The 56,225-nt window shown below is 50.1% G+C and carries 50 protein-coding genes, 34 tRNA genes and 2 riboswitches (1 of these 86 running past the window's edge); of the genes, 73 read left to right on the plus strand and 11 right to left on the minus strand.

Going from position 1 to position 56,225, the window contains the following annotated elements; genetic code table 11:
- Positions 1-192 precede the first annotated feature (192 nt).
- From I8U18_RS14440 to glmS, 28 genes are all read left to right on the plus strand, one after another.
- A tRNA-Asn gene (locus I8U18_RS14440) sits at positions 193-267 on the plus strand.
- Between the two features lie 5 nt (positions 268-272).
- A tRNA-Thr gene (locus I8U18_RS14445) sits at positions 273-348 on the plus strand.
- A 6-nt stretch (positions 349-354) separates the two neighbouring features.
- Positions 355-431, plus strand: a tRNA-Glu gene (locus I8U18_RS14450).
- Between the two features lie 7 nt (positions 432-438).
- Positions 439-514, plus strand: a tRNA-Val gene (locus tag I8U18_RS14455).
- An 8-nt stretch (positions 515-522) separates the two neighbouring features.
- Positions 523-607, plus strand: a tRNA-Tyr gene (locus I8U18_RS14460).
- Positions 608-619: 12 nt separating this feature from the next.
- Positions 620-694 (plus strand) — tRNA-Gln (locus I8U18_RS14465).
- 6 nt (positions 695-700) lie between these two features.
- Positions 701-776, plus strand: a tRNA-Lys gene (locus I8U18_RS14470).
- Between the two features lie 4 nt (positions 777-780).
- Positions 781-855 (plus strand) — tRNA-Gly (locus I8U18_RS14475).
- Positions 856-902: 47 nt separating this feature from the next.
- A tRNA-Glu gene (locus tag I8U18_RS14480) sits at positions 903-979 on the plus strand.
- 5 nt (positions 980-984) lie between these two features.
- Positions 985-1,060: transfer RNA gene (locus I8U18_RS14485), tRNA-Val, on the plus strand.
- Positions 1,061-1,063: 3 nt separating this feature from the next.
- Positions 1,064-1,140: transfer RNA gene (locus I8U18_RS14490), tRNA-Asp, on the plus strand.
- Positions 1,141-1,147: 7 nt separating this feature from the next.
- Positions 1,148-1,223 (plus strand) — tRNA-Lys (locus I8U18_RS14495).
- Between the two features lie 6 nt (positions 1,224-1,229).
- A tRNA-Gly gene (locus I8U18_RS14500) sits at positions 1,230-1,304 on the plus strand.
- Positions 1,305-1,309: 5 nt separating this feature from the next.
- Positions 1,310-1,383: transfer RNA gene (locus I8U18_RS14505), tRNA-Gly, on the plus strand.
- A gap of 9 nt (positions 1,384-1,392) precedes the next feature.
- A tRNA-Asn gene (locus tag I8U18_RS14510) sits at positions 1,393-1,467 on the plus strand.
- Between the two features lie 5 nt (positions 1,468-1,472).
- A tRNA-Thr gene (locus I8U18_RS14515) sits at positions 1,473-1,548 on the plus strand.
- Between the two features lie 6 nt (positions 1,549-1,554).
- Positions 1,555-1,631 (plus strand) — tRNA-Glu (locus tag I8U18_RS14520).
- Positions 1,632-1,638: 7 nt separating this feature from the next.
- A tRNA-Val gene (locus tag I8U18_RS14525) sits at positions 1,639-1,714 on the plus strand.
- A gap of 8 nt (positions 1,715-1,722) precedes the next feature.
- Positions 1,723-1,807 (plus strand) — tRNA-Tyr (locus I8U18_RS14530).
- A 12-nt stretch (positions 1,808-1,819) separates the two neighbouring features.
- Positions 1,820-1,894 (plus strand) — tRNA-Gln (locus tag I8U18_RS14535).
- Positions 1,895-1,900: 6 nt separating this feature from the next.
- Positions 1,901-1,976: transfer RNA gene (locus tag I8U18_RS14540), tRNA-Lys, on the plus strand.
- Between the two features lie 6 nt (positions 1,977-1,982).
- Positions 1,983-2,057: transfer RNA gene (locus I8U18_RS14545), tRNA-Gly, on the plus strand.
- An 849-nt stretch (positions 2,058-2,906) separates the two neighbouring features.
- Positions 2,907-3,809 carry an arginase gene (gene rocF, locus I8U18_RS14550; protein WP_033101993.1) on the plus strand — a complete coding sequence of 301 codons (903 nt, stop codon included), beginning with the start codon at positions 2,907-2,909 and terminating at the stop codon, positions 3,807-3,809.
- Positions 3,810-4,405: 596 nt separating this feature from the next.
- Complete coding sequence (gene ppc, locus I8U18_RS14555; protein WP_198056435.1) at positions 4,406-7,189, plus strand: phosphoenolpyruvate carboxylase; 2,784 nt, start codon at positions 4,406-4,408, stop codon at positions 7,187-7,189.
- A gap of 223 nt (positions 7,190-7,412) precedes the next feature.
- On the plus strand, positions 7,413-8,240 hold the full coding sequence (cdaA, locus tag I8U18_RS14560; protein ID WP_033101991.1) for a diadenylate cyclase CdaA: 828 nt from the start codon (positions 7,413-7,415) through the stop codon (positions 8,238-8,240).
- Positions 8,233-9,426, plus strand: a complete 1,194-nt coding sequence (locus I8U18_RS14565) for a CdaR family protein (protein WP_033101990.1) — start codon at positions 8,233-8,235, stop codon at positions 9,424-9,426. The genes cdaA and I8U18_RS14565 overlap by 8 nt, the downstream gene beginning before the upstream one ends.
- Before the next feature lie 38 nt (positions 9,427-9,464).
- On the plus strand, positions 9,465-10,805 hold the full coding sequence (glmM, locus tag I8U18_RS14570; protein ID WP_198056437.1) for a phosphoglucosamine mutase: 1,341 nt from the start codon (positions 9,465-9,467) through the stop codon (positions 10,803-10,805).
- Between the two features lie 669 nt (positions 10,806-11,474).
- Complete coding sequence (gene glmS, locus I8U18_RS14575; RefSeq protein ID WP_198056438.1) at positions 11,475-13,301, plus strand: glutamine--fructose-6-phosphate transaminase (isomerizing); 1,827 nt, start codon at positions 11,475-11,477, stop codon at positions 13,299-13,301.
- A 149-nt stretch (positions 13,302-13,450) separates the two neighbouring features.
- Here the strand turns inward: glmS and I8U18_RS14580 are convergent, their stop codons facing one another.
- A complete protein-coding gene (locus tag I8U18_RS14580; RefSeq protein ID WP_198064904.1) occupies positions 13,451-14,908 on the minus strand; it encodes an aminotransferase-like domain-containing protein in 1,458 nt (485 codons plus the stop codon).
- A gap of 245 nt (positions 14,909-15,153) precedes the next feature.
- On the opposite strand from I8U18_RS14580, the gene I8U18_RS14585 reads away from it, so the two are divergent.
- A complete protein-coding gene (locus tag I8U18_RS14585) occupies positions 15,154-15,771 on the plus strand; it encodes a LysE/ArgO family amino acid transporter (RefSeq protein WP_198064905.1) in 618 nt (205 codons plus the stop codon).
- Between the two features lie 56 nt (positions 15,772-15,827).
- Here I8U18_RS14585 and I8U18_RS14590 read toward each other — a convergent pair whose 3' ends face one another.
- Both I8U18_RS14590 and I8U18_RS14595 read right to left on the minus strand, forming a co-directional pair.
- Positions 15,828-17,462, minus strand: coding sequence for a glycosyl hydrolase family 18 protein (locus I8U18_RS14590; protein ID WP_198064906.1), 1,635 nt, complete (start codon positions 17,460-17,462; stop codon positions 15,828-15,830).
- Positions 17,463-18,181: 719 nt separating this feature from the next.
- A complete protein-coding gene (locus I8U18_RS14595; protein WP_033101985.1) occupies positions 18,182-18,469 on the minus strand; it encodes a hypothetical protein in 288 nt (95 codons plus the stop codon).
- 191 nt (positions 18,470-18,660) lie between these two features.
- Positions 18,661-18,851, plus strand: a riboswitch (Lysine riboswitch).
- A 109-nt stretch (positions 18,852-18,960) separates the two neighbouring features.
- Here I8U18_RS14595 and I8U18_RS14600 point away from each other — a divergent pair.
- The gene (locus I8U18_RS14600; RefSeq protein ID WP_033101984.1) at positions 18,961-20,415 is read left to right on the plus strand and encodes an amino acid permease; all 1,455 of its coding nucleotides are present in this window, start codon (positions 18,961-18,963) and stop codon (positions 20,413-20,415) included.
- A gap of 57 nt (positions 20,416-20,472) precedes the next feature.
- On the opposite strand, the gene I8U18_RS14605 is transcribed toward I8U18_RS14600, so the two are convergent.
- The 4 genes from I8U18_RS14605 to I8U18_RS14620 form a co-directional block, all read right to left on the minus strand.
- Complete coding sequence (locus I8U18_RS14605; protein WP_033101983.1) at positions 20,473-20,931, minus strand: hypothetical protein; 459 nt, start codon at positions 20,929-20,931, stop codon at positions 20,473-20,475.
- Positions 20,932-20,946: 15 nt separating this feature from the next.
- Complete coding sequence (locus I8U18_RS14610) at positions 20,947-21,234, minus strand: antibiotic biosynthesis monooxygenase family protein (protein ID WP_033101982.1); 288 nt, start codon at positions 21,232-21,234, stop codon at positions 20,947-20,949.
- Positions 21,235-21,368: 134 nt separating this feature from the next.
- The gene (locus tag I8U18_RS14615; protein ID WP_198056443.1) at positions 21,369-22,346 is read right to left on the minus strand and encodes a Rieske 2Fe-2S domain-containing protein; all 978 of its coding nucleotides are present in this window, start codon (positions 22,344-22,346) and stop codon (positions 21,369-21,371) included.
- Positions 22,301-22,813 (minus strand): MarR family winged helix-turn-helix transcriptional regulator, encoded by a 513-nt coding sequence (locus I8U18_RS14620; RefSeq protein ID WP_198056444.1) that lies wholly within the window; start codon positions 22,811-22,813, stop codon positions 22,301-22,303. Before I8U18_RS14620 ends, I8U18_RS14615 begins: the two co-directional genes overlap by 46 nt.
- Positions 22,814-22,992: 179 nt before the next feature.
- Here I8U18_RS14620 and acpS point away from each other — a divergent pair, with 179 nt between their 5' ends.
- From acpS to I8U18_RS14680, 12 genes are all read left to right on the plus strand, one after another.
- Positions 22,993-23,373, plus strand: coding sequence for a holo-ACP synthase (acpS, locus tag I8U18_RS14625; protein ID WP_033101980.1), 381 nt, complete (start codon positions 22,993-22,995; stop codon positions 23,371-23,373).
- A gap of 72 nt (positions 23,374-23,445) precedes the next feature.
- Complete coding sequence (locus tag I8U18_RS14630; RefSeq protein ID WP_198059746.1) at positions 23,446-24,987, plus strand: NAD(P)H-hydrate dehydratase; 1,542 nt, start codon at positions 23,446-23,448, stop codon at positions 24,985-24,987.
- 41 nt (positions 24,988-25,028) lie between these two features.
- Positions 25,029-26,048 (plus strand): outer membrane lipoprotein-sorting protein, encoded by a 1,020-nt coding sequence (locus tag I8U18_RS14635; RefSeq protein ID WP_198056446.1) that lies wholly within the window; start codon positions 25,029-25,031, stop codon positions 26,046-26,048.
- 243 nt (positions 26,049-26,291) lie between these two features.
- Positions 26,292-26,720: a hypothetical protein gene (locus I8U18_RS14640; protein ID WP_033101977.1), complete on the plus strand. Its 429-nt coding sequence runs from the start codon at positions 26,292-26,294 to the stop codon at positions 26,718-26,720.
- Between the two features lie 13 nt (positions 26,721-26,733).
- Positions 26,734-27,903: an alanine racemase gene (alr, locus tag I8U18_RS14645; protein WP_033101997.1), complete on the plus strand. Its 1,170-nt coding sequence runs from the start codon at positions 26,734-26,736 to the stop codon at positions 27,901-27,903.
- Positions 27,904-28,154: 251 nt separating this feature from the next.
- Positions 28,155-28,406, plus strand: coding sequence for a CopG family ribbon-helix-helix protein (locus tag I8U18_RS14650; RefSeq protein WP_181735445.1), 252 nt, complete (start codon positions 28,155-28,157; stop codon positions 28,404-28,406).
- A 5-nt stretch (positions 28,407-28,411) separates the two neighbouring features.
- Positions 28,412-28,762, plus strand: coding sequence for a type II toxin-antitoxin system PemK/MazF family toxin (locus I8U18_RS14655; protein WP_022738671.1), 351 nt, complete (start codon positions 28,412-28,414; stop codon positions 28,760-28,762).
- A gap of 225 nt (positions 28,763-28,987) precedes the next feature.
- Positions 28,988-29,992 (plus strand): PP2C family protein-serine/threonine phosphatase, encoded by a 1,005-nt coding sequence (locus tag I8U18_RS14660; RefSeq protein ID WP_198056447.1) that lies wholly within the window; start codon positions 28,988-28,990, stop codon positions 29,990-29,992.
- Between the two features lie 40 nt (positions 29,993-30,032).
- Positions 30,033-30,365 carry an STAS domain-containing protein gene (locus I8U18_RS14665; protein ID WP_033101975.1) on the plus strand — a complete coding sequence of 111 codons (333 nt, stop codon included), beginning with the start codon at positions 30,033-30,035 and terminating at the stop codon, positions 30,363-30,365.
- Positions 30,362-30,850, plus strand: a complete 489-nt coding sequence (rsbW, locus tag I8U18_RS14670; protein WP_033101974.1) for an anti-sigma B factor RsbW — start codon at positions 30,362-30,364, stop codon at positions 30,848-30,850. Before I8U18_RS14665 ends, rsbW begins: the two co-directional genes overlap by 4 nt.
- On the plus strand, positions 30,813-31,598 hold the full coding sequence (gene sigB / locus I8U18_RS14675) for an RNA polymerase sigma factor SigB (protein ID WP_198056448.1): 786 nt from the start codon (positions 30,813-30,815) through the stop codon (positions 31,596-31,598). Before rsbW ends, sigB begins: the two co-directional genes overlap by 38 nt.
- Positions 31,599-31,877: 279 nt before the next feature.
- Positions 31,878-34,031: a Tex family protein gene (locus tag I8U18_RS14680; protein ID WP_198056449.1), complete on the plus strand. Its 2,154-nt coding sequence runs from the start codon at positions 31,878-31,880 to the stop codon at positions 34,029-34,031.
- A 67-nt stretch (positions 34,032-34,098) separates the two neighbouring features.
- On the opposite strand, the gene cmpA is transcribed toward I8U18_RS14680, so the two are convergent.
- Positions 34,099-34,248, minus strand: a complete 150-nt coding sequence (gene cmpA / locus I8U18_RS14685; protein WP_152568605.1) for a cortex morphogenetic protein CmpA — start codon at positions 34,246-34,248, stop codon at positions 34,099-34,101.
- A gap of 86 nt (positions 34,249-34,334) precedes the next feature.
- On the opposite strand from cmpA, the gene I8U18_RS14690 reads away from it, so the two are divergent.
- Both I8U18_RS14690 and I8U18_RS14695 read left to right on the plus strand, forming a co-directional pair.
- Positions 34,335-34,805 carry a SprT family protein gene (locus tag I8U18_RS14690; RefSeq protein WP_033101971.1) on the plus strand — a complete coding sequence of 157 codons (471 nt, stop codon included), beginning with the start codon at positions 34,335-34,337 and terminating at the stop codon, positions 34,803-34,805.
- A 15-nt stretch (positions 34,806-34,820) separates the two neighbouring features.
- Entirely contained in the window at positions 34,821-35,759 is a 939-nt protein-coding gene (locus tag I8U18_RS14695) for an NAD(P)-dependent oxidoreductase (protein ID WP_198056450.1), read from the plus strand.
- A gap of 114 nt (positions 35,760-35,873) precedes the next feature.
- On the opposite strand, the gene I8U18_RS14700 is transcribed toward I8U18_RS14695, so the two are convergent.
- Positions 35,874-36,911 carry a ThiF family adenylyltransferase gene (locus I8U18_RS14700; RefSeq protein ID WP_033102175.1) on the minus strand — a complete coding sequence of 346 codons (1,038 nt, stop codon included), beginning with the start codon at positions 36,909-36,911 and terminating at the stop codon, positions 35,874-35,876.
- A 153-nt stretch (positions 36,912-37,064) separates the two neighbouring features.
- On the opposite strand from I8U18_RS14700, the gene I8U18_RS14705 reads away from it, so the two are divergent.
- The 19 genes from I8U18_RS14705 to tsaD all read left to right on the plus strand — a co-directional run bounded on the left by I8U18_RS14705 (position 37,065) and on the right by tsaD (position 43,114).
- The gene (locus I8U18_RS14705) at positions 37,065-37,391 is read left to right on the plus strand and encodes a hypothetical protein (RefSeq protein WP_198056451.1); all 327 of its coding nucleotides are present in this window, start codon (positions 37,065-37,067) and stop codon (positions 37,389-37,391) included.
- Positions 37,392-37,526: 135 nt separating this feature from the next.
- On the plus strand, positions 37,527-38,228 hold the full coding sequence (locus tag I8U18_RS14710) for a Bax inhibitor-1/YccA family protein (protein WP_370589278.1): 702 nt from the start codon (positions 37,527-37,529) through the stop codon (positions 38,226-38,228).
- A 224-nt stretch (positions 38,229-38,452) separates the two neighbouring features.
- Positions 38,453-38,527, plus strand: a tRNA-Asn gene (locus I8U18_RS14715).
- A 5-nt stretch (positions 38,528-38,532) separates the two neighbouring features.
- Positions 38,533-38,625 (plus strand) — tRNA-Ser (locus I8U18_RS14720).
- 15 nt (positions 38,626-38,640) lie between these two features.
- Positions 38,641-38,717: transfer RNA gene (locus tag I8U18_RS14725), tRNA-Glu, on the plus strand.
- Between the two features lie 5 nt (positions 38,718-38,722).
- A tRNA-Val gene (locus I8U18_RS14730) sits at positions 38,723-38,798 on the plus strand.
- Between the two features lie 19 nt (positions 38,799-38,817).
- Positions 38,818-38,894 (plus strand) — tRNA-Asp (locus tag I8U18_RS14735).
- Positions 38,895-38,901: 7 nt separating this feature from the next.
- A tRNA-His gene (locus tag I8U18_RS14740) sits at positions 38,902-38,977 on the plus strand.
- A 5-nt stretch (positions 38,978-38,982) separates the two neighbouring features.
- A tRNA-Gln gene (locus tag I8U18_RS14745) sits at positions 38,983-39,057 on the plus strand.
- A gap of 9 nt (positions 39,058-39,066) precedes the next feature.
- Positions 39,067-39,142: transfer RNA gene (locus I8U18_RS14750), tRNA-Lys, on the plus strand.
- Between the two features lie 369 nt (positions 39,143-39,511).
- Positions 39,512-39,676 (plus strand): hypothetical protein, encoded by a 165-nt coding sequence (locus I8U18_RS14755; protein ID WP_198056452.1) that lies wholly within the window; start codon positions 39,512-39,514, stop codon positions 39,674-39,676.
- Between the two features lie 278 nt (positions 39,677-39,954).
- Positions 39,955-40,038 (plus strand) — tRNA-Leu (locus tag I8U18_RS14760).
- A gap of 14 nt (positions 40,039-40,052) precedes the next feature.
- A tRNA-Leu gene (locus tag I8U18_RS14765) sits at positions 40,053-40,139 on the plus strand.
- A 6-nt stretch (positions 40,140-40,145) separates the two neighbouring features.
- Positions 40,146-40,222 (plus strand) — tRNA-Pro (locus tag I8U18_RS14770).
- A gap of 25 nt (positions 40,223-40,247) precedes the next feature.
- A tRNA-Gly gene (locus tag I8U18_RS14775) sits at positions 40,248-40,321 on the plus strand.
- Positions 40,322-40,458: 137 nt separating this feature from the next.
- On the plus strand, positions 40,459-40,917 hold the full coding sequence (tsaE, locus tag I8U18_RS14780; RefSeq protein WP_033102170.1) for a tRNA (adenosine(37)-N6)-threonylcarbamoyltransferase complex ATPase subunit type 1 TsaE: 459 nt from the start codon (positions 40,459-40,461) through the stop codon (positions 40,915-40,917).
- A complete protein-coding gene (gene tsaB / locus I8U18_RS14785; protein WP_198056453.1) occupies positions 40,914-41,642 on the plus strand; it encodes a tRNA (adenosine(37)-N6)-threonylcarbamoyltransferase complex dimerization subunit type 1 TsaB in 729 nt (242 codons plus the stop codon). Before tsaE ends, tsaB begins: the two co-directional genes overlap by 4 nt.
- On the plus strand, positions 41,635-42,132 hold the full coding sequence (gene rimI / locus I8U18_RS14790) for a ribosomal protein S18-alanine N-acetyltransferase (protein WP_033102168.1): 498 nt from the start codon (positions 41,635-41,637) through the stop codon (positions 42,130-42,132). The genes tsaB and rimI overlap by 8 nt, the downstream gene beginning before the upstream one ends.
- Entirely contained in the window at positions 42,101-43,114 is a 1,014-nt protein-coding gene (gene tsaD, locus I8U18_RS14795; RefSeq protein ID WP_033102177.1) for a tRNA (adenosine(37)-N6)-threonylcarbamoyltransferase complex transferase subunit TsaD, read from the plus strand. Before rimI ends, tsaD begins: the two co-directional genes overlap by 32 nt.
- A gap of 84 nt (positions 43,115-43,198) precedes the next feature.
- On the opposite strand, the gene I8U18_RS14800 is transcribed toward tsaD, so the two are convergent.
- Positions 43,199-45,112, minus strand: coding sequence for an ABC-F family ATP-binding cassette domain-containing protein (locus I8U18_RS14800; RefSeq protein WP_198064907.1), 1,914 nt, complete (start codon positions 45,110-45,112; stop codon positions 43,199-43,201).
- Positions 45,113-45,498: 386 nt separating this feature from the next.
- On the opposite strand from I8U18_RS14800, the gene I8U18_RS14805 reads away from it, so the two are divergent.
- The 8 genes from I8U18_RS14805 to I8U18_RS14840 all read left to right on the plus strand — a co-directional run bounded on the left by I8U18_RS14805 (position 45,499) and on the right by I8U18_RS14840 (position 52,898).
- The gene (locus tag I8U18_RS14805; protein WP_033102166.1) at positions 45,499-46,065 is read left to right on the plus strand and encodes a 5-formyltetrahydrofolate cyclo-ligase; all 567 of its coding nucleotides are present in this window, start codon (positions 45,499-45,501) and stop codon (positions 46,063-46,065) included.
- 229 nt (positions 46,066-46,294) lie between these two features.
- Entirely contained in the window at positions 46,295-46,993 is a 699-nt protein-coding gene (locus I8U18_RS14810) for a redox-sensing transcriptional repressor Rex (RefSeq protein WP_052154411.1), read from the plus strand.
- Positions 46,994-46,997: 4 nt separating this feature from the next.
- A complete protein-coding gene (tatC, locus tag I8U18_RS14815) occupies positions 46,998-47,753 on the plus strand; it encodes a twin-arginine translocase subunit TatC (protein WP_033102165.1) in 756 nt (251 codons plus the stop codon).
- Between the two features lie 107 nt (positions 47,754-47,860).
- The gene (locus I8U18_RS14820) at positions 47,861-48,271 is read left to right on the plus strand and encodes a hypothetical protein (RefSeq protein ID WP_198056455.1); all 411 of its coding nucleotides are present in this window, start codon (positions 47,861-47,863) and stop codon (positions 48,269-48,271) included.
- A 174-nt stretch (positions 48,272-48,445) separates the two neighbouring features.
- Positions 48,446-48,730 (plus strand): co-chaperone GroES, encoded by a 285-nt coding sequence (gene groES / locus I8U18_RS14825; RefSeq protein WP_198056456.1) that lies wholly within the window; start codon positions 48,446-48,448, stop codon positions 48,728-48,730.
- A 136-nt stretch (positions 48,731-48,866) separates the two neighbouring features.
- Positions 48,867-50,507, plus strand: a complete 1,641-nt coding sequence (groL, locus tag I8U18_RS14830; RefSeq protein WP_033102162.1) for a chaperonin GroEL — start codon at positions 48,867-48,869, stop codon at positions 50,505-50,507.
- 243 nt (positions 50,508-50,750) lie between these two features.
- Entirely contained in the window at positions 50,751-51,812 is a 1,062-nt protein-coding gene (locus tag I8U18_RS14835) for a murein hydrolase activator EnvC family protein (protein ID WP_033102161.1), read from the plus strand.
- Positions 51,813-51,947: 135 nt separating this feature from the next.
- Positions 51,948-52,898, plus strand: coding sequence for a phosphotransferase enzyme family protein (locus I8U18_RS14840; RefSeq protein WP_033102160.1), 951 nt, complete (start codon positions 51,948-51,950; stop codon positions 52,896-52,898).
- Positions 52,899-53,012: 114 nt separating this feature from the next.
- Here the strand turns inward: I8U18_RS14840 and namA are convergent, their stop codons facing one another.
- Positions 53,013-54,032: an NADPH dehydrogenase NamA gene (gene namA / locus I8U18_RS14845; protein WP_033102159.1), complete on the minus strand. Its 1,020-nt coding sequence runs from the start codon at positions 54,030-54,032 to the stop codon at positions 53,013-53,015.
- 284 nt (positions 54,033-54,316) lie between these two features.
- Positions 54,317-54,418: riboswitch (purine riboswitch) on the plus strand.
- A 119-nt stretch (positions 54,419-54,537) separates the two neighbouring features.
- On the opposite strand from namA, the gene guaA reads away from it, so the two are divergent.
- Complete coding sequence (gene guaA / locus I8U18_RS14850; protein WP_198056457.1) at positions 54,538-56,076, plus strand: glutamine-hydrolyzing GMP synthase; 1,539 nt, start codon at positions 54,538-54,540, stop codon at positions 56,074-56,076.
- Positions 56,077-56,103: 27 nt separating this feature from the next.
- Positions 56,104-56,225 carry the 5' portion of an NCS2 family permease gene (locus I8U18_RS14855; protein WP_198056459.1) on the plus strand. Its footprint extends 1,183 nt past the window's final position, so the window shows 122 of its 1,305 coding nt (coding positions 1-122); it begins with the start codon at positions 56,104-56,106; its stop codon lies off the right edge, out of view.

The following is a 56,225-nucleotide window of genomic DNA, read 5'->3' on the forward strand; positions in this document are numbered from 1 at the left end:
CAGCAATGTGTTCAGCTGACGGATACGAATCGGTCGAGGGCTTATCCTACTACTTCTCTTCCACTTGCAACCCTTATTCCAATCTTATTTTCAGGGTGTATCAAAGGATCACCTTGATGTAAAATAAAGCTTGACTATGTTGAAAGAAGATAATATAATAGTTACTGTCTTTCAATAGCCCACTTGTTATGTTCCTCAGTAGCTCAATGGTAGAGCACCCGGCTGTTAACCGGTAGGTTGCAGGTTCGAGTCCTGCCTGAGGAGCCAGATATGCTTCCTTAGCTCAGTTGGCAGAGCGCTTCCATGGTAAGGAAGAGGTCACCAGTTCGAGCCTGGTAGGAAGCTCCATGAAATGGCCCGTTGGTGAAGCGGTTTAACACACCAGCCTTTCACGCTGGCATGCAGGGGTTCGAATCCCCTACGGGTCACCACAAAAGTGGACGCTTAGCTCAGCTGGGAGAGCATCTGCCTTACAAGCAGAGGGTCGGCGGTTCGATCCCGTCAGCGTCCACCATTTGATGCGGAGGGATACCAAAGTGGCCAACTGGGGCGGACTGTAAATCCGCTGGCATTGCCTTCGTAGGTTCGAATCCTACTCCCTCCACCATTCCTTAAGTGTTGGGGAATAGCCAAGCGGTAAGGCAACGGACTTTGACTCCGTGATGCGTAGGTTCGAATCCTACTTCCCCAGCCAATGTTTGAGCCATTAGCTCAGTTGGTAGAGCACCTGACTTTTAATCAGGGTGTCGAAGGTTCGAGTCCTTCATGGCTCACCATTATGCGGAAGTGGCTCAGGGGTAGAGCATCGCCTTGCCAAGGCGAGGGTCGCGGGTTCGAATCCCGTCTTCCGCTCCATTCCTTCTCTTAATACAAGGTGAAGGTTTTTTTCTTGCCAAATTTACGGCCCGTTGGTGAAGCGGTTTAACACACCAGCCTTTCACGCTGGCATGCAGGGGTTCGAATCCCCTACGGGTCACCAAAAGCGGACGCTTAGCTCAGCTGGGAGAGCATCTGCCTTACAAGCAGAGGGTCGGCGGTTCGATCCCGTCAGCGTCCACCAGATGGAGCTGTGGTGTAGAGGCCTAACATGCCTGCCTGTCACGCAGGAGATCGCGGGTTCGAATCCCGTCAGCTCCGCCATTATTTTGAGCCATTAGCTCAGTTGGTAGAGCACCTGACTTTTAATCAGGGTGTCGAAGGTTCGAGTCCTTCATGGCTCACCACATTATGCGGAAGTGGCTCAGGGGTAGAGCATCGCCTTGCCAAGGCGAGGGTCGCGGGTTCGAATCCCGTCTTCCGCTCCAGATGTGCGGGTGTAGTTCAATGGTAGAACATCGGCCTTCCAAGCCGAATGCGAGGGTTCGATTCCCTTCACCCGCTCCATGTTAATATTCCTCAGTAGCTCAATGGTAGAGCACCCGGCTGTTAACCGGTAGGTTGCAGGTTCGAGTCCTGCCTGAGGAGCCAGAAATGCTTCCTTAGCTCAGTTGGCAGAGCGCTTCCATGGTAAGGAAGAGGTCACCAGTTCGAGCCTGGTAGGAAGCTCCATGAAACGGCCCGTTGGTGAAGCGGTTTAACACACCAGCCTTTCACGCTGGCATGCAGGGGTTCGAATCCCCTACGGGTCACCACAAAAGCGGACGCTTAGCTCAGCTGGGAGAGCATCTGCCTTACAAGCAGAGGGTCGGCGGTTCGATCCCGTCAGCGTCCACCATTTGATGTGGAGGGATACCAAAGTGGCCAACTGGGGCGGACTGTAAATCCGCTGGCATTGCCTTCGTAGGTTCGAATCCTACTCCCTCCACCATTCCTTAAGTGTTGGGGAATAGCCAAGCGGTAAGGCAACGGACTTTGACTCCGTGATGCGTAGGTTCGAATCCTACTTCCCCAGCCAATGTTTGAGCCATTAGCTCAGTTGGTAGAGCACCTGACTTTTAATCAGGGTGTCGAAGGTTCGAGTCCTTCATGGCTCACCATATTATGCGGAAGTGGCTCAGGGGTAGAGCATCGCCTTGCCAAGGCGAGGGTCGCGGGTTCGAATCCCGTCTTCCGCTCCAACTTGAAAAAGAGGACTTCGTTGAGTTCATCCAACGAAGTCCTCTTTTTTGTATGTCGTGCTGCAATCCGTTTTTTTATTTCGGGGAAGCCAGACAGGTACGAATCAATCTGCCCAAACAAAAACGATGAGAGAAATCGGGCAGGAAAGTACAGAATAAAGAAGACCGAGGGAGCATTTGCGTGACCGGAAACCCGAACCGTGTAATAAATCTCATAAGAAAAGATCAATCCCGAATATAACAGAAAGACGCCTGCATGACGGTTTTTTTTATTGTTGGAAGAAAAAGCATCGGTGAGCAGGATGGGTTACTCATTATGCAATCCCGGTCAGCGGAGATCAGGCGGATGAACATATTCTTGTTCCAAGGCAAAGATATGGGCTAATCCTACCGTGCAAGTGATTGGTCTTCACAGAAACTGACAATCTTGATCAAGAGGGAATGCGGAGAAACCAGTGAACGGATGCAGTTTCGTGAAATGCCGGGCAGCCGGTTTCGTCCGGAAAAGAGATCAATGAGAAATGCATTTGTCCTGTGCCATGGGTTGTTCCCGATCCGGCATTTTTTGGTGCGGGGCAAGATCACGGCTCATCAATTTTCTCCGATTATCCTGGATTCTATCAATCTATCTATTAAATTTTTAATAAGAATGGTGCACGATCATTAAAAATGTGCTACTTTATTCCTCTTATTTGAATAAATATACCAAAATAAGCAGATTATTTCCAAAATATTTCTGTAAGTAAATGAAATTCTGTGCTAAAATGAAAGCGCTTCGTTCATCAGATTGTTGATCATCCAATACCTTGTATTTCATACGCCTGTAGTTCGATAAAAAGGAGAATGGCTATGGAAAAGAAACCGATTACGATTATTGGCATGCCAATGGATCTCGGTCAAGGGCGCCGGGGAGTTGATATGGGTCCGAGTGCCATTCGCTATGCTTCAGCGCAAGCTTTGTTGCAAAAGCTTGGATATGAAGTGGAAGATTTGGGTGATTTGCACGTGCCCAGTCCCGAATCAAAGTCAGCGGGTGATCCAAAGTTAAAATATTTGAATGAAATCAGGGATGTCTGCGAAAAATTGGCTGAAACCGTCTCCGGGGTGATTGCGCGCGATCGTTTCCCGCTTGTGTTGGGCGGAGATCACAGTATGGCAATCGGAACAATAGCAGGTGCAGCAGCGCAGTATGAAAATATGGGGGTTATTTGGTATGATGCCCACGGGGATTTAAATACAGGGGAAACCTCTCCTTCAGGTAACATCCATGGAATGTCCCTGGCGGTCAGTCTTGGAATTGGTCATCCGGACCTGGTGAATATCGGCGGATTTGCCCCCAAGGTACGACCGGAACATACGGTGATTATCGGGGCTCGGGAGCTGGACCCGGGTGAGCGGGACTTGATCGGTCAGCTTGGGATCAAGGTGTTTACCATGCATGAAATCGATCGCCTCGGCATGGCGCGTGTGATGGAGGAAGCCATCGGGATCGTCTCCAATGGAACGGATGGCGTTCATTTAAGCCTGGATCTGGATGGGCTTGATCCGAAAGATGCTCCCGGAGTAGGAACACCGGTACCGGGTGGGGTTACTTACAGAGAGAGCCATCTGGCCATGGAGATGCTGGCAGAGGCAGGGATTGTGACATCCGCCGAATTTGTCGAAGTGAACCCGATTTTGGATCGGGAAAATCAGACAGCAAAAGTGGCAGTTGCCCTCATGGGATCTGTATTTGGACAAAAAGTGCTATAATCAGAGCCTGTCGCGTAACCTTCGATGGTTGCGCTTTTTTATGGATGCTTCGCTGTAACGGCTTAAAGAAGGAAAGGAAAAAAGTGTCGCTTTGTACTTCACCGCACATTATGGCATAATAAAAAAAGATCGAAAAATGAATGTTTATACATTAACCAAAATTTTTTTATTTAATTTATCAAATTTTATGCCTAAATTCTATTATTCAATTTTGAGCGACTCAGAGAAAGAAGGAGGGAAATAAGAAGCGATTGATTTTTAGGATGAAGCATCGTTCTTTTATCGATTGTAAAAGGGATGGTTGTGAAACTTTTAGCAAGAGCCGGGATCGTCTCCGCCTGCGTCCCGAGTGGGGATTCCCGCGACGGAAGCAAAGAGGGCTTCATGTTTTGGTGCATCCGGCCGCTTTTTTCCCAGCGGTTACCGGTTGCTGAAGTCTTGTGTAAATCTGAACATGAGCGATATGGCGGTTACCCGCAAGACCTAGCGTGCAATGAGTCAGGGGGGATCGGAGCAGTATCGACTTCTTTTGGTAAACAGAAAGGCCTTCGCTGATTGATGAACATAAAAGCTTTCTCATATGAAGGGGTGACGGAATGAATCCTTTAGCAAAACAGGCTTCAGCCAATGAGAATCCGTTAAGGCGGGATGTGCGCTTTCTCGGTCATATTCTGGGCGATGTTCTCGTGATGCAAGGAGGAAAAGAACTCCTCGACCGTGTCGAAAAAATTCGCGAACTGACCAAGCAGCTTCGCCGCTCCTATGATCCTGCCGTGCTGGACCAATGCAAATCGGAGATCCGTCAGCTATCGCCGCAGATGCGTCAGAATGTGATCCGTGCATTCGCCATCTACTTCCAGTTGGTCAATATTGCCGAGCAAAACCACAGGGTACGGCGGCATCGTTTTTATCGCCGGTCCGAGGCAGGAGTTGTTCAACCATTTTCGATTGAACATGCAGTTCAGGAGTTGAAAGAAAAAGGCATGACTGCGGAACAAGTGGAGAAAGCATTGCCGTTTCTCTCGCTTGAGCTGGTGATCACTGCCCACCCGACGGAAGCGATGAGGCGAACGACGCTCGATATCCATCACCGCATCGCCGAACTGATGATGAAACTGGATCATCCTTACACCACCGAAACAGAGCGGGAAGAGATCCGCAGAAATCTCTTGGGTGAAGTGACGGCTTTATGGCAAAGTGATGAATTGCGGAGACGGAAACCGACCGTGATGGATGAGGTTCGCAATGGGCTTTACTACATTGACGAAACGCTGTTTGAAGTTTTGCCCGTCGTTCATCAAGAGCTGACCCGCTGTTTAAACCGCATTTACCCCGAGAAGAAGTGGCAGGTTCCTTCCTTTTTGCGCTTTGGTTCCTGGATTGGCGGAGACCGTGACGGAAACCCTTCGGTTACACCGGACGTAACCTGGAATACGCTGGTGCTGCAAAGAAATTTGATCATCCGAAAATACAAAGAAGCTTTGCAAAGCCTGATTAAAAAACTGAGTTATTCCACGCGGAGAGTGTCCATTTCCGATGCGCTTTGCGAGTCTCTGCTAAGGGATGAAGCAGAGGTGCAGCTGGAAGATGTCGGGCAGGGGAAATGGCGGAATGAGAACGAACCTTATCGCCGCAAGTGCACTTTTATGTTAGCCAGGTTACATCATACGCGTACCGGCAAAAAGGAGTTGGGGGCTTACCGGACAGCCGGAGAATTTATTCGCGATTTAACCTTGATTCAGGAAAGTCTGCGTTTGCATCATGCAGATGTCCTGGCCGATCATGATCTGGCCCATCTGATTCGCCAGGTGGAATTGTTCGGTTTTCATCTGCTCACCTTGGATATTCGCCAGCACAGCGCCGAACATGAAAAAGCGTTAACCGAAATATTGGGTAAATTGGGAATTGAGGAACGATATGATCGATTGCCGGAGCAGGAGAAAATCTCTTTACTGACCGAATTGTTGCAAGATCCGAGGCCTCTTACTTCCCCTTTTGCCAGCTACTCCCCGGATACGGAAAAATGTTTGGAGCTCTTTCGCATGATCGCCAGAGCAAAACAGGAATTTGGCGAAGAAGCGATCCGCAATTACTTAATCAGCATGACCCAGGGGACGAGCGACTTGCTCGAAGTGGTTTTGTTCGCGAAAGAAGTGGGACTGCACCGTTTGCACGGCGGCAAAGAATCAAGGCTCCATGCCGTTCCGCTCCTGGAAACCATTGACGACCTGCACCGGGCCGAAGAGATTATGGAAGCATATTTTCAGCATCCCGCCTTTATTCCCTTCTATCATGGAGAGCAGCCGGGGCAAGAAATTATGCTCGGGTATTCCGACAGCAACAAAGACGGGGGTGTGATTACTGCGAACTGGGAGTTGTATCAAGCCCAGCTGAGACTGAACCGCCTGGCGGAGAAGTATGGGCTGAGACTGAAATTTTTCCATGGTCGGGGAGGAGCATTGGGGCGCGGTGGCGGACCTTTGCATCGCAATATCCTGGCAAATCCCGATTCCGCTTTGCTGGGGGGCATCAAGATCACGGAACAGGGGGAAGTGCTTTCGTCCCGTTATTCGCTGAGGCCGATTGCACTCCGGAGTTTGGAACAGGCAACGGCGTCTTTGCTCCTTTCGACCACGACCGCAGTGACGAATGGACATCATGAACTTGATCCGGCATGGGAGAAGGCGATTGAGGAAGTGTCGGGATACGCATTGGAACAATATCAGCAACTCGTCTTTGGCGATGCTGACTTCCTTGGCTTCTTCAACGATGTGACCCCGCTTCCGGAGATAGGGGAACTGAAAATCGGCTCTCGTCCCGCCAGACGCAAAAACAGTCAACAATTTGAAGATCTGAGGGCGATCCCCTGGGTGTTTGCGTGGACGCAGACGCGTTACCTCTTCCCGGCCTGGTTCGCTGCCGGAACGGGACTGGGAAAATATCTCGAGCGAAACGGGGAGAAGGGATTGCGCCTTTTGCGCGAGATGTATCAAATGTGGCCGTTTTTCCATTCCCTGATCGACAATTTGCAGATGGCTCTGGCAAAAGCCGATTTGGTTATCGCCCGTGAGTACACGTCGCTGGCTAAAGATTCAGCGGCCGGAGAGCGGCTGTTTAAACTGATTGAAAAAGAATTTATGCTTACGCGCGAAAAAGTGCTCGCGATTTCGGAACAGGAGGAATTGCTGGATCGTGTGCCTGTCATTCAGGAATCGATTCGCCTGCGTAATCCTTACGTTGATCCTCTTAGCTTTATCCAGGTCTTTTTGCTTGCCAAACGGAGAAAAGAAGAAAATGATCAAACCCTGGCCGATTCCCTTTTGGAAGAAGTGCTGCTGACGATTAACGGGATCGCCGCCGGGCTCAGAAATACGGGTTAAAAAGCGCAGAATGTTTCCTGCCTGCTCATTTGGGGCAGGTTCTTTTTTGTGTGGGATTTTATTGCGGGGGCGGGTTACGGACACCTGTGCTCCTCATTTTCCGCGGCAGCCGGTTAGGGGGTTTCCCATCCGCTGCGATATAATGGAAGAATAACGGGTGATGGAATGCATCGCAGCAATGATGTAGCATAATAATGGGGAACTGAATGGATGGAGGGGACGCATGCAGTCTTTGTTGGAGATTCGCAGTTACTTGAATGATATTATTGATATATTGATCGTCAGCTATATAATCTATCATCTGTTAAAACTTTTGCGTGGTACCAGAGCCGTTCAACTTTTAAAAGGACTTACCGTTCTGATCATCATCTGGTTGATCAGCAACGTATTTCATCTTCGCACACTGGAATGGCTGATTCAAAACCTGTTTTCCGTCGGTGTCATTGCGGTGATCATCATTTTTCAGCCGGAGTTGCGCCGCGCATTGGAGCAACTGGGAAGAGGCGGTTTTTTCGGACGGAGTGTCCAGGCGGAAGATCAGATCGTCACCAGTGTGGTCAGCGATATAGCCAAAGCGGTTTCAACTCTGGCCAAGCAGCATACGGGAGCCCTGATCGTAATTGAAAGGCAGACAGGGCTGTCTGATTATATAGAATCGGGAACGTTGCTGGAAGCGAAGTTAAGCCCGGAATTGATTCGCAATATCTTCATTCCCAAAGGTCCTTTGCACGACGGGGCGGTTATCATTCGCCGGGATCAGCTGATGGCGGCGGGGTGTTATCTGCCTTTGAGCGAAAGCCCTTATATCAGCAGGGAATTGGGGACGCGCCATCGTGCCGGGATCGGCATTTCCGAAATGTCCGATGCGGTTACTGTGATCGTCTCTGAAGAAACGGGCCAGATCTCGCTGGCGGTGCATGGGCGTCTGGAGCGAAACCTGAGTGAAGAAACGCTGGTATCCCGGTTATATGAAGAATTGAAGCCGCCGGAGAAATTTGCGGTTGTATTTTGGTCGCGCAAGGAGAAAGAAGGGAAGAGGACGGATGAATAAATGGCTTCAAAATGACTGGATTTTGCGGATCATTTCGTTGGCTTTGGCCATCCTGCTATGGTCGGCTGTAACCGACACCTCCCTCTCTTCATCTTCAAGCGATACGCATATTCGGGAAGCAACGGTCCAAGTGAAGTACGATGACGAACACTACGATCTGGTCGGAAAACCCCCAAAAGTGGAATTGATCGTAGAAGGCAACCAAGCCTTCTTCGGGCATTTTTCGACGAATTATCGCCTTTATGTCGATGCACGGCGTGTTGGGGCGGGAACACATCAGTTACCGGTTCAGGTGAAAGGATTGCCGTATCCTGTCGATGCCCGGGTGGAGCCGGCGCGGATCGATGTGACCCTGGTTCCCAAGCTGCAAAAGGAGATGCATGTGGAACCGGAATTGATCGGAAGCGTCCCGGACGGCTTTAAAGCGGGGACTCCCGTGATCAATCCGGACAAAGTATTGGTAAAAGGAACGGAAGCGGAACTGAAAAAGGTAACTTCTGTCAAAGCGATTGTCAATTTGAATAATAAGAAGAAATCAGTGAATCAAGTCATTGTACTCCAAGCATACGGTGAAAACGGACCTTTATCCAACGTCGAAATTGAGCCGAAAACCGCAGTGGTGCAGGTTCCGATCAGCATTCCCGGCAAGACCGTGCCTCTTTCAATCGAACCGGGGAAAGCGCCGCCCCCCGAATACGCCGTAGCCGGGATCGATACCAATGTGGATCAGATTACCGTGTACGGACCGATGTCATATCTGAATCATTTACAATTTTATGCAGGTCCCCGGCCTGATTTATCGGACATAACGGAAGACACAACGTTGGTGATGCCGGTTCCGGTTCATAGTCCGGCCATAAAAGTGGAACCCAAAGAAATAAAAATCTATGTTAAAATGATTCCTGCTGAGACAAAAGTGATCAAGAACGTTCCATTGGAAGTAACAGGATTAAATGGAGGGGTGAATGCCCGGATCCTTTCACCGTCCGATGCGAAATTGAATATCACTCTTTCAGGAGCACCCAAACAGATCGACCAGCTTGGTGCAGCAGATGTACGGGCACTGGTGGATGTTTCAAATCTGTCCGCTGGAGTCCATGATGTGCCAATCCGGTTTGTTCTTCCTTCCTACGTGCAGGTCGTGGGTCAAGATAAGTTAAAAGCAAAGATCCAAATTTTAGGGTAACGGATTTGTTGGTTGCTTACATGAGGAGGAGAAAATGTATGGGTAAGTACTTTGGAACCGATGGAGTACGGGGAGTGGCAAATGAGACCTTAACACCGGAATTAGCCTTCCGTTTGGGGCGGTGCGGCGCTTATGTACTGACGAAAGAGAAAGAACGGCCGAAAATCGTTGTGGGTAGGGATACGCGCCTCTCCGGTGAATTGCTTGAATCCGCGCTGATCGCAGGAATCATGTCAATCGGATGCGACGTCATCCGTTTGGGGATCGTGACCACTCCGGGTGTCGCTTTCCTGACACAACACCTGGAAGCCGATGCGGGCGTGATGATTTCTGCATCTCATAACCCTTTTCCGGATAACGGCATTAAATTTTTCGGTGCGGACGGATATAAACTGTTGGATGAAACCGAAGCGGAAATCGAGGCGCTGATGGATGAAAAGGAAGATCGGCTGCCACGTCCGGTCGGAGATAAAGTCGGCCGGGTGACTGACCAGCCGGATGCGGTTTCCGCCTATCTCGATCACCTCAAAAATACGATTGATACGGATCTGTGTGGAATGCATATCGTGGTGGACGGGGCAAACGGGGCTGCATATGAACTGGCTCCGCTGTTGCTCCGGGATTTGGGTGCAGATGTAACGGCGATCAATGTCAATCCGGACGGAGTGAATATTAACGTAGAGTGCGGCTCGACTCATCCCGAGCGGCTTCAGAAAGAAGTTCTGAAAAAACAGGCCCATCTGGGATTAGCCTTTGACGGAGACGCTGACCGCCTGATCGCTGTCGATGAAAAAGGAAATCTGGTGGATGGGGATCAAATTCTGTGCATATGCGGTTCCTATTTAAAAGAAAAAGAGAAATTGAAAGAAAATACGATTGTGAGTACCGTCATGAGTAATATCGGTTTTTATAAAGCGATGGATGAGCTGGAGATCCGGACGGAAAAAACCAAAGTGGGCGACCGCTATGTGATGGAAAAAATGAGAGAGGGCGGTTATAACCTGGGCGGTGAACAATCAGGCCATATTATTTTCCTTGATTACAATACCACCGGAGATGGAATGCTGACCGCCGTTCAGCTCCTACGCGTGGTCAAGGAAAAAGGGCAAACCCTGTCCGGCCTGGCGTCGATGATGCGAAAATATCCTCAATTGCTCGTGAATGTGAAGGTAAAAGACAAGGCGGGTTGGGATCAAAACGAAGCGATTCGCCAAAAAATTGCCGAAGTGGAAAATGCGCTCGGCAGTGACGGGCGAGTTCTGGTTCGCCCGTCGGGAACTGAACCGCTCATCCGCGTGATGGCTGAAGGACCGGACGAAGAGGCGCTGCGGGAATATGTCGGCCGCATTGCGGATGAAGTGAAAAAGCAACTCGCCTGAGATGTGCCGACACCGACACATTATTTTAACATTTGCCGTATAAGAAGGGGGATGTAGGGTTTCGCCTTTCCCCCTGGCCCTTTTTTGATCGGACTGCTTTACATTTTTGTTATTTTTGAATAATATAATCCCATAGGCGAAGTAAAAACATCGCCTTCTTCATTTTTTGGGAGGTGAAGAAGCGAAAAGGGAGAAGCAGAGGTTTGGAAAAGTTGTCGAAAAGCGCCAGGACTGCGGTGTGAACGAAGACTCCGCAGTTGACGAGGTGGAGGAGTATCGAAAAGATCGGCGGATACCTCCCGGCTTTGCGCCAGAGCCGAGGAATCGCTGTTCAAACCGGTGAGGCGACTCATCGAACAAAAACAGCGATATGGCGTGAATGAGCAGACAGAAAAAATAATAAAAAGAAACGAATCAGATCAACCTTTTTGTTGAGCGGATGTTTTTGCTGAAGAAAAGGGAGGGCATGAGAAGAAAGATCCGGTTTAAACAAAATTGTTGTTTTGTCAAACACTACCTGGCTTACACATTCTCACTCAAAAAACTGAATAGGGAAGCTGAGTGTTTTACGGCACTTTGCGTTTGGCAAACAGACAATAATCAACCTGTCTCCTGAATCTTCGATCCGTGCTCAGCAAAAAGGGATAAATTTAGGGGGTTTTCATAACTATGTGCGGAATCGTAGGTTACATCGGAGCCAAACAGGCGCAAAATATTCTGCTGGAAGGGCTCAGCAAGCTGGAATACCGTGGGTATGACTCGGCCGGACTGGCTGTTTACAACGGAGAAACGATCAGCGTTAACAAAGCGCAAGGGCGCTTGTCCAACCTCGAGGAGAAACTGGCCGTTCGCTCCTTGCCGGGAGTGCTCGGAATTGGTCATACCCGCTGGGCGACACACGGGAAACCATCTGATGAAAATGCCCATCCCCATGTGGACAGCACGGGACGGTTTGCAGTTGTTCACAACGGGATTATTGAGAACTACATCCAGCTGAAGGAAGAGTTGATGGCCAAAGGCCATACTTTCCAATCGGAGACCGATACCGAAGTCGTGGCCAAACTGATCGGAGACCTGTGGAACGGAGATTTGGTTTCGACGGTACAGGCAACGGTATCCCGACTGGAAGGCGCGTTTGCGCTCGGTGTAATCAGTGAGAACGAACCGGATAAGCTGGTTGCGGTTCGTTATGCCAGCCCGCTGGTCGTCGGAATTGGCCAGGGAGAGAATTTCATCGCTTCGGATATTCCGGCCATTCTCAAGCATACCCGCGAAGTCTACATCCTTGAAGACGGGGAAATGGCCGTTTTGACCAAAGACCAAGTGAAGCTGATGAAAGTTGACGGAACCCCGGTTGAACGTGAGCCGATGCATGTTTCCTGGGATATTGAAACGGCGGAAAAAGGCGGCTATGACCATTTCATGCTGAAAGAGATTCATGAACAACCAAAAGCGATCCGCGATACACTGGCAAGCCGGATCAAAGATGGTTTAGTCGATCTTTCAAACGAAGTGGCTCTCAGCCCGGAAGCGATCCGTAACATCGAAAAGATCCACTTTGTGGCCTGCGGAACAGCTTATCACGCCGGACTGGTCGGCAAATACGTGCTCGAGGATCTGGCCCGCATTCCGGTTGAGTGCGATGTGGCTTCGGAGTATCGTTACCGTGATCCGATCATTACGGATAAAACATTGGTTGTGGTCATCAGCCAATCGGGTGAAACAGCGGATACGCTTGCTGCCCTCCGCGAAGCAAAGAAACAAGGGGCCCGCGTGCTGGCGATTACCAACGTGGTCGGATCGAGCGTGGCGCGTGAAGCCGATGATGTAATCATCACCTGGGCAGGACCGGAGATCGCCGTTGCCTCGACCAAAGCCTATACGTCGCAGCTGATCGCCATCTACCTGTTGGGCCTCTACTTTGCACAGGTGCGCGGTCATAAAAGCGAAGCGGAATTGAAAGAGATCATCAGCCATTTGGGACAACTTGCCGGGCTGGCGGAACAAGTTTTGGAGTATGAAGGGAAAATTGCCGAATTTGCCCGTTCCATCGCTGACAACGAGCATCTCTTCTTCCTGGGCCGCGGTTTGGATTATGCTGTCGCGCTCGAGGGTTCGCTCAAGCTGAAAGAGATTTCCTATATCCACTCCGAAGCTTATGCCGCCGGGGAGTTGAAGCACGGAACCTTGGCTTTGATTGAAGAGAATATTCCGGTCGTCGCCCTTGCCACCCAATCGTCTGTTTTTGATAAAATGGTGAGCAACATTCAGGAAGTAAAAGCGCGGGGCGCCAAAGTACTCGGTTTTGCCGTTGAAGGGGACAGTGAGTTGCAAAAATCGGTGGATGAAGTAATCACCATTCCAAAAACCATCGACTTGCTCGCTCCGGTTCTCACCGTGATCCCGCTCCAGCTCTTCGCTTATTATGCCTGCATCCAACGCGGGTATGACGTGGATAAACCGCGCAATCTGGCGAAAAGCGTAACCGTGGAATAAAATGTTTGACCATAAACTCCATTGACTGGCTGACATTTTGTTTGGCCGGCCGGTGGAGTTTTTTTCTTTATTAACACGAAGAATGCCGTTTACAAACCCTTAAGGAGTCCCGCCGCAATAAGCGAATGGTTGCGACAGGATTTTTCTGTTTACGGATGTGCGGACAAGTTTCGGATTATCCCGGCCAGCGAGACGATGGCTTCATGCAACTGATCGGGAGAGGCGTAGGCATAGGAAAGCCGGATATTCCGGGTTGCGCCTGGATCGTACATATTGCCGGGATTGAGCAGAATGTCCTTTTTCAGTGCCTTTTCAAAAACCTCGCGCATGGGAAGCGGGGAAAGGAGATGCAGCCAAATATAAAAACCGCCTTTGGGAACGGTCCAGGCGGCCAGATCGGAAAAAGAAGCATGCAAGGCTTCGACTGCCGCGGCTCTCCGCTTTCTCAGTTCTGCCCGAACCCGCTTCAGATGCTGTTCATGGAGCCCGCTGGATAGCCATCTGGCCACCACCCACTGCGACAGGGAACTGGAGCCGTAATCCGTCTGCATTTTGATATCGGCCAATCGTTCGATAACCGGTTCCGGGCCGACCACCCAACCGATTCTCAAGCCCGGACTCAAGGTTTTGGACATGCTGCCGAGATAGAGGACGAGCCCGTTTTTGTCGATTGCTTTCAGGGGAGGAGGGGGCGGTTCGTCCAGCCACAGATCGCGGTATACATCATCCTCAATAAGCGGTAAACGCTCCTGTTCGCAGATGCGCAGCAGGTCTCTGCGCCTTTGTTCCGACATCAGGATGCCCGTCGGATTATGAAAGGACGGGATCGTGTAAAGCAATGAAGCATTTTGCCGCTTTTTCTGCACGGGAATGTATTTGATCTGCACCCCCTCCTGATCCAACGGGAGGCCGGATAACCGCATCCCGGCTGACTGAAAGACATGAAGCGAATAGAGATATGAAGGTTTTTCCAGCAGAATCGCAGCGCCCCGCTTCAACAGGCCGAGCGCGATCAGTTGCAAGGCCTGCAAGGCACCGGACACGATCAAGATGGAGGAAGGGGAAGCATCGATTCCGATCCTTTTAAGATGCTTGCTCAGTTGCTCCCTGAGCAGGGGCAGTCCTTTCGGCTCTTCATAGCCAAGTGAATCAATTTGATCCGGCAGCTCGGACAAAACAGTTTTCAGCATGTCACGGGGAAAGAAGTCGGGAGAGAGCTCCCCTGTTCCCAGGCGGATGATGTGCGGGTGGAATTCCGCCCGGTTGATTTCCTGAATGGTCGGCAAATTGGGGGGATGGATTCCGGCATCAACGTAGGCGTTCCAATCAGGCGGACGGGTAGAGTGCATCAGGGACCATGTATTGTTAATGATCCGTGTTCCGCTTCCGCTGTTTCCTTCCAACAGCCCTTCCGCCATTAAGTCGGCTATGGCGGCAACAATGGTGCTCCGGTTTACCTTCCAGACTTTTGCCAAATAACGTTGCGGCGGAATTTTGCTGCCAACCGGCCACTCGCCATTTTTGATCTTTTCCCTGATGTATTCCCTGATCTGGATATAGAGAGGAACAGGGGATGATTTGTCGGGTTTCCAATGGGTATCAATCATGGTTGTGATCCATCCTTTTACTTTTCTGTGTCAAATCGCGTTGGATGCCGGGCATGGCCAGAAGAGGCACCACTTCCTCACCGGTTTTGCTCTGACTTCTCCTTCAGGTTTCTGCTGACAGGGGATGGACGATTCTGTTTTTGTTAATTGTACAACTTGGTTGGGTTGGAATCCATCCAATTGGCGGGCGACAGGATGCAAAATCTTTTGTACGATGGAACCATACTTTTTCCGGAGGGATTTTGATGGTTTCTGCATTTTTACATGGATTGATTCTTGCCTTTGGACTGATATTGCCGCTCGGTGCGCAAAACGTTTTTGTTTTTAACCAAGGGGCCTTTCATCGGCGTTTTCGTCAGGCCTTGCCGACCGTCCTGACCGCCGCGTTGTGCGATACCCTGTTGATTACATTGGCGGTGCTCGGGATTTCTCTGGTGATTTTGGGATCATCATGGATCAAAACGGTTCTCCTTGGCATGGGGGTTTTGTTTTTGCTGTACATGGGATGGAATACCTGGAAGGTCACGCCCGGAGCTGACGGCGGCCTTGCCCATCCGCGGGAAACCTTCTCCGCCCGGAAGCAAATTGCGTTTGCAGCGTCTGCTTCCCTGCTTAATCCCCATGCGATCATGGATACGACGATGGTGCTCGGGACAAGCTCTTTGCAGTACGCCGGGATGGAAAAAGCGGCTTTTGCCGTTGCCACGGTACTCGTTTCATGGTTCTGGTTTTTCGGATTGGCCCTGGCGGGGCGCTTTATGGGGGAACTGGACAGCTCAGGGCGGATCATGATGATTTTGCAGAAGATTTCAGCTTTGGTGATGTGGGGGGCAGCGGTTTATCTTGGATTCTCTTTATGGTGAAAAGAAAAAACCGGTTTCCAGCTAGATGTTTAGCCGGTTACCGGTTTAGGGAATAATTATTTTAATTCGGTTTTTAACATATTCCAGGTGGCAGGATCCTCTGCACCGATATACCATTCGGTAATGCCGCCGATGTGAGGATTGCCTTGCTTGATCGTTTCAATTTTCCGTTGCCAGCTTATCGCATCTTGGTAGTAGCCTGTGTATTTCACCCCGTTGGATGTATAGGTAAAGGTCGGCTCCCCGTTCTTGTCGCGTACGACTTTGGCATGGTTGGTTTTGATCAGATTTTGTGCCTGGCTGTAAGAGAGTGAGGAGCGTTTGCCGTCAGAGGTCCACAGGTAACCGTAGGAAGGCAAACCGAAATAAATTTTTTCCGAGGGCACCTGGGTATTGGCGTATTTGACAATATCGCTGATCCAATCGAGCGGAGCACCCGGTCCCGGGCTGTTCATGCTGTAGTTATAGGTCATGATCACCAATTCATCCGCAGCTTTGCCGAGACGTTGCCAGTCTTGGGAGATTGGGCCGTCCCAGCCGCCATAGGATGTTTTGGGATAAACGGAGACCAGCACTTTTTTGTTTTTCTGGTGCATTTTCTGTGCCAATACTTCCACGAACGCCGAGAAATTGTCGCGGTCGCTTCCCCGGATCACTTCCAGGTCCAGATCAATGCCGTCATAATTGTTTTTAAGAGTGAAGGCCAGGAGTTTATCGGCTAATTGGCTCCGTTTCTCCGGTGTATTGATGAGATTATGGAGTTCATCTTCCGCTTTGTTCACATCGCTCCAACCGTCGGTATTGGCGACGGTGGCATAAATTTTTGTGCCTTTTTCGCGGGCGAGAGCCAAAGTGTTTGGATCAGGAGCTTTGGCATATTGCATATAGCCCACATCTCCGTTCGCCTGTAATTCGTACATAAACAGGTTGATGGAATCGAGCGATTGTGAAGACAAAATCTGATTTCCGGAGTTGGTGCTCCAGAACGGGAACCATGCCGTTGTCTCTATGCCATCCGTTTGCTCCGGCTTTGAAGGAGCAGGATTGGAAGGTTCAGACGGATTGGATGTGTCGCCGTCATTTGCCGGCGGGGTTTGCGTCGAACCGTTGGATGGTTGTTGGTTGTCCGTGCCGGGTTGTTGCGGTTTTTCAACCGGTTTATCTCCTGGTTGCTGCTGGTTTTGCTCTTTGCCCGGCGCCGGTGATGCCGGTTTCGTTGTGGGTGCAGATTGGTTTACATGCTGGCTGTCACCCGTTTTCGGTGTGGTTGGCGCTATGTTGCCGGTGGCCGGACTTGTGCTGTTATCGGTATGATGGGAGGCCGCATTGCCGTTTGCCGCCCCCCCGGAATGAGAAGCACCGGAATTGTTGATCTCATTCGGATTTACCTGTGGAACGTTATGATGGGTCAAGATGTTTTCCACATACTGACTCTCTTTTTTCGGCAACGGTTTAATATCCGTCACTTCAGTTACATCTGCCACATCGTTGGATGAGGCTGAATCATCTTGGATGGTCTCATGTTGCACATGGGCTGTAGGGGCTTTCGCTTTCGGTGCAGCTGTTTCTTGGCTGCAGCCGGACGTGAGCAAAACCCCGCCGCTGACAAGCACCAAGGCTGCGGTCGCGTTGATCAGCATCGCCTTTTTTTGCCAAAAGGCTTCAAGTCGCGAAAACTTTGTTTTCTCCATAGTCTCTCCCCTCTGACGGATGACGTTAATTTCTTTGTCAAAGCTAATAAAATACGATTTTCTTCCGCAATAGGATTTTATATATTTTTGTACTAGAATTAAAGATTAACAGAAGAAGTTTCTAACTATTTTCACAAATGAAGGGAATAATTGGTTGTTTCCCTGTTTATGGGAGTTTTGTTTGAAACAACGGGGAATTGAAGCAGGCGGATGGTCGGAAACGATCTGCGGAAAGAAGAGAATCTCTTTGGGAGATTAGTAGTCTGAATGATCTGGCAATGGAGACAAGCGGCGTCGTGGAGCGATTTTCGGCGGAAGAAATCAAGGTGCATGATAAAAGAGGGAATTGTGCAAAAACCGAATTGCTGAAATGGATATGTGTGGTTGACCGGCCTGATTGGCGGGATGCCCTTTTTTTGTAACCGCTTTCTGTTTGGGCAAGGGCAACTGCCGTTCTCCGTGATGTGGAGCGTGATGCGATGATCCACGGCTGAGGGCGAAATGGTGTCCAATGGTTGATGATCTCCCGGCACTGACCGCCTGGTTTTGCCGGCGTGCATCTTCCGCGATTCTGGTGCAGGGAAAAACCGGCAGAGGAGGCGGGAGGTGTCGTCACTGATTTTTATGGCAATCCATTGCCGCCGGGGCGGTGAAGCAGTGTTATCGCCATCCATCCCGCGCTACAACGCGAACAATCCTGTTGAATCGGGTAAACCTTTTCACGCACGCAGGAACAGCCATTTGGCGGCCATGCGTCTTGCTTCGAACTCAAGTGCATGTTCCTTTTCGGAGAGAGGGAAGTTATGTTCCCTGACACAGGCTTGGCAGGCCCACATTTCCGTGCCATCGGGCTGTTCCACCACATGGATTTCCCAGGGCCAAACCTGATTTTCACATTGTTCGCAATAACTCTTTGTATGATAAATCTCTTCCAGATTCGCTTTCTTTTTCAACTGATCATGGATTTGTTTCGCTTTTTCGCGAATTCGTCGTTTGCGCTTTTCCATCGGGGTTCCCTCCTTTTGCTTCTTTTCATTATAAAGGATAAATCAAAAATGAATACAACCTGTTCTGCCGGCGGCGTCCTTTACCTTACGGTGATTTCCTTGCTAGCAAATATTTCCCTTGTTGATCTTTTGACTTTTTACTATACTAAAGGACGTATGGAACAAGTGCATAGTCACCCTCATCGATCCTACGGTGAGGTAGAGGTCGCGGCTTTTAAGAGTAATTTGTGCGAGGTTCGGAGATTGACTGATGACTGCAAATGAAAGGAAAAGCCGCCGAAATCCGGTTGCCGGCTCCGGGCGTCCGGGTTGGGGCTGTGTCCGAACAGGTGCAGCACTGTCACGTTTTCTTTCCCGGGAAACGTGGTGCGCTATCTTGCGGGGGTAGAGTGTGGGTTCACTCAAACCGTCCGTTCAATACGAGAGCATTGGGACGGTTTTTTTATTGCCCAAGCCACCTCGCGATCAAATAATGAAAGGTGTTTGATTTTATGAGTCAACAAAACCGGTCACCAGAACTTAAACGAGGGCTGAAGGCAAGACATCTGTCCATGATTGCAATTGGCGGTTCGATTGGCACGGGAGTGTTCCTGGCCAGCGGGGCTTCGATTTCGGAGGCGGGGCCGGGTGGAGCGCTTGTCGCCTATCTCGCCATTGGGATCATGGTCTATTTCCTGATGACCAGCTTGGGGGAAATGGCGACGTTTATGCCTGTTGCGGGGTCATTCAGCACCTATGCCGGAAGGTTTGTCGATCCGGCGCTGGGATTTGCCATGGGATGGAATTACTGGTATAACTGGGCGATTACCATTGCTGTTGAGCTGTCGGCGGGCTCATTGATTATGGATTATTGGTTTCCGCATTCGCCGTCCATTTTGTGGAGCGCCCTTTTCCTCCTGCTGATGTTTGGATTGAACGCATTGTCCGTAAAGGGATACGGGGAATCGGAATATTGGTTTTCTTTTATTAAAGTGGCAACGGTTATCATTTTTATCGTGATCGGTTTATTGATGATCTTCGGGATTATGGGCGGAGAAGCGATCGGCTTTAAAAACTTCACGATCAACGACGCTCCCTTCCATCATGGGTGGCTCGGGATTTTAAGCGTATTTATGATCGCCGGATTTTCCTTCCAGGGGACGGAGCTGGTCGGTGTGGCCGCCGGAGAGAGTGAAAACCCGCGGAAAAATGTTCCCAAAGCCATCCGTCAGGTCTTTTGGCGAATCTTGTTGTTTTATGCATTGGCGATTTTAGTGATGGGACTTGTTCTTCCTTATACCAATCCGAATTTGGTCGGCGGTGACGTAAACCAAATCGCCAAAAGCCCGTTTACGATCATTTTTGAAAAAGCCGGATTGGCTTTTGCCGCCTCGGTGATGAACGCGGTGATCCTGACATCCGTGCTGTCCGCAGGCAACTCGGGAATGTATGCTTCGACGCGGATGCTCTGGCAAATGGCCAAAGAAGGGAAAGCGCCGAAACTCTTTGCCAAAGTAAACCGTCGGGGTGTTCCGGTTTTCGCGTTGCTTCTGACGACAGCAGTCGGGGCTGTTGCCTTTCTGGCTTCGCTGGTCGGTCAGGGGAAAATTTACATCTGGCTGCTGAACGCTTCCGGGCTGTCCGGGTTTATCGCCTGGCTGGGAATTGCGATCAGCCACTACCGCTTTCGCCGGGCTTATGTTGCGCAGGGGCGTGATCTGAACCACTTGGTTTACCGGGCGAAATGGTTCCCGTTCGGCCCGCTCTTCGCGCTCGTTTTATGCGTGATCGTGATTGTCGGGCAAAATTACCAGGCTTTTACCGGAAATACGATTGACTGGAACGGCATTTTAGTTTCGTATATCGGCCTTCCGCTGTTTATCCTGCTGTGGCTCGGCTATAAATGGGTGAAAAAAACAAAAGTGATTCCTTTAAAAGAAGTGGATTTGGAATCGAATGGGGAGTGAAATCGGAAAACGGCAAGTCGACATCGTGCGACCTGCCGTTTTCTTTTGCATTGGGCGTTAAATTTTGGTGGTGACGAAGAAAATAAGCACAACCATGCAGAGAAGGGAGATGTTGAGTACCATGATGTAGCGTTTTAAAAGGGATTTTGCCTTCTCTGGCTCGTTTTCCGCAGCCTGAACCTGGTTCAGCGTTTTTCTTCCGTAGAAAACGATGTAAAGGATATAAACAATGACAAACAGGCTGCCGAACCGCTCTTTTACCATCAGCCACAGCGCTTCGTTATGTAAGGTCAACTGTACATACAGAAGATACATTCCGCTGATGAGCACCAACAGGGCCGTCGGGACAAACATGGTCAGGTTCCACCGCTGGGCGCGGCTGATTGCCCGGGCCATCGTTCCGCCTTCATTGGAACGGATGGCATCCCGGAGGACCATGGCCATTAAGGAAATGCCGCCGAACCAGGAGGCGATGAGCAATACATGGACAAAGAGAACCAGGGAATATGCATTCATCAATCGTCGCTCCTTTTACGTGATCGCCACATAATAGCGGGCAAGTTCAGGGCGTCCGGGGTCACCGCTGCGACCGCCATGGGCGTGTTTAAAATGATCGCTTTCAATCCAGGCCAGAAAATCTTCCTTTGAAGCAAAAACAGTTTCGGCAATGACATGAGATCCGTCCTCCGCCTCCAGCAAACGGAAGGAAACAAATCCGGGAACGCGTGTCATCGATTGCGGAGCGTTGGCAAAACGCTCTTTCAGGGTTTGCAGATGTTCCGGCGAAGTAATTTCAATCCGGTTGTTTACTTGGTACATGGAAGATCCTCCCAGCATGATCAGATGGGTAAAGCCAATTCTATTCCATACTATATCACGTTTTCTTTGAATGAAAACGTTTGTAAGGGAATCAGCAAATGAAAAGAGGATGATTCGGTTCTTTCCGAATATTTTTATTCGCTTCCTCTCACTAGCAGGTGCTCCGTTTCGTTTTTCAAAAACTGATACCAACGATGGCGAAAGCGGACTTGGACGCCGTCAGATGGCACATGGGCTTCCATTCGCAAAGCTTCCGGGATGGGACGGGGATGCTGGCCTTCCACTATTAATTGATCTTCCTTTAAAACGCGAAGGCCAAAATGAGATAAATATTTTCCGATGAAGGGAACCCGTTTGGCAAAGGTCCGCCCGATCTGGCTGAAAATCACCGTGGTTTCGTGATCCAGCGGAGTGAATGTGGCAAATGTGAACATTTTGGTTTCGTTTTTTCCCAAGTATTGAATCCATTGGTTTGGAAAACGGTAATGAAAGCGATTGGTTCCTTTTTGAAAATGGATGTCATCTTTTTCCGCTTGAAAGGAGAGATCATTGATCTCGGGAGACAGGCCTTTTCCGATGGTTTGTTTGTGAACAAAAGCGAGATGCGCCACATCCAGTACGCTTTCCACCACTCTTGTCAAATGGGCCTTCCACACCATTTGGTAAGGACTGTAGACAAACTGCGGCTCCTCTAAAATCGGAAAGAGGTGTAAATCCGGCGCTTTCGTTGAAGAATCAGGATAAATCCAAATCATGCCGGCTTTTTCTTGTACAGGGAACGACTGGATGTGCGCAAAGTCGGGAATGTCCCGTTCGGGATGGGCGGGAATCTTCCGGCATCTCCCATCTCCGCTGAATTCCCACCCGTGATACGGGCATTGCACACAGCCATTGATTACTTTTCCCGTTGACAGATCAGCGCCACGGTGGGAGCAATACGCTTGAACGGCCTGGATTTGTCCTTCCTTATTGCGAAACAGAACAAAATCGATATTTGCCACTTTTCGTTTAATCGGTTTTTCTTTGCATTCGCTTGACCAGGCAATGGCATACCACGCCTTGGGCACTACCGATGTGTCGGAAGGTAATGTGGGTTGGGTGGGTTTTGACACTTTTCATCTCTCCCTTTCTCTTGAAGTTCGACGGAATGATGGTACAGTCTGTTCAACATGTCGATCAGCATGGCTCTTTCTTCGCTGCTCAGGACGGAAAATAATTCGTCGGTGAACTCCTGGGAAATCTCCCAAGATTGCCATAAAGTTTCCCGACCGCGATCGGTAATATAAACATGGTGTGCGCGTCGATCGGAAGGATGCGGTTTTTTGGAAACCAGGCCTTTCGACTTTAAGGCATTGACCAAACTGACCATCGTCGCTTTATCGATTCCCAAGTAATCGCTTAATCTCGCCTGAACGAGCGGACCTTTTTCATTTAAGATCGCCAGCACGCTTAACTGGGTGTCATCCACCCCGAGAGGCAGCAGCTTCTGATGAAAAAGCTTTCTTCCAATTGCCGCGAAACGGCCAAAGTTAAAGCCGAGCGAATTCGTCAAGAGATCGGGCAGGGTTTCCTTTGTCAACTCATCTCACCCCTTCGGAAGTCGATGTGTCATCAAGAATATTATCATAAAAAATGTTTGTACAACAAACGTTTTTGTAAAAAACAATTTTTGCACCGAATCAGCTCTGCGGAAAAGGATAAAGCAGGGCAGTTTCCCGTGGTATACTGGTAATAATCTGAAAGCAGGATGTGAAATGAGTGATCAGAGGCATTGGAACTGATTTGGTGGAATTGGAGCGAATAGAAGAGATCGGCGTTCACCGGCTTGCCAGACGGATTCTGACTGAACGCGAACGTACGTTGAAGCCGGAACAACCGGGGCGGGAACTGGAATATATCGCCGGACGATTTGCCGCCAAAGAGGCGGTGGCCAAAGCGCTTGGCACCGGGATCGGCGGGAATTGCTCCTTTTTGGATATCGAGATTCTCAATGATCATAAGGGCAAACCCTGCGTTTTTCTTTCCGAATCTGCTTTCGCAGCCATCTTTGCCGATAAGGAGATTGCCGTACATTTGTCCATTTCGCACAGCCGGCAATATGCGATGGCGATGGCGGTGATTGAGGAAGTTGTGCTCTAGGGGTTTCCGGCAATTGAATCATAACTCTTTTTGGGTGGACATACATATATAACGCGGTTAGGAGGGACAAACGTGTATCTGGTAACCGCCAGGGAAATGCGCGAACTGGATCGCTACACCATTGAGGAGATCGGCCTGCCGGGGATCGTGTTGATGGAGAATGCCGGCAGAGCGGTCGCGGAAGAGATTTTCCTTCGCTTTCCAAAGCCGAAAACGGCCACCGTGCTTGCCGGGGCAGGAAATAACGGCGGGGACGGTTGGGTGGTGGCCCGCCATCTGCTCGATCGCGGCTGGAAGGTGCATATGTGGTTTATAGGTTCGAAAGAAAAAATGTCAGCGGATGCCGGCGTTTTTTATCAGGTTTGCTGTCGCTATGCTCCGGTGTGGCATTATTCGGACGGGCAAAAAGAGAGATTGTTCCGTCACTTGGCTGAAGCAACCGTCGTCGTCGATGCCTTGCTTGGAACAGGAACGCGCGGGGGACTCCGGCCGCCGATGGACGAGGTGGTTCGCCGGCTGAATCAAACACCGTCTCCGTTTGTGGTGTCCGTTGATCTCCCTTCCGGTGTCGATGCCGATACGGGAGCGATTGAAAATGAAGCTGTGCGGGCCGATTTGACGGTCACATTCCAGTATCCGAAATGGGGTCATTATTTACGTCCGGGAGCAAACGTGCGCGGGAAGCTGAAAGTGGCGGAGATCGGGATTTTTTCCGGTCATGAGAAAACAGAAAGGGAACCGCGGGCGCGACTGAATACTCCCTGTTTGTGGCAGGAGTATGCACAGCCGAGACAGGAATGGGCGCACAAGGGAACCTATGGGCATTTACACGTGATCGGCGGGGCCGGGGGAATGCTCGGAGCCGTGGTGATGGCGGGTGAAGCGGCCTATCGCATGGGGGCCGGTTATGTCACCTTAACAGTGCCGGAATCGGAACGGCTGGCATTGGCGGCCAAAGTGACACAGCAGCTGATCTGGAGCTGGCCGGGGCAGGAAGTTTTCGACGCAGGCAGCGCAGACGTTTGGAAGGAGAAGCGAGAGCGCTTTTCCGCAGTGGCGGTTGGTCCGGGGCTGGGCCGGTTTGCCGGTGAAGAACAATGGCTTGGCCAGCTGATGGAGGAAGTGGAGGTACCTCTCGTTTTGGATGCAGATGCCTTGAATATTCTGGCAGCGCATCCTTCCTTATTCCGGCGGAGAAAAAAGGGAGCCGTCACGATTTTGACCCCGCATCCGGGAGAAATGGCTCGCCTGATCGGTTCCTCCACAGCAGAAGTCGAAGTCCAGCGTCATCAAGTGGCCCGGCAATTGGCACTGAAAACAGATATGTTTGTCGTTTTAAAAGGGAGATATACCGTAATTGCTTTTCCGGATGGCAAGCAGGTACTGAACCCCACCGGAAGCCCTGCTCTGGCCAAAGCAGGTTCAGGCGACCTTTTGACCGGAATGATCGGTTCTCTGCTCGCCCAGCGCATTCCTGCTGAAAAAGCGGTGCCGATGGCCGTTTATTTGCATGGGAAAGCGGGGGAAATCGCCGGGCCTTCCTCTCATGGTGTAATGGTTGATGACCTGCTCCGGGCGATAGCCCGGGTGAGATCGACGACTGTCCCTTACTAGCCGACACATTTCCCGGGAAATTGACGAAAGGGCGGATTTGAATGTGTCGGAAGATCTGGATCTTTGTCCTGCTCGGGCTTTTGATCCTGCCGCTCGCCGGATGCGGGACGAAAGATGCCAAAGATGTGGTCAGCGATTTATCAAAGCGCTCCGAGGATCTCGAGTCTTATATCAGCCATGGAAAAATGGCGATTTTATCAGGGCAGGAACCACAGGAATACGATGTGGAAGTATGGTATAAAAAGCCCGGGTATTACCGTGTGGCCCTTCGGAATTTGAAGAAAAATACCGCGCAGATTTTGTTGAGAAATGATGAGGGTGTGTACGTTTTATCGCCAAGTTTGAAAAAGAGCTTCCGCTTTCAAAGCGATTGGCCGTATACGGGCGGGCAAATCTATATTTACCAAACGCTGTTGCAAAGCATTGTCGATGACCAGGGCCGCCAGTTTCAGGCCGGGAAAAATGATTACCGCTTTGAAGTTGTCGCCAAATATCCGTTTAACAAGCAGGCGGTCAAACAGAGGATCTGGTTGGACCATGATCTGAACCCCAAGAAAGTGGATGTGCTGGATCAAGAAAATGACCTGTTGATGACGGTCAGCTTTGACCGGTTTAAGCCCGATGCTCATTTTGACAAAGATGCTTTCGATACGCAGCGCAATTTACAGCCGATGCCGTCCCAGTCAAAACAGGCATTGGCAGCAGTAAAACAGGAGAAGCAGGATATATCCTCCGTGATTCCTGGTTATGTTCCTGATGGAATCCGGCTGGCGAATGAGCAGACCATTCAAACACCCAATGGTCCGGTGGCCGTTTTACGGTTTAAAGGCGAGAAATCCTTTACCCTGACGGAACGCCGTACTCAGGAGATTGCTGCCAGTCTGCCGATCATGGGGAAACCGGTCGATTTGGTGCAGACCGTAGGAGTACTTTTGGAAATGGGCGATCGGAAACGGCTCACCTGGACGTACGATGGGGTCGACTATGAGCTGCTGGGAGATCTGGCAGAATCGGAAATGATTAAAATCGCCAATTCCCTGTACGACCAGCCGGCAAAATAAAGGATCACAAGTGGACACCGTCAAAGGCTGTCCATTTTTCTGTTCAAGTTTGTTTTCCGGCAAGGTCGTGTTTCTTCTTAACCTCCCCATGTTCGCATGGCAGGTCAGGGGGGCAACTCCCCCTTGCGGGTGCTTATGCTCTCATCTTCCGTGTTGTGCTGTATTTTTCTCGGATATTTCAGCAAAGATTTGATATAATACAGGATAGTTGCCAGAGACTTAAACGCAGAAGGATGACAATGTATGGCCAAACAGCAGCTGGTCAGGGAGGAGCGCTCTTCCTACAAGGTGCTTCTCTTTCGCAAGAGCAAACGGATGCGTCTGTTTGAATCCCTGATCTTTCTGCTCGGACTCGGAGCGGTGTGGCTTTCCTGTCCGCCGCGCAGTTCCGGTTTTATCATGGGGCTGGTTGCCGATATTCTCATCACCCTGTTCCTGCCGCCGGCCATTTATCTGTTCTTATTTCGTCCGCATTATCTTCTTTTTCCGGACCGGTTGGAAATCTGTTGGGGCAAGAGAAAAAAAGTGCTGCCGCTGAGAGATTTGGAACAGGAGTTCGGCTTGCCTTATGTTTATTTATTCGGGAGCAGAAAGATAGCCATTCTGGTTAGTGATGCGTTCCTTGGTGCACTTAATGGTCAATTGGAAGTGGTCAAACGTGGATTGTTATGAAACGAAGGAAACAATGGAAACGAAGATCGGGCGCGACACGGTCGTGGTGGTGGATTTGGATGCAATCGCCCATAATGTCAGAGAATTCCGCCGCCATCTTGGCCCGGATGTCAAAATCATGGCTGTGGTAAAGGCGAATGCCTACGGACATGGTGCGGTTCAGGTCGCGAAAACCGCGCTTGAGGCGGGAGCGGAATATTTGGCGGTTGCTTTTGAAGATGAAGGCATCGAGTTGCGCCGGGCGGGCATAGAGGCACCGGTTCTGGTGTTGGGATTGACACCGGATCATGCCGTTGCCGAAGCGCTGAAGGCCGGACTTACCCTTACCGTCTACCATCACGAATCGTTGCAAACCATTGAACGGGAAGCGGCCAGGTTGGGAATCCGGGCGCGCGTCCATGTAAAATTGGATACAGGGATGGGCAGGTTGGGATTGTTCCCTGATGAAGCAGTCGCTTTTGTCAAACGGGCCTTGGAATTGAAATCGGTCGAGGTCGAAGGGATTTTTACCCATTACGCGACTTCCGATCAGGCGGATAAAGAGTATGCTCTGTACCAGGAGAGGCGGTTTGCCGAGGTTTTAAACCGCTTGGAGAAGGAAGGGATTTCGATTCCTCTTCCTCATATTGCCAATAGCGGCGGCGCGATCGACTTGTCCGATCATGCATATCGCATGGCACGCGTCGGGATCAGCCTTTACGGTTACTACCCGTCGGATCAGGTGAACCGCACTGCCGTCAATCTTCGCCCTGCTCTCACCCTGAAAACGAGGATTGCCGATTTGAAGCAGCCGCCGGCAGGAACGGGCGTCAGCTACGGCAAAACCTATATCTCGGACGGTGACGAGTGGATTGCCGCTGTTCCGGTCGGCTATGCGGATGGTGTGAACCGCCATCTGTCCAATCGCGGATTTGCCCTGGTACGGGGGCGGAGAGTTCCGATCGTGGGCCGTGTCTGCATGGACCAGTTGATGTTAAATGTGACGAATGCCATGCCGGTTGAGATCGGGGATGAGGTGGTGCTATACGGAGAGCAGTATGGTGAATGTATCACGGTGGATGAAGTTGCCAAGCTGTTGGGGACAATCAGCTATGAAGTGGTCAGTACGCTCAGCCATCGCATTCCCCGGGTTTATCGAAAAGAGGGAGAAGTAGTGGAAATCGTCAACCGCTTGCGTTTTTAGGTTGTCGATTTGCTGAAAATTAGCTGGCAGACTGGACATTCGGCAACTTTTTTAGTATTACAATTGGTTGAGAAGGAATTTTAGCCTTCCGGACGAATAAATTTAACTATGTCTGTTTTCCATCTTACTTTTATTGCTTGTAAGTAAGTATATTTTTGCAACATCTTCGGCATAATGGTAGTATTGATAGGGGAAATGTTAACGGTGATGATTGGTTGGGGGTGCTTCATTTGTCCGGTACAAAAAGAATCATGATCAGCCTGCCAACAAATTTGCTTCAAGAAGTGGATGGTATGGTTGCGCGAGATAACTCAAATCGCAGCGAGTTTATTCGCCAGGCGATGAAAATGTATCTCCAGGAGCGGAAAAAACGTCTCATCCGCGAAATGATGCAAAGAGGCTATATGGAAATGGCTCGCATCAATCTCAACATTGCTTCTGAGGCATTTGTAGCGGAGGAAGAGGCTGAAGATACTTTGGATCGATTGGTTAGCGGGGTGTAACCGATTTGATTGTTAAACGTGGCGATGTCTATTTCGCAGATCTCTCCCCTGTGGTCGGATCCGAACAAGGTGGGGTTCGGCCTGTTTTGGTAATTCAAAATGATATTGGCAATCGGTTTAGCCCCACCGTGATCGTCGCCGCGATTACAGCCCAAATCCAAAAGGCTAAGTTGCCTACACATGTGGAAATCGATGCCAAAGCTTATGGGTTTGACCGTGATTCTGTTATTTTGCTGGAGCAAATTCGTACAATTGACAAACAGCGATTGACGGATAAAATCACTCATTTGGACGACGAGATGATGAGTCGTGTAAATGAGGCCCTGATGATCAGCTTGGGCATGATCGATTTTTAGGAGAATGGATTTTTTTCCATTCTCTTTTTTGTGTTGGTGTGTTATTCATTTCTGCGGCAATCTATGATATTTTAGTTTCAAAATCAGTTCATATGAGAGAGAAAGACAAGCTGCGAAAATTTGCAAATAGATTTTCTGATTTTATCTTTTTACATGCCCGTCTGGTCTCAAAGGAAATCAACTTGGAGGTTTTTCTAATTGACGGCTGATCAAGGGGACCTTTCTATGGATATTCATTTGAAAAAATTGTATGAAAAGCTGCTCGCTTCCTATGTGAAAACGAGCAAGGAAGATCATTTGTACAGTGCGCAACAACTTTCCAAATGGTTTATGGAAAAGCGGATTCCCCCTGACGAGGTGGTAAATGCCCACGTGCGGACGATGAAATCGCTGTTCCCCGACTTGCCTGCCGAAGTGAAAGCATCTTTTGATCTGTTGCTCGAAATGATGATCGGTTATGGGATTGCTTACCGGGAACGGGAGAAATTGATGAATCGCCAGCGGGAGCTTGAAAATGAGATCGAAGTGGCTGTCGGCATGCAGCAAACGCTCCTTCCCTCCAAAACCCCTTCCCTGGAAGGAGTCGATATCGGTGTGATCAGTGTGGCCGCCAATCAGATGAGCGGGGATTATTACAACTTTGTCGATCACGGGGTGGGTTCCATTGGAATCGCCATTTCCGACATCATCGGGAAAGGAATTCCCGCTGCCCTGTGCATGTCGATGATCAAATACGCGATGGACCGGCTGGGAACCCAGCCGCTTTCGCCGGCAGAGGTATTAAAGGATCTCAATATCGTGGTGGAGCGCAATGTCGACCCCAGTATGTTTATCACCATGGTCTACGGGGTATATGATTCGAGAAATCACCAATTTCGCTATGCCACAGCCGGACACGAGCCGGGACTCTTTTACAGAGCGGCTGAACAAGATTTTCTCGACTTGAAGACGCGAGGACTTGTGCTCGGGGTGTCCAGAGATGCCGAATACCCGGAGGATACGATTTCACTCCAACCTCATGATGCAATTGTGTTGTTTTCGGATGGCGTAACGGAATGCAGAGTGAATGGTGAATTTATAGAACGGGAAACTCTTAAGCAATTGATTCAGGGATATATTCATATGCCGGCTCAGGAGGCAGTGGAAGCAATCCACCAAAAACTCTATGAAATGACGAACTACAAGATACGGGATGATCAAACGATATTGATTTTAAAACGGATTGGATAGACAGCAGCCGTCTTCGCTTTTTTGAGGAGGTTAAAAACGTATGAATCTTGTAATTCATGAAAAAATAGAAAAGGAGAACCGCATCGCGATCTCGGTGGAGGGCGAAGTGGACGTCTATACCGCCCCGCAGCTGCGTGAGAAATTGCTGCCTTTGTGTCAGGGAGGAAGCCAGATTACAGTAAACCTCTCCAAAGTGACTTACATCGACAGCACGGGATTGGGTGTGCTCATCGGTGCCTACAAAGCACAACGGGCAACATCTGGAAAACTCGTTTTAACGGGAATGAACGCCCGATTGAACCGGCTTTTCAAGATTACGAACTTAAATCAGATTATGGATATTGAAGATCAGGCAGGAGGAGGCCAACTATGAGTGAAAAACCCTTAGATTTGGTATACTTGACCATTCCCGCTAAGCCAGATTACGTTGGAATCGCCCGGTTAGCGGTCTCCGGAATTGCCAATCGCATGGGTTTCTCATACGATGACATAGAAGATTTGAAGCTGGCCGTATCGGAAGCCTGCACCAATGCGGTGGATCATGCTTATTGCGGCGGCGAAGGCGAGATAGAAGTAAGTTGCAACATCTTTTCCAACCGGCTCAAAATCGAAGTGATTGACCGGGGGACCAGTTTTGACGTGCAAGAAGTTGAGAAAAGAACCGGCCCGATCCGGATGGAGCGTTCGATGAATTCGCTGCGGGAGCGCGGTTTGGGTTTATATCTCATGAAAACGCTGATGGATGAAGTTGAAATCAAGGGAGATAATGGAGTAATCGTAACGATGACCAAGTTTATCCGAAAGGACGTGGTGGAATCTCATGTCGAGTCGTCCACATCCTTCCACCCTAACCGATGAACAGGTGCAAGCGTTAATCAAAAAATATCAACAGGATGAGGATTCGCAGGCACAAGACCAGCTGATCGACCATTTCAGGGAGCTCGTGGAAACACTGGCTTTCAAATTTGCTCATGGTTCGGAGCCCTACGAGGATCTGGTTCAGGTTGGGATGATCGGCTTAATTGCATCGCTCAAGCGTTTTGATCTCTCGCTCGGCCGCAGTTTTGAGAGTTTTGCCGTGCCGACGATCATCGGTGAGATCAAGCGCCATATTCGCGATAAAACTTGGAGTGTGCATGTGCCGCGAAGAATCAAGGAATTGGGCCCTCGCATCAAAACGGCAGTGGAAGAGCTGACGACGAAATTGCAGCGTTCACCGAAAGTGGAGGAAATTGCAGAATATCTGGGAGTTACGGAAGAGGAAGTTTTGGAAACGATGGAAATGGGACGGAGCTATCATGCTGTTTCGGTTGACAGTCCGATCGAAGCAGGCAGTGATGGCGGCCAGGTTACCCTGCTGGACCTGGTGGGAACGAATGATGCCGGCTTTGATCAGATCGACCGCAAGCTCCTCCTGGAAAAAGTGTTTTCCGTGTTAACGGAGCGGGAGCAGGAAATTTTAAAATTGACGTTTTTTGAGAACTTAAGCCAAAAGCAGGCCGGGGACAAACTGGGGATTTCGCAAATGCACGTCTCCCGCTTGCAACGCAGAGCCTTGCAAAAACTGCGGCAAGCAATTCGCATGGAACCGTCAGAAGTCATATAGGTGTAACGGAGCTGACCGATGAAAAGAAGGTGGGCTCTTTTTTTGTTTTTACCATTTCTTTAAGCGAATTGCCATCAGTTCGCCTCGCTTTTCGGCCAAAAATTTATGCATTGCCGGTGTCAGTTCGCTAAAATAGAGGTTAGCTTCAGGTATGTTGATGAACAAATGATTGATTTTGGATGGGATTTTTGAAAACGGGTTTGATCCGTACGATTCCATACGTCAACATGCTTTGGCTGGCTGTGATTTTCTTTTTGTGAAAGAAGCAGGAGGAAGAAAATGGACCAACTGAAGATGATGGAGATAATCGCCGGCGCACTCGGCATCGAAACGCGCCAAGTGAAAGCAGCCATTGAACTCATGGAAGAAGGAAATACCATTCCGTTTATCGCCCGGTATCGCAAAGAAAGAACCGGTGAACTAGATGAGGAACAATTGCGGTCGATTGAAGAGCGATACCAATATGCCACCCAGCTCAATCAGCGGAAAGAAGAAGTGATCCGTCTGATCGATGAGCAGGGCAAACTGACGGATGAACTGAGACAGAAGATCATGGAGGCCGTCAAGCTGCAAGAGGTGGAAGATCTCTATCTCCCCTACCGGCCGAAGCGGAAAACCCGGGCTTCCATCGCACGGGAAAAGGGATTGGAACCGTTGGCGCGCATCATGCTCCAAGTGGAGGACCAGGATGAGATCGAGCAAAGCGCCGATGAGTTTGTGAGTGAAGAAAATGAAGTGAACTCACGCGAAGAGGCCTTGCAAGGGGCAATGGACATTCTGGCCGAGGAGCTGTCCGAAGACGCGGAAATTCGCAAATGGGTGCGCGAATTTACCTGGAAAACCGGAATGCTTGTTTCCAAGGCAAAAGATCCGGAAGTTCGTTCCGTCTATGAAATGTATTATGAATTTAGTGAACCCGTACATAAAATGCCTTCCCACCGCATTCTCGCCGTTAATCGCGGGGAACGCGAAGAGATTCTGAAAGTGAAAATCACGGTGGATGAGGAGGAGATTCATCGCCGTCTGCTGCGCTGGTTTCCGATTCCGGCCCATGATTTTTTGCAAGCGGTGGCACAGGACAGCTACAAACGGTTGATCGCACCTTCCATCGAAAGAGAAGTTCGCGCGCAAATGACGGAGCAGGCGGAGGAACAGGCGATCCGCATCTTTTCCGAAAATTTGCGTCACCTGCTGTTGCAGCCGCCGGTAAGAGGAAAGATGGTGTTAGGAGTCGATCCTGCCTATCGAACCGGATGCAAGTGGGCCGTGGTGGCGGATACCGGAAAAATGCTGGAAGTCGGCGTGATTTATCCCACTCCGCCCCAGGAAAAAGTCGAAGAAGCCAAACGCACGGTATTGGCGCTTTTGGACAAGTATCCGATTGAGATTATCGCCATCGGAAACGGAACGGCCTCCCGGGAGACGGAAGCGTTTATCGCCAGCGTGATCAAGGAAGCAAAGCGCTCCGTCTATTACATCATTGTGAATGAAGCGGGAGCGAGTGTTTACTCTGCTTCCAAACTGGCCAAAGAAGAGTTTCCTGATCTGGACGCCGCCCGCCGCAGCGCTGTTTCCATTGCCCGGCGCTTGCAGGACCCGCTGGCGGAGCTCGTCAAAATCGATCCGAAGTCGGTGGGGGTCGGCCAGTATCAACACGATGTTTCGCAAAAGCGTTTGAGTGAAAGTTTGACGACAGTAGTGGAGTCTGCGGTGAACTATGTGGGGGTTGACGTGAATACTGCCTCTCCTGCGCTGCTTGGCTATGTTTCGGGCATCAGTGCCTCGGTCGCCAAAAACATTGTGAAGCGGCGGGACGAGGTGGGGCGTTTTCAAAGCAGGGAGGAGCTAAAGGAAGTTCCGCGCCTCGGGGCGAAGACCTATGAACAGTGCATCGGCTTTTTGCGCATTCACGACGGAGTCAATCCGCTTGATCAGACACCGATCCATCCCGAATCGTACCGGGTGGCTGACCAACTGCTGCAACGGCTTGAAATCACGAAAGAGCAAATCGGCAGTGATGAGTGCAAGGAAAAATTAAAACGGGTTGATGTGGAAAAAATCGCGGCAGAACTCGATTGCGGCATCCCGACGCTGAGAGATATCATTGAGGCTTTGCTCCGGCCCGGCCGCGATCCGCGGGATGAGCTGCCAAAACCGCTTTTGCGTTCGGACGTGTTGAAGCTGGAAGATCTGCATGAGGGAATGCATTTGCAGGGAACGGTTCGCAATGTGGTTGATTTTGGCGCCTTTGTCGACATCGGACTCAAGCATGACGGGCTTGTCCATATCTCAAAAATGAGTGAAAAATTCGTGCGCAATCCGATGGATATCGTCACGGTCGGTGATATTGTCGATGTTTGGGTGATCAATGTCGATGTGGAACGGGAGCGGGTCGGTTTGAGCATGATTCCGGTTAAACGGGAAGAGTCGTGAGATATTAGCGCAAGTGCCCGTCAGGCAGCAGAAGCCGGCACTCCCGCGTTTCGTGCGTAAGGAGGCTTTACTCGCTGCTTGAGGGCACTTCGCGTGCACAGGTAATTTGGCATACCCTTGTTTGATATTGGAACCAGCACTGATTTAACAGGCGGATCTGGCGGCGGTCTTTTTCCAGAAAAGCGCGCCGAAGTTGCCGATAGAGCCACTGGGGCATGGTTCGTCCTCCCTTTTATGGCTTTTCGGAATATTTTATGATGGAAAAGAGGATCGGTGAGCCGATTTTGAAAGGATGGGAACAGGATGGCAAAATGGACGGATCAGGAACTGCAAAAGCGGGTGGAAACCCTGTCGCTTCAGCATTTTGGCCTCCCTTTTCGCCATCTGGCCCGGTTCAATCCGCGCTTGAGAACCACCGGTGGCCGCTATTGCCTCGGCAGCCATGCGATTGAAATGAATCCCCGTTATCTGGAGGAGCACGGGGAAGAGATTTTTCAAAAGATGATTTTGCACGAATTGTGCCATTATCATCTTCATTTGCAGGGAAAAGGATACCAGCATCGCGATGCCGATTTCCGATACTGGTTGCAGCGGGTCGGGGGCTTGCGCCATGCCCCGGCGCTGCAGTCGTTACAAAGCAGGAAGCCGAAATATGTCCTGATTTGTGTTGAGTGCCGCCAGGTATATTACCGGCAGCGCAGAGTCGACCTGCGGAAATACCGGTGCGGTGTATGCCGCGGTCCGCTGAAATTGCGCCAGTCCAATTCAGATTAAAAAGGGGGAGATCCAATGCAAGACCTGCGAAAAGTCGGTTTTATCGGCCTTGGGATCATGGGGCGTTCCATGGCTTACAATCTTTACAGGGCCGGGTTTGAAGTAACGGTCTGGAATCGGACCGCCAGCAAGATGCAAGAAGCGGCAAAATGGGGAGCCAAGCTGGCCTCTTCCCCCGTAGATTTGGCCCGGACAAGCGATGCGGTCATCACCATCGTCGGGGACACGCCTGATGTAGAGGAAGTGATTGCCGGGGAAAAAGGAGTGCTGCAGGGCGCGAAACCCGGAACCATCCTGATCGATATGAGCACAATCTCACCGGATGCAACCCGGGTGCTGGCGGGAAAAGCGAAGGCAAAGGGAGTCGAAATGATCGATGCCCCCGTGAGCGGAGGGGACGTGGGTGCGCGAAACGGAACGCTCTCCATCATGGTGGGGGGTGACCCGGCCGTGGTTGAGAAGGCGATGCCTTTGTTTAAAGCGATGGGAAAATCGGTTACCCACTGTGGCCCGGTGGGAGCAGGGCAAACGGTCAAAGCGTGCAATCAGATTTTGTGCGGCTTGAATTTGCTCGGGGTCGTTGAAGCACTGGCCTTTGCCCGAAAGAGCGGCGTTGATCTGGAAAAAATGATCCAGGTGACCACACAGGGGGCAGGAGGGTCATGGGCACTGGCTAACTATGCCCCCAGGGTGATCAAAGGAGATCTGGCTCCCGGATTTTCCGTCCGCTTTCAGCAAAAGGATTTGCGCATCGTCCTGCAGGAAGCGGAACGGTTGGATCTCCCCCTGGCCGGAACAGCCCTGGTTCAACAGTTGCTCCGCTCCGTTCAGGCTTACGGGGGAGGCGAAGACGGCACTCAAAGTTTGATCAGGGTAATGGAACGGCTGGGAAACGTGTCGATTATTCCGGAAAATGACCATGATTTGCCAGCGCAACCCGGGGAGGAAAGTTAAGTACAACGGGGTTGGAGTGGCGTCTCCCGGCAGATGAGGAGCGTGGGGAAGTCCGGGATGACATTGCCGCCTGACTAGAAAAAAAGCGAATGGAGACCAATCCATTCGCTTTTTTTACAGGCCGATATATTTGGCCACCAGTGATTTGGCCAACGGAATTTCGGTCGTTCCCTGAACCAAAATTCGCCCGTCCGGAAATACGGCAAAGCGGTATTCTCCCAAATCGGCCCGCAGCATAAAGGGATTGCGGGTGACTGTTCCCGCCTGTTTCAGACGTTCCGCGATGAGATCAAGGGAAAAGGAAGAAGACGGCAGGGTGATCTGCACGGTTTCCCGGCCGCACATGGACACTTCGGTTCCCCGTTTTTCCTGCGGGTCGAGATAAGAAAAGATCTTCTTTTGGCAGGCGGGGCAGTCGGCAGCGATTTTCTCCCCAACATCCATTGCGTGATGATGGTTATGCCACAGTTCAAAGTGGCGCAGGCGGGGATCAAGCCGGTCTTTGGCGCCGACCAGCCATTTTAGCGCTTCCGCCGCCTGATAAGCGGCCACAACATGGATAATCGGGCCGATCACGCCGGCGGTGTCGCAAGTCTCGGCCGATCCCGGGGCAGGCGCATCTGGAAAAAGGCAGCGCAAGCAGGGGGTTTCTCCGGGGATGATCGTATAGGTCATGCCGCGGGAACTGACAGCCCCGCCATAAATCCACGGGATGCCATGCTTGATGCTGACATCGTTGATCAGGTACCGAACCTGAAAGTTGTCCGAGCCGTCGAGAATCAAATCGACCCCGGTAAGGAGTTGTTCCGCATTTTGCCAGTTGAGATCCGCGATGTGCGGCTCGATTTCAACCGCGCCGTTTACCGCTTTCAGCTTGCGGCTGGCTGCGATCGCCTTTGGCATGTGTTCTTTTGCATCCTGTTCATCATAAAGCATTTGCCGCTGCAAATTGCTCGCTTCCACAAAGTCGCGGTCGATCAGGCGCACGTACCCTATGCCGGAGCGGACCATATGGTTGGCCAAAGCCGTTCCCAATGCTCCCATGCCAACGATGGCCACACGGGAGCGAAGCAATTTTGCCTGTCCTTCCTCTCCGATGGGGGCAAAGAGAATTTGCCTCGAATAACGGGTTTGCCCGATGTCGGTTGTCATTGCTCTGCCTCCTCTGTCTTTTGACCCGTTGGTTCCTCCTCATTTCCGGAAGATGGTCTTCTTCATTTTCGCATTGAAAGAGGCATTGGTCAAAACGGAATGGGGGTATGTTTTTGCGAAGAATAGGAAAAAGTGAGATTGGAGGTGTCCCTGATGGATGACAAAAAAACTTACTATGTGACCGTGGAGATCGGCCAGCGCTCGGGAGAGATTCGGGATCATCTTGAAGTAAATGACGCCAATTATGATTTTGAAATCAAGGCGACGGAGGAGGAGATCGAGCGGTTGGAGCGATTGTTCCGGGAAGCGGAAGAAGAAGATTTTACGACCTTTGTCAAAGCGCATATCCCGTTTCTGGACAATGAGAGCCAAGAGAATGTCAAAGGAGATGGAACACTGCGAAAAATCTACCGCATGATTTACCAGCTCGGTACGGAAGAGACCAAACGGAGAATGGATGAGTCCGGGATGATTCATTAGAAGCAGGAAAAAAACGGGGGTTATGGAGCAGAATATGAAAGATGAATGAAAGGTGCCAGCATTGCTTGATTAAGAGGTGCAATAAGGAATATACTGTTTTTAAAAATAAATGAATATTTTTGGAGGGATTCTTTCGTGAATCAATCGCAATATCCGGGGACGAATCACACTTCGCTCGCTTACTCCGCGCAGCGCCTGATGCCCCGTGTGTTTGGATGGATGTTTGCGGGCTTGATGATGACAGCGATTATTGCCCTCGTACTTTCCGGTAATCCCAATGTTCCTTATTATTTGGCCACGCATTCAGGGGTGTTTTGGGGAATTGTCATCGCCGAGTTTATTATTGTGATGGCCCTTTCCTCTTTGTTGGGAAGAATGTCGCCGTTTGCTGCCACTTTTTCATTTTTTCTGTATGCCGCGCTCAACGGCGTGACACTTTCGCTCATTTTAGCCTATTTCAACGTCCAAACAGTCGCCGCCGCTTTCTTTATCTCCGCCGGGATGTTTGGTCTGTTTGCGGCATTCGGCTATGTGACGAAAATCGATATGACCCGGTTTGGATCAATTGCCCTGATGCTCATCCTGGGATTGGTTCTGGCTTCGGTCGTTAATATATTCTTTGTCAAGAGTTCGATGCTCGACCTGATCATCTCTTACGCCTTGGTTGTGCTCTTCTGCGGGGTCACCGCTTATGATATTCAAAAAATCAAGGCGATGAGCCAGCAGGTATATGATGAAGAGACAGGAACCAAGCTGGCGATCTTCGGAGCGTTGATGTTATATCTCGACTTTATCATTATCTTTAAAAACCTGTTGCGTATTTTCAGCAGAGACTAACGAAAATCGGGAAGCAAGTCGGTTTTGGCTTGCTTCCTTCAGGGATTTGTACGGATGAAAAATTAAATTTATTTTCCTGTGAAAAAAGGGTTGACTATTTTCCTTCGGCATGGTAATGTATTAATTGTCGCCGGAACGAAAGCGACAATGAAAAGAAAGTCATAAAAAAGACTTGCAAACAATGCGGCACTGAGTTATAATAACATTCGTCTCTTAAATTATATTCCTCAGTAGCTCAATGGTAGAGCACCCGGCTGTTAACCGGTAGGTTGCAGGTTCGAGTCCTGCCTGAGGAGCCAGACGCGGAGAGATACTCAAGAGGCCGAAGAGGACGGTTTGCTAAACCGTTAGGGGGCTATCTGGCCCCGCGAGGGTTCGAATCCCTCTCTCTCCGCCACTTTTTGTGCCTTGTGGCCCGTTGGTGAAGCGGTTTAACACACCAGCCTTTCACGCTGGCATGCAGGGGTTCGAATCCCCTACGGGTCACCATTTGCGGACGCTTAGCTCAGCTGGGAGAGCATCTGCCTTACAAGCAGAGGGTCGGCGGTTCGATCCCGTCAGCGTCCACCATAAGGAAAATTTCATATGCGGAGCTGTGGTGTAGAGGCCTAACATGCCTGCCTGTCACGCAGGAGATCGCGGGTTCGAATCCCGTCAGCTCCGCCATTTTGCGGCGGTCGTGGCGAAGTGGTTAACGCACCGGATTGTGGCTCCGGCATTCGTGGGTTCGATTCCCACCGATCGCCCCATTCGCTGGGGAATAGCCAAGCGGTAAGGCAACGGACTTTGACTCCGTGATGCGTAGGTTCGAATCCTACTTCCCCAGCCATTTTTATTTGAGCCATTAGCTCAGTTGGTAGAGCACCTGACTTTTAATCAGGGTGTCGAAGGTTCGAGTCCTTCATGGCTCACCATATGAAATCGCGTCACCTTTGCCGGGTGGCGCTTTTTTTATATCTTTGCGAGCGGGAAGACCCCGCCTGGCTTCAACTATGGGGATGAGAGCGGGCGTCAGGTGAGGGAGGAGAAGTTTTTTCTCTTTCTCTCAACCCTGACCGTCGTTTGCTCTCTTTTTTTGTACATGGAAATATTGGTTTTAAAATTGGCAATGGGTGATGAAGTTTTGAACTGTTCATAGTGATCGCAATGTCATGTCCGACTCTCCCTGTTTTATAAAGTTGGAACGTTACATTCCAAGAGCTGAATTCATCACAAGGCATTCAAATATCATCCGGGTCCACCGAAGAGCAAGCGGCTCTCATCAACAAATCCAGCAGAGTGGAATGAACGGAAAACCGACAATCAAAGCAGTGCGCAACCAAATCAAACTTCCCGAATCGGGATCGGTGAAGTTTGCGAAATCGCGTGAAATCGGGGGACGGTTCGCGACGATCCGGTGGAGCCGAAGACTTGCAAGTCCGGAACATGGCAAAATCCAACACGGATGAATCGTGGTCCCGCCCAGCTCTGATCCGGTTGCGAAACAAGAATGGATCGCCGTGTGGCCCGCCGTTTGAGCTTGGCCCGTGCCCGGGAATCCCTGTTTTTATGCATGGGAAGTGGTGGAATGTAATATGCTCTCATGCGATTGGACGGGTATGATTTTTGAAAGTTAAAACATTAAAATTGGTGGTTGACTTTCTTTTTACTGCATGATAAATTATTACTTGTCGATGCGAGATACCCTGAAACGAAAGGGAAAGACACCAACCCTTACTGATCGTAAGCGGGTGTGGCGGAATTGGCAGACGCACTAGATTTAGGTTCTAGCGCCTCTGGCGTGGGGGTTCAAGTCCCTCCACCCGCACCAGGAGCATCGTTTGAGCGGTCGTGGTGGAATTGGCAGACACGCTATCTTGAGGGGGTAGTGGCCGTATGGCCGTGCGAGTTCGAGTCTCGCCGACCGCACCATGAGACCGGGGTGTGGCTCAGCTTGGCAGAGCGCCTCGTTCGGGACGAGGAGGTCGCAGGTTCAAATCCTGTCACCCCGACCATTTTTAAAAATTAATCCCCATATTTGCGGGTGTAGTTCAGTGGTAGAACATCGGCCTTCCAAGCCGAATGCGAGGGTTCGATTCCCTTCACCCGCTCCAAATAAAACGGATGGACTGTGGCGGTAGCTGCGGTCCTTTATTTTTTTGTGCACGCATGAAATCGGTTAGCCAAAGTCAATGATGGTAGTAAGTTTGGAAGAATTCGCTTTGATTATCAAGAAAGAACGGGTGATCACATGGAGCGCTGTATCATCGTGACCCGCGGAGAGAAGGAGACAAAAGAGCTTGCGGCCAAGCTCGCTTCCTTCTTGAAGCCGGGGGATGTGTTGGCCTTGGAAGGAGACCTGGGTGCCGGCAAAACGACCTTTGCCAAAGGGCTGGCCGGAGGGCTTGGGATTCAAGAACCGGTTGACAGCCCTACCTTTACCATTATCAAGGAATATGAAGGCAAGCTTCCATTTTATCACATGGATGTATATCGAATTGAAGAGCCGGAAGAAGAATTGGGGTTGGAGGAATATTTTTATGGAGATGGAATTTGCTTAGTGGAGTGGGCTTCGCAGGTGAAGCCGCTTCTTCCCGAGGAAACGCTGTGGCTGTCGATCACGGTTCAGGCCGACGGTGATCGCCGGATTGAAATGGCCTCCGGTCATCCTCGTTGGAACTCATTATGTAAGGAGTTGTGTCAGGCATGAAACTGCTTGCGATGGATACCTCTACTCTCGTGATGGGGGTGGCCGTCTTTGATTTGGAAACGAAGCGGGTATTGGGGGAAGTTATTACCAACCTGCATAAAAACCATTCGGTGCGATTGATGCCCACCATTGAGCAGCTCTTGACTGAATTGGATCTGAGCCTTGACGATCTCCATGCGTTGGCGGTTACTTCCGGTCCCGGTTCTTATACGGGCATCCGCATCGGCGTGACAACGGCCAAAACAATGGCTTGGGCGCGCGAACTGCCTTTGTACAGCGAATCCAGCCTGACGGTTCTTGCCATGAACGGCATTCGCTTCGACGGATTGGTTGTTCCGCTGTTTGATGCCCGGCGGCGTCGCGTCTATTCCGGTGTGTTTGCCGCGAAGGACGGGGAAATGACTGAAGTGCTTCCTCAGCAAGTCGTACCGGTCGAAAGTTGGCTGGAGCAAATAAAGGCGCTGGAAAAGCCGGTTTTGTTTTTGGGTGATGATGTGGAGCGTTTTCGCCAGACGATTGAGGAATACTTGGGGGAACGGGCCAGCTTCGGGATCGGGCCGGAAAACCTCCCGCGACCAAGTCATTTGGCATGGGCGGCCTATCAGAAATGGAGCAATCATGAGCCTCCGGAACATGCCGACTTCGCTCCCAACTATTTGCAGCTGACTGAAGCCGAAGCCAACTGGCTCAAAAAGCACGGGAAGGAAGAGGGGGAGAATGGTTAAAAGCGCACCTGGTGAAGTCGGTTTTCGCCCGATGGAGTTAAGCGATCTTTCGCGTATCGAGGTTATTGAGAATCATTCCTTTTCCGCTCCCTGGCCGCGGCAGGCTTTTTACAATGAATTGGTTTTTAACCAGTTTGCCCATTACACGGTGGTTACCGTTGACGGAATTGTCGCGGGGTACTGCGGGTTTTGGCTTATTTTGGATGAAGCGCACATCACGAATATCGCCATCCATCCTGACTATCGGGGAACGGGTTTGGGGGAAGCGACGCTTTTGTATGTGATGGATCTCGCCCGGAAGTTGGGGGCCGATAAAATGACGTTGGAGGTACGCGTTTCCAACACGGTCGCACAATCGCTTTACGACAAATTGGGGTTTACCCGGGCGGGATTGAGAAAAGAATACTATACGGATAATAAAGAAGACGCCATTATTATGTGGGTGACATTAAATGAACATGCAGAGAGAAACGCTCATACTGGGAATTGAAACAAGCTGTGATGAAACCTCGGCCGCGGTCGTGCGCGGGGGGACGGAACTCCTGTCCAATGTGATTTCTTCGCAGATGGACGTGCACCGCAAATTTGGCGGCGTGGTTCCTGAAGTGGCTTCGCGGCGCCATGTGGAGCGCATTACGATTATCGTGCAAAAGGCGCTGGAAGAAGCGGGAGTGGGGAGAAATGAGCTGGATGCCGTTGCCGTCACACAAGGACCGGGTTTGGTCGGGGCCTTGCTGATCGGTGTTTCTGCCGCCAAAGCGCTCGCTTTTTCCCTCGGCAAACCGCTGGTTCCGGTGCACCATATCGCCGGGCACATTTACGCGAATCATCTGATCAAGCCCCTTTCCTTTCCGCTCGTTGCCCTTGTCGTATCCGGAGGGCATACGGAATTGATCTACATGAAAGGGCATAACCAATTTGAGCGTCTGGGGAAAACCAGGGATGATGCCGCCGGGGAAGCATTTGACAAAGTGGCGCGACTGATGAAACTCCCTTATCCCGGAGGGCCGCAGATTGACCGGCTGGCCCTGGAGGGAAAACCCAGTTATCCGCTGCCGCGCGCCTGGCTGGAATCGGATTCGCTCGATTTCAGTTTTAGCGGGTTAAAATCGGCGGTGCTGAATCTCGTCCATAATGCGAATCAGCGCAAAGAAGAGATTCATTACGCAGACCTGGCGGCCAGTTTTCAGGATGCGGTGCTGGATGTGCTGGTGGAGAAAGCGATGCTCGCCGTCAAAAAAACGGGGGTGAACCAGTTGTTGCTGGCCGGGGGTGTGTCAGCCAACAGCGGGTTGAGAGTGCGGCTTTCCAAGCGGTGCAAAGAGGAAAAGATTGATTTGCGCATTCCGCCGCTGGAGCTGTGTACCGATAACGCAGCGATGATTGCCGCCGCGGGCACGTATCAGTTTCTCGACGGCCATTATGCGGATTTGACCTTGAATGCCGATGCGAATCTTCCGCTCATCGGCTAGGCACAAATAAAGCCGATGTTCCAATTCGGGGCATCGGCTTTATTTGTGCATAAATGGCGGGCCAACCTGTGGATAAGCCGGTGTTCATTCCGCCAGCTCAAGCCATTCTTCTGTTTTTTGCGTTAACCGCTCTTCTTTTGCCGCCAGTTCTTTTTGCAGTGAAGCGCTTTTGAACGGGTCATTGAAAAGTTCGGGATGACACAGCTGTTCGTGAATATGGGCGATTTCCGCTTCGATCTGCGCAATCTCTTCTTCCAGATCCTTCACTTTCAGTTCCCGTTTTTTGCGCTCGCGTTGTTCCTCTTTTTCCTTGCGGCGATAGGCTTCGGCCTGTTTGTGCGGGGAGGTCTCATCTTTTTTCTCTTCCTGTTCTTTTTCCAGCTTCTCCATTGCTTTTTTCTCCAGATACCATTCGTAATCGCCATGGTAATCTTTGATCCCTTCCGGGGTGATTTCCCAGATCCTCGTAGCCAGCCGCTTGATAAAATAGCGGTCGTGCGAGACGAACAACAGTGTGCCCAAATAGCCTTCAAGTGCTTGTTCCAGGCGTTCTTTGCTCACCAGATCCAGATGGTTGGTCGGCTCATCCATCAATAGGAAATTGGCTTGGTTCAGCATGCGCTTGCACAGGGAGAGCCGGGCCTTTTCTCCGCCGCTTAAATCCTGAACCTGTTTAAACACATCTTCGCCGCTGAACAAAAACTGACCGAGATAAGAGCGGATGCTCGTCTGATCCAGATGCGGATGTTCATCCCATATTTCATCGATCACTTGTTTCTGCGGATCAAGGTCTTTTTGCTCCTGATCGTAATAGTCGATCTCCACCTGAACGCCCCATTTTAGCTCGCCGGACAGGGCGGGAAGCTTGTTGGCAATCGTTTTGAGGAGAGTCGATTTTCCCACTCCGTTGGGGCCGAGCAAGGCGATGTGCTCGCCGCGTTCAATGGTAAACTGTAAGCCGGTGAGAAGCGGTTCTTGGTAACCGATTGAGAGGTTTGTGGCCTTCAGTACCTCACGTCCGCTGGTGACCGCTGCTTCAAAGCGGATGGCCGCCTCCCGTTTTCCGGTATGGGGCTTGTCGATCCGTTCGACTTTTTCCAGTTGCCTGCGCCGGCTTTGCGCTCTTTTCGTCGTTGATTTACGGGCGATATTGCGCTGGATGAATTCCTCCATTCGTTTGATCTCTGCCTGCTGTTTCTCATACATTTTCAATTCTCGTGCGAGATTTTCTTCTTTTTGTTTGACATACGCGGTGTAATTGCCGGGATAGCGCGTCACCCGCGCATGATCCAGTTCATAGATGACCGTGACCAAGCGATCGAGAAAATAACGGTCGTGGGAGACGACCAAAACGGAGCCGCTGTAATTAAGGAGTGTTTGCTCCAGCCAGGCGACGGCGTTCATGTCGAGATAGTTGGTCGGTTCGTCCAGGATCAGCAGATCAGGCTCTGTCAGGAGAATTTTGGCCAAGGCCACTCGCGTTTTCTGCCCGCCGCTCAGAGAGGAGACAAGCGTATTTTTCCAGTCTAACTCTCCGAGTCCCAATCCGTGCAAAGTGCCGCGGATGCGCGCTTCAAATGCATAACCGCCGCTTTCTTCAAATTTCTCCTGCAGGGAAGCATATTTTTCAAGTATTTTTTGGTATTGCTTTTCATTTGTATAAACTTCTTCTTTGCCCATTTCCCGTTCCAGTTGGCGCAATTGGTTTTCCAGTTCGCGCAGACCGGAAAAAACAGCGAGAAGCTCTTCCCAGATGGTCAAAGAGGAATCCAACCCGCTGTCCTGAGCCAAAAAACCGATTTGCGCTTTTCTGGCAATCTGGATTTCCCCTTGGTCCGCAGGGATTTCTCCGATGATGATTTTTAGCAGCGTCGATTTGCCCGCGCCGTTGGGGCCGATTAACCCGACCCGTTCCTGATTGTTCACCTGTATATCAACACCATCCAGGATGACCGTTCCCCCATAGGTTTTATGAATATTCGTTGCTTGCAATATCATGGTTCCACCTCGTTTTTGAAGAAAAATATGTGTATCCGTGAAAATTTGATTGCATTCAGGGTCGTTTGGGGACTCTTGCACTCCGGGTGATCTAAATGGTCAGTCAGGAGGATGCCGTTCCACTCATGGTTTTGCTAAAATTTTATTACTGGTTGTGTTTGACAAGATATGAATGTTTTCTGCAAAAAACGGCAAGATCCGGGGAACTCCGGACCTGCCTCCAGGGATCCTGTACCGGCAGCCTGTTCTCTACCGTAAGTTTAAATGAGTTTTCATGCCAAGGGCAAATGTGGAGGGAGAGCAATTTCGCGTGATCTTCTACTGCACCATGTTTTTTTGGTAAAATGATAAATAATCACTCTGCTCGATCTAAAAGGATGAAACACATGCAGAATAAAGAAGAGTTGCGGCGTCATTTGCTGAAGGTCCGTCAAGAGTTATCCGATGAGAGGCGGCGGAGCGGTTCGGCTTCCATCTGTCGGAAAATAGTGGAATGGGATACTTTTCTAACATCGGATACTGTTTTATTCTATATGCCGATTCGCCGGGAAGTGGATGTGCGTCCCGCCATTGAGAAGGCTTGGTCTTTCGGAAAAACGGTCGTCTTACCCCGGGCGCTTCCCGAAACGAGGGAGATGAAACTGTTCCGCGTCGACAGCTTTGAGGAATTGCAACCAGGAGCGTACGGCATTTTGGAACCGCTTGAAGATGAAGCGAAGGCGGTTGAGCCTGAACGCATCCGGTTGGCGGTGGTGCCCGGTGTCGGATTCGATCGCAGGGGTTACCGGTTGGGGTACGGCGGGGGATATTATGACCGCTTTTTTGCCCGGGCCGGCCATGCGGTTCGCCTGGGAGTTGCTTATTCGGAACAGGTGGTTGCAACCGTTTACCCGCTGCCGCACGACCAGCCTGTCCATTATTTGTTTACTCCGGGGGAAACGTTGGCTTTTTGAGAGAAAGCCGCTTCAATTGATTATCGAAAGTGTATCAAATTGTGGTATATTGATTTTGATCTTCACCTTTGCAACAGGGGATTTGATTTGGCAATCACGTTTCAGCCGGCGCGAAAGCAATGGGCTTTTATACTCAGATAATTGTCGACTTGCGAGCGGGTGGCAAAGCCCGACTGAATGATAAATTTTATGTGCGCAAATTCACGAAAATGGAGGTGCAAGCGCGCAGATGCCTGAAAATAAAATACCACAAGTGACAGCCAAGCGTTTGCCCCTTTATTACCGCTACCTGGAAAAATTGCATGCCATCGGGAAGCAACGCGTTTCATCGGCAGATTTAAGCGATGCGTTGCAGATCGATCCGGCCACCATTCGCCGTGATTTTTCCTATTTGGGTGAGCTGGGAAAGAAGGGTTATGGTTACAACGTGACCTACTTGTTACAGTTCTTGCGTGATTTTTTGAAGCAAGACGAAGTGACCAACGTGGTTCTCGTCGGCGTTGGCAACCTGGGAACCGCTTTGCTCCGGTACAATTTTTATCGCAGCCACAATACAAAGATCGTGGCCGGATTTGACCAGGATTTGTCCAAAATCGGCAGCGATGTGGACGGAATTCCCGTTTATTCGATGGACCGCCTCCAAGAGGTGATCGAACTGCACCATGTGGAAGTTGCGATCTTAACCGTGCCCGTCAATGTGGCACAAGCGACAACGGACTTCCTGGTGCAGGCGGGCATTCGCGGTATCCTGAACTTTACTCCGGCCCGTCTGATCGCACCGCCCCATATTCGCATTCACAATATTGATCTGACGATTGAGTTGCAAACACTCATCTATTTTCTGAAGCATTTTCCCGGAGAGCAGACACAGAATCAGGTGGAAATGGCGAAAGTAAAACAAATCGAGCCGGGAGAATTAGGGGAGTAAGCACATGAATGAGGAACAAGTGCAGCCGTTGACGGAACATCTGGAGGAACTGAGGCGGAGGATTATCTGGATATTGCTGTTCTTCCTGGTGATGTTGGTCATCAGTTTTTATTATTCCATCGATATTTTCCGCTATATCAAGGATCACGCTTTTCATGGATATCATTTGACCGTTTTTAAACCGGCCGATCCGATTCTGATTTATATGGAGATCTCGATGATCCTGGCGTTGGTCTTCACTTCACCGGTGATCATGTACCATCTGTGGCAGTTTGTTCGCCCCGGATTGAAGAAAGAGGAGCAGCGGGCGGCGTTGCTTTACATTCCCGTCGTCGTCGGCTTGTTTGTTGCCGGCGCGTTATTCGGTTATTTTGTTGTTTTTCCAAATGTGATGGATTTTTTATTTTCCTTGAGTGAAAAAATGGGGGTTCCCATGCTGTATGGGGTGGACGATGCGTTTAACTTTTTGTTCAGCATCGTTTTGCCCTTGGCCCTCTTTTTTGAGTTGCCCGTGATTGTCCTGTTCTTGACGCGCATCCGCCTGATCACTCCGGCGTTTCTGAACAAGATGAGACGAGTGGCTTACTTTATCCTGGTCGTGTTTTCCGCGTTGATTGCTCCGCCCAATCTGGTGTCGAACATTCTCATCTTCATCCCGCTCATCCTGTTGTACGAGATCAGCGTCGGCCTGTCCGCCTGGCTGTACCGCAGGATGGAGAAGGAAGAGGAAGAAGAGGTGGAGATGGACGGAGTCTATTAACATTAAGGCAGCCATCATTCCCGGTCGATGGCTGCTGTTTTTCTACATAATTAGATCCGGATGGGGCACACTTTTCTTGACTACACCCATTTGGAGGAGATTATATGATGTGGAGGAATTCGCATTCCAATCGTTCATCGTACGGCTGGTTGCTGCTTGTCGGCTTTGCCGCCCTATTGCTGTCTCCGTCTGTCCGTTCCGCTGTTTGCAAGGTATTGGTGAATGGAGCCGTCGGTCTCTTGAAATGGACGGAAGGTGTAAGGCAAAACATGTCCACCGGCAAAGGGATATTCCATACCGGTTGGTCGATTGAACTCGGCGGGTCCGGCCCTGTTGACCGAGGACAGCACGGGGAGCAGGAATCAGTGGATCTTGGCGGGATCTCTGCTGAAAAAGTGATTCAGTTTTTGCGGAAGAAATCGGAGAACCATTCATTTTCCATGGACGGGACGAATGAAAGAGATGAGAAAAGGACAGCCCGAACCGGAAATGAAGGTGATTTTGACCGGACCAGGTGAACAGTGAGTTTGGCACTTTCCTCGATTCATCTCCTTTCTTTTTTTGATTAATTTTTTTCCGCATACTTGAAAAATGCCGGATAGATGAATATCATAATAATTGTGTTAGCACTCATCCGTCGCGAGTGCTAACAATCGACAAAATTATCCACCTCATGAAGGAGGGTTATTACCATGATCAAACCATTAGGTGACCGTGTTGTATTGGAGCCCGTTGAGAAAGAGGAAAAAACGGCCAGCGGTATCGTCCTTCCGGAAACCGCAAAAGAAAAACCGCAAGAAGGACGGATCGTGGCTGTCGGCACCGGACGTATTGACGAAAAAGGCAGCCGCATTCCTCTTGAAGTAAAAGAAGGAGATCTGGTGATCTTCTCCAAGTATGCCGGTACCGAAGTGAAGTACGGCGAAAAAGAATATCTCATCCTTCGTGAAAGCGATATCCTCGCGATCGTGGAGTAAACAATCCCATCCCGCCTGAGATGATTTCATAGAAAGGCCTTCGTTGGGCCAAGAATGCGGCGGATTGAGCAATACGCCTGCATTAAAACACGAGAGTGTAAATTATTACCCTACATAAGAAAGGGGACGGAAGAAAATGGCTAAAGATATCAAATTCAGCGAAGATGCACGCCGTGCGATGCTGCGTGGGGTTGACGCGCTTGCAAATGCTGTGAAAGTAACCCTTGGTCCGAAAGGACGCAACGTCGTTTTAGAAAGAAAGTTCGGTTCTCCGCTCATCACCAATGACGGTGTAACCATTGCAAAAGAAATTGAATTGGAAGATGCTTTTGAAAACATGGGTGCACAACTCGTAAAAGAAGTTGCCACCAAAACCAACGATGTAGCCGGGGATGGTACCACCACCGCTACGGTTCTCGCTCAAGCGATTATCCGTGAAGGTCTCAAAAACGTGGCTGCCGGCGCTAATCCCATGGTATTGCGCAAAGGGATCGAAAAAGCAGTAAATGCTGCGGTAAATGAGATCAAGGAAATTGCAAAACCGATCGAAGGCAAAGATTCGATCGCCCAAGTAGCCGCTATTTCCGCCAACGACGAAGAAACCGGCCAATTGATTGCCGAAGCAATGGAAAAAGTGGGTAAAGACGGGGTTATCACCGTTGAAGAATCCAAAGGCTTCAACACTGAACTCGAAGTGGTTGAAGGGATGCAATTCGACCGCGGTTACATCTCCCCGTACATGATTACCGATACGGACAAAATGGAAGCTGTTCTCGATGAACCGTACATCTTGATCACCGACAAAAAAATCAGCAACATCCAAGAAATCCTCCCGATCCTTGAAAAAGTGGTGCAACAAGGCAAACAGCTCTTGATCATCGCTGAAGACGTGGAAGGGGAAGCGCTTGCCACCCTGGTTGTGAACAAATTGCGCGGTACCTTCACCGCTGTTGCCGTAAAAGCTCCTGGATTCGGTGATCGCCGCAAAGCGATGCTCGATGATATCGCCATTCTTACCGGTGGTCAAAGAATCACCGAAGAATTGGGTCTCGACCTCAAAACGACCGGACTTGAACAGCTCGGCCGTGCCCGTCAAGTGCGCGTGAACAAAGAAGATACGATCATCGTCGACGGTTATGGTGACCAAAGCGAAATCAAAGCGCGCGTGGCTCAAATCCGTCAACAATTGGAAGAAACCACTTCCGAATTCGACAAAGAAAAATTGCAAGAGCGCTTGGCTAAGTTGGCTGGCGGCGTAGCTGTGATCAAAGTGGGCGCTGCTACCGAAACCGAGCTGAAAGAGAAAAAATTGCGGATCGAGGACGCACTCAACGCAACCCGTGCTGCAGTTGAAGAAGGAATTGTAGCCGGAGGCGGTACCGCGCTTGTGAACGTGATCCGCTCTGTAGCTGAACTCGAGGCTTCCTTGCCTGTGGGTGATGAAAAAACCGGCGTAAGCATTATCAAACGTGCACTTGAAGAACCGGTACGTCAAATTGCCCACAACGCAGGTCTCGAAGGTTCGATCATCGTTGAACGCTTGAAAAAAGAAGACGTAGGCATCGGATTCAACGCCCTCACTGGCGAATGGGTAAACATGATCCAAGCTGGTGTTGTGGATCCGGCAAAAGTAACCCGTTCCGCTTTGCAAAACGCTGCTTCTGTTGCCGCTATGTTCCTGACCACGGAAGCGGTTGTTGCCGACAAACCGGAAGAAAACAAAAACGCATCCGGTGCTCCGGACATGGGTATGGGCGGCATGGGCGGCATGATGTAATCGCCCGATCTGTTCAACTCCTGCGGGAATTTTCCTGCGGGAGTTTTTATTTTTACGCAGAGGTTGATTTTCGCTTTTATCTTCCGATATGGTGATGGATGGGGTTTTTGGAAATATAAAATGTAGACAAAAAGGTAATTTTTCGGGCAAAAACTGAGACAATTCTTCTATTGTTGATAAAATGATGAGGGAATAAAGAGATCAGGGTTACCGTTACATACAATGGGAAAGAGGAGAAGGCTGATGAAGAGCAAACTGGTCATGTCCGTTCTCGCTGTTTGTTTGGCGTTTGGGCTGTCTTTCGGGCCTGTGGACAAGACGATTCCGACTGCAAACGCGTCCTCCAACGCTGACGAGGGCAAACAAAAGTTGAAAGATATCAAATCAAAACAAACTGCGTCTAAAGCGGAAATTGACAAAGTCGAAAAGATGATCGAAGGCAAGAAGAAGGCCATTAATGAGATTGAGGCCAAAGCAGGCGCTTTGAACGATCAGATTGCCAAGTTGAACAAAAGCATCGAATCCAACAAGAAAGTGTTGGAGCAATCGAGGCAGGCTTTGGGAGACAAATTGAATCGGATTTATCTGCAAGGGGACAATGGATACATGGCCCAGTTGCTCGCTGCCGGTTCTTTCAGTGATTTTCTCAAACGATACGAAGTGCTGCGCCTGATCGTGGAGAGCGATTATCAGGTATTTAATGAATATCTGACCGCACAGCAAAATTTGCAAAAGCAACAGGCGGAGCTGCAAGAGAAGCAAAAGAGCCTGAATGCGGAAATGAAGAAGGCAAATGAAGCGGTTAAGCAATATGAAGCTGAACTGGATAAGCATAAAGCCGAATTGCAGCAATATGAACAGCAAGAAAATGAGGTACTGAAAAAATATGCCGGTTACTCTGATTCCGGTAACGGAGTGTTGGGCTGGCCGACTACCCGCGGTTTTGTTTATTGGAATTATATGCAGAATCGCGGAAATCACTTCCACAAGGGAGACGATTTCCCGCGTCCGGCGGGAACCCCGATTTATGCCGCCGATGATGGCGTGGTATTGCGGGTGAGCACCTCTGACCCTGAAGGTTACGGAGTGTTTATCGATATTCAACATCCAAACGGGCTGATGACCCGATACGCTCACATGTTCTTGAGCACGGTTACCGTTCATGCCGGTGAACATGTAACCCGCGGGGAACGGATTGCCGCTGTGGGCAACAACGGGGACTCTGTCGGCGCGACCGGTAACCATCTGCATTTTGAGGTTTGGAAAAACGGACATACGGTAAACCCAAAATCTTATTTGGAATGATGCTGCTGATGAATTCAGCAGCTTTTTGTTAGAAAGCAAAGGCTGCTAATGTTATGATGGGGAAAAAGATCAAATTAAAAATCTTGAACATTCTTCATTTTGCAAGGAATGGAATCAGATAGGTGGGTTAATGTTATGTGGAAAAAAGAGATTGTGGAAGAAGCGTGCAGAAGGTTTAAAGGAACGGAAAGCACCTTGAAGTATGCCGGCGGCGACGATCAAGGCATCTATGAATATGAACGGGATGGCGAGTCCTGTTTTTTGCAGCTCGTTCCAATTGCTGCCAAGGATAAAGCCCAATTGCATTCTGAACTGCAATGGATTTCTTTCTTGCGCAGGGGAGGGGTTCCCGTTCCCAAACAAATATTATCCGCTCGTGGGCAGACGGTGGAGACAATTGTACGCCTTCCTTTTCCCTGTTGCATCTATTCCTTTGAAAAACCTGCGGGCAGAAAGGTGAGTCCGGCTGATTCGGCAGAATGGAATCCGGCTTTGTTTCGGAGATGGGGAGAAACGATGGGAAAGATTCATTCTCTCTCCAGGCGTTTTTTGGAACGGTTTGAAGTTCCTTCATTTGATGATTGGAATGAAGGGGAAATTTACCATCGTGATTTTTCCTTTATCGAAGGTCGGCTGGTCGACCGCTTTATTTCCTCAATGCAAAGAATCGCTTCCTTTTCCAGAACGAATCGTTCCTATGGAATCATTCACAATGATTTTCACCATGGAAATTTTTTGATCGGTTCGGCTAAAGAGATTATTCCCGTTCATTTCCATCGGATGAAATTCCACTTTTATACATACGATATTGCCATTGCCGTATACCATGTTTTATCCGCAGTTCCGGAAAGCTGGCAGGATGAATGGAAAGCCCGGTTCCTCGGCCCGTTTATGGAAGGTTACTTTTTGGAAAACGAACTGGATGAGGGATGGGAGGAGCAAGTCGAATTTTTTGTTGGGTACAGGAGGCTGTTTTATTATTTGTATTTGATGACCACCCTGAACGGCGATCCGCTGGATGAACGGGTGAAGAAAAAATTCGCCTATCTCGAAGAACAACTTTCCAGGCAAAAGGTTCGCTTTTAAACAGACTCTCATGCGCCAATCCGTTGGCGGCAAATGGCTTGATGGATGATCGGTCGGTCAATAATGAAACGCCCCCGTGGGAATGTTGCTCCATGGGGGCGTGTTTATTATAGATTAAAAGGCTCTGCTGTATTGGTTCGGTGCGAGATCATTAATTCCGAGTTTCTGTGCGGCATGGAGAACCCAGTAAGGATCGCGCAGGAGCTCTCTGGCCAGGAAAACGAGGTCGGCCCGCTCGTTGCCGAGGATTTCTTCCGCCTGTTCCGTCGTCGTAATCAGACCAACGGCACCAGTGGCAATGCCAACCTGTTTTTTGATCGCTTCAGCAAAGGCAACCTGATAACCCGGGAAAATGCGGGAAGGCGGGTTGGGAATAAGGCCTCCGGATGAAACGTCAATCAGGTCGACTCCCCATTCCTTGAGCAAACGGGCCAAAGCGATGCTGTCCTCAATTTGCAATCCGTCGGGATGATAATCGACGGCAGAGATGCGAACGTAAAGCGGACGTTCCTGTCCCCATTCAGCCTGAACGGCTTTGATCACTTCTTTCAACAGGCGGGAGCGCCCTTCCAAATCGCCGCCGTATTCATCCGTCCGCTTGTTGCTGAGGGGAGAGAGGAATTCATGAAGCAAGTATCCGTGTGCAGCGTGGATCTCGACGACATCGAAGCCGATTTCTTTTGCCCGTCTGGCGCTGTCGGCAAAAGCCTGAATCACTTCGGAGATCTCTTTGGGTCCCATTTCCGCAGGTACGGGACCTCCTTCGCTGAACGGAATGGCACTCGGAGCGATAATTCTTTCGTCCACTTCCGCTTTTCGCCCGGCGTGAGCCAATTGGATTCCTGCTTTTACTCCTTGCGAATGGGCGAAGGAAACGATCTGCTTTAACCCTGCCATTTGCTCATCATTCCACAAGCCCAGGTCTTTGGCGCTGATTCGTCCCCGGCTTTCCACTGCGGTGGCTTCCAGTATGAGCAGCCCGACTTTTCCCGCGGCTCTCGTACCGTAATGGACAATATGCCAATCAGTTACTTTGCCATCGTCATCGGCTGAATACATGCACATTGGAGAAAGAACGATCCGGTTATTCAACGTAACATTTTTTTGCGTAAACGGGTTAAAAATTAACGACATCTGTTGCTCCTCCATTTCTTTGGATTAATAAAATTAGAGTGTGCGATGAGCCTGTAAATTATTTTATAACTAATTTTAAGTAAGTGGCTAAGGATAATTATAACATAGCAGAAAAAAATGTCATCCCCGGGCGGGAAAGGCAATCAATCACGTATGAACTCGCTGCTTCGGGAGAATCGTATAGACAGAACCGTTGTCAAAGGCAAATCTCGAAAAAATGGAAATAGTTGATTGGCGCTATCCTTTGCTTGACCGCGTTTATGACGGCTTGTTATCATAAGGTTGATTTTTTTCTGCCTGAAAACCGTATATGTTTGGGGATACGGCCTGAACGTTTCTACCCGGCTGCCGTAAATAGCCGGACTACGGGTGATAAGTCTTCGGAACTCATGCTTCTTCATCTCGTTTGCAAATGAAGAATCGTTTTTTATGGCCGGAGTCTTGTATCGCCGTTTTGCGGTATGGGACCCCGGTTTTTTAGTATTGGTGAAAAGAGGGATGGTTGATGGAAAAAACATTGGAACGCGTTGTCGTTTTGGATTTCGGCGGCCAGTATAACCAGTTGATCGCGCGCCGAATCCGTGATCTCGGCGTTTTCAGCGAACTGCTCCCCTATACGGTTTCAGCGGCAAAACTGAAAGAAATGAATCTGAAAGGGATTGTTTTTTCAGGTGGTCCCAACAGCGTATACGCTGAAAATGCGCCAAAGTGCGATCCGGAAATCTTTGAACTCGGCGTCCCGATTTTGGGGATTTGTTACGGAATGCAGATGATCGCTTACCACTTTGGAGCAAAGGTAGAGCGCGCGCACAGGCGGGAGTACGGAAAAGCGGAAATCGAAGTGGTGTCCGACAGCCCGCTTTTCAAAGGCCTTGACAAAAAGGAAACGGTTTGGATGAGCCATAGCGACGTGGTTACTGCGCCGCCGGAAGGATTCCGGGTGGATGCCAAAACCGACTCTGCCTCCGTTGCCTCAATGAGCAACCCGGAAGCAAACATCTATGCCGTGCAATTTCATCCCGAAGTGAGCCATTCTTTGCACGGATTGGACATGATTCGCCATTTTCTTTATGACGTTTGCCACTGTTCCGGTGATTGGAGCATGAAAACGTTTATTGAAGACAAAGTGCGCGAAATCCGCGAACAGGTGGGTGACCAAAAAGTATTGTGCGCTTTGAGCGGCGGTGTCGATTCTTCCGTGGTGGCCGCATTAATTCATAAGGCGATCGGGGATCAGCTCACCTGCATGTTCGTCGATCACGGCTTGCTCCGCAAAGGAGAAGCAGAAAGCGTCGTTGAGACATTCGGGAAAAATTTCAAGATGAATCTGGTGAAAGTGGATGCAAAAGACCGCTTCTTGAGCAAGCTCAAAGGCGTTACCGATCCTGAACAGAAACGGAAAATCATCGGGAATGAGTTTATCCGGGTCTTTGAGGAAGAGTCGGCCAAATTCGGAGACCACCGCTTCCTGGGGCAAGGAACATTATATACGGATATTATCGAATCGGGCACAGAGACGGCCCATACGATCAAATCGCACCATAACGTGGGCGGATTGCCGGAAGATATGAAAATGGAATTGATCGAGCCGCTCAATACGCTGTTTAAGGACGAAGTGCGCCAAGTGGGGCTTGATCTTGGCCTGCCGGAAGAAATTGTCTGGCGCCAGCCTTTCCCGGGACCGGGGCTCGGCATTCGCGTGATTGGTGAAGTGACAGAAGAAAAATTGCGTATCGTTCGCGATTCGGATGCGATTCTGCGCGAAGAGATTAAAAAAGCGGGATTGGATCGGGAGATTTGGCAGTATTTCACCGCACTTCCCGATTTTCGCAGCGTGGGTGTGATGGGAGATGTACGGACCTATGCCTATACGGTGGGGATTCGCGCGGTAACTTCCATTGACGGGATGACAGCGGATTGGGCCCGGCTTCCCTTTGACCTGTTGGAGCGGATTTCCAACCGCATCATTAACGAGGTGGATGATGTGAACCGCGTGGTTTACGATATCACTTCCAAACCGCCATCAACCATCGAATGGGAATGATCGAAAAGGGGAGACAATATGACAACCATTGCCAAATACTTCCGTTTTGACGAGCACAAAACCAACTTGAAAACGGAGATTTTAGCGGGCGTCACCACATTTTTCACGATGGCGTACATCTTGTTGCTGGCTCCGTCACTTTTGGGCAA

The organism is Thermoactinomyces sp. CICC 10522 (genome assembly GCF_016055075.1).
GTDB lineage: Bacteria > Bacillota > Bacilli > Thermoactinomycetales > Thermoactinomycetaceae > Thermoactinomyces_A > Thermoactinomyces_A daqus.

Coding starts and splice junctions, on each gene's coding strand:
- rocF (WP_033101993.1), top strand. CDS start 2,907: ATGGAAAAGAAACCGATTACGATTATTGGCATGCCAATGGATCTCGGT.
- ppc (WP_198056435.1), top strand. CDS start 4,406: ATGAATCCTTTAGCAAAACAGGCTTCAGCCAATGAGAATCCGTTAAGG.
- cdaA (WP_033101991.1), top strand. CDS start 7,413: ATGCAGTCTTTGTTGGAGATTCGCAGTTACTTGAATGATATTATTGAT.
- I8U18_RS14565 (WP_033101990.1), top strand. CDS start 8,233: ATGAATAAATGGCTTCAAAATGACTGGATTTTGCGGATCATTTCGTTG.
- glmM (WP_198056437.1), top strand. CDS start 9,465: ATGGGTAAGTACTTTGGAACCGATGGAGTACGGGGAGTGGCAAATGAG.
- glmS (WP_198056438.1), top strand. CDS start 11,475: ATGTGCGGAATCGTAGGTTACATCGGAGCCAAACAGGCGCAAAATATT.
- I8U18_RS14580 (WP_198064904.1), bottom strand. CDS start 14,908: ATGATTGATACCCATTGGAAACCCGACAAATCATCCCCTGTTCCTCTC.
- I8U18_RS14585 (WP_198064905.1), top strand. CDS start 15,154: ATGGTTTCTGCATTTTTACATGGATTGATTCTTGCCTTTGGACTGATA.
- I8U18_RS14590 (WP_198064906.1), bottom strand. CDS start 17,462: ATGGAGAAAACAAAGTTTTCGCGACTTGAAGCCTTTTGGCAAAAAAAG.
- I8U18_RS14595 (WP_033101985.1), bottom strand. CDS start 18,469: ATGGAAAAGCGCAAACGACGAATTCGCGAAAAAGCGAAACAAATCCAT.
- I8U18_RS14600 (WP_033101984.1), top strand. CDS start 18,961: ATGAGTCAACAAAACCGGTCACCAGAACTTAAACGAGGGCTGAAGGCA.
- I8U18_RS14605 (WP_033101983.1), bottom strand. CDS start 20,931: ATGAATGCATATTCCCTGGTTCTCTTTGTCCATGTATTGCTCATCGCC.
- I8U18_RS14610 (WP_033101982.1), bottom strand. CDS start 21,234: ATGTACCAAGTAAACAACCGGATTGAAATTACTTCGCCGGAACATCTG.
- I8U18_RS14635 (WP_198056446.1), top strand. CDS start 25,029: ATGTGTCGGAAGATCTGGATCTTTGTCCTGCTCGGGCTTTTGATCCTG.
- I8U18_RS14640 (WP_033101977.1), top strand. CDS start 26,292: ATGGCCAAACAGCAGCTGGTCAGGGAGGAGCGCTCTTCCTACAAGGTG.
- alr (WP_033101997.1), top strand. CDS start 26,734: ATGGAAACGAAGATCGGGCGCGACACGGTCGTGGTGGTGGATTTGGAT.
- I8U18_RS14650 (WP_181735445.1), top strand. CDS start 28,155: ATGATCAGCCTGCCAACAAATTTGCTTCAAGAAGTGGATGGTATGGTT.
- I8U18_RS14660 (WP_198056447.1), top strand. CDS start 28,988: ATGGATATTCATTTGAAAAAATTGTATGAAAAGCTGCTCGCTTCCTAT.
- I8U18_RS14665 (WP_033101975.1), top strand. CDS start 30,033: ATGAATCTTGTAATTCATGAAAAAATAGAAAAGGAGAACCGCATCGCG.
- rsbW (WP_033101974.1), top strand. CDS start 30,362: ATGAGTGAAAAACCCTTAGATTTGGTATACTTGACCATTCCCGCTAAG.
- sigB (WP_198056448.1), top strand. CDS start 30,813: ATGTCGAGTCGTCCACATCCTTCCACCCTAACCGATGAACAGGTGCAA.
- I8U18_RS14680 (WP_198056449.1), top strand. CDS start 31,878: ATGGACCAACTGAAGATGATGGAGATAATCGCCGGCGCACTCGGCATC.
- cmpA (WP_152568605.1), bottom strand. CDS start 34,248: ATGCCCCAGTGGCTCTATCGGCAACTTCGGCGCGCTTTTCTGGAAAAA.
- I8U18_RS14690 (WP_033101971.1), top strand. CDS start 34,335: ATGGCAAAATGGACGGATCAGGAACTGCAAAAGCGGGTGGAAACCCTG.
- I8U18_RS14695 (WP_198056450.1), top strand. CDS start 34,821: ATGCAAGACCTGCGAAAAGTCGGTTTTATCGGCCTTGGGATCATGGGG.
- I8U18_RS14700 (WP_033102175.1), bottom strand. CDS start 36,911: ATGACAACCGACATCGGGCAAACCCGTTATTCGAGGCAAATTCTCTTT.
- I8U18_RS14705 (WP_198056451.1), top strand. CDS start 37,065: ATGGATGACAAAAAAACTTACTATGTGACCGTGGAGATCGGCCAGCGC.
- I8U18_RS14755 (WP_198056452.1), top strand. CDS start 39,512: ATGAACGGAAAACCGACAATCAAAGCAGTGCGCAACCAAATCAAACTT.
- tsaE (WP_033102170.1), top strand. CDS start 40,459: ATGGAGCGCTGTATCATCGTGACCCGCGGAGAGAAGGAGACAAAAGAG.
- tsaB (WP_198056453.1), top strand. CDS start 40,914: ATGAAACTGCTTGCGATGGATACCTCTACTCTCGTGATGGGGGTGGCC.
- rimI (WP_033102168.1), top strand. CDS start 41,635: ATGGTTAAAAGCGCACCTGGTGAAGTCGGTTTTCGCCCGATGGAGTTA.
- tsaD (WP_033102177.1), top strand. CDS start 42,101: ATGCAGAGAGAAACGCTCATACTGGGAATTGAAACAAGCTGTGATGAA.
- I8U18_RS14800 (WP_198064907.1), bottom strand. CDS start 45,112: ATGATATTGCAAGCAACGAATATTCATAAAACCTATGGGGGAACGGTC.
- I8U18_RS14805 (WP_033102166.1), top strand. CDS start 45,499: ATGCAGAATAAAGAAGAGTTGCGGCGTCATTTGCTGAAGGTCCGTCAA.
- I8U18_RS14810 (WP_052154411.1), top strand. CDS start 46,295: ATGCCTGAAAATAAAATACCACAAGTGACAGCCAAGCGTTTGCCCCTT.
- tatC (WP_033102165.1), top strand. CDS start 46,998: ATGAATGAGGAACAAGTGCAGCCGTTGACGGAACATCTGGAGGAACTG.
- I8U18_RS14820 (WP_198056455.1), top strand. CDS start 47,861: ATGTGGAGGAATTCGCATTCCAATCGTTCATCGTACGGCTGGTTGCTG.
- groES (WP_198056456.1), top strand. CDS start 48,446: ATGATCAAACCATTAGGTGACCGTGTTGTATTGGAGCCCGTTGAGAAA.
- groL (WP_033102162.1), top strand. CDS start 48,867: ATGGCTAAAGATATCAAATTCAGCGAAGATGCACGCCGTGCGATGCTG.
- I8U18_RS14835 (WP_033102161.1), top strand. CDS start 50,751: ATGAAGAGCAAACTGGTCATGTCCGTTCTCGCTGTTTGTTTGGCGTTT.
- I8U18_RS14840 (WP_033102160.1), top strand. CDS start 51,948: ATGTGGAAAAAAGAGATTGTGGAAGAAGCGTGCAGAAGGTTTAAAGGA.
- namA (WP_033102159.1), bottom strand. CDS start 54,032: ATGTCGTTAATTTTTAACCCGTTTACGCAAAAAAATGTTACGTTGAAT.
- guaA (WP_198056457.1), top strand. CDS start 54,538: ATGGAAAAAACATTGGAACGCGTTGTCGTTTTGGATTTCGGCGGCCAG.